The 51,478-nt window shown below is 46.0% G+C and carries 43 protein-coding genes and 1 pseudogene; 3 read left to right on the forward strand and 41 right to left on the reverse strand.

Annotated features, from left to right (window positions below):
• Positions 1 to 147: 147 nt before the first annotated feature.
• From VSQ61_RS18745 to VSQ61_RS18795, 11 genes are all read right to left on the reverse strand, one after another.
• The gene (locus tag VSQ61_RS18745) at positions 148 to 1,527 is read right to left on the reverse strand and encodes a YecA family protein (protein WP_334345917.1); all 1,380 of its coding nucleotides are present in this window, start codon (positions 1,525 to 1,527) and stop codon (positions 148 to 150) included.
• A gap of 38 nt (positions 1,528 to 1,565) precedes the next feature.
• Positions 1,566 to 5,300, reverse strand: coding sequence for a YobI family P-loop NTPase (locus tag VSQ61_RS18750; protein WP_334345918.1), 3,735 nt, complete (start codon positions 5,298 to 5,300; stop codon positions 1,566 to 1,568).
• Between the two features lie 151 nt (positions 5,301 to 5,451).
• Complete coding sequence (locus tag VSQ61_RS18755) at positions 5,452 to 10,857, reverse strand: SpaA isopeptide-forming pilin-related protein (RefSeq protein WP_334345919.1); 5,406 nt, start codon at positions 10,855 to 10,857, stop codon at positions 5,452 to 5,454.
• Positions 10,858 to 11,121: 264 nt separating this feature from the next.
• Positions 11,122 to 11,301, reverse strand: a complete 180-nt coding sequence (locus VSQ61_RS18760; RefSeq protein WP_334345920.1) for a hypothetical protein — start codon at positions 11,299 to 11,301, stop codon at positions 11,122 to 11,124.
• Positions 11,302 to 11,485: 184 nt separating this feature from the next.
• Positions 11,486 to 11,911 (reverse strand): SPX domain-containing protein, encoded by a 426-nt coding sequence (locus tag VSQ61_RS18765; RefSeq protein WP_334345921.1) that lies wholly within the window; start codon positions 11,909 to 11,911, stop codon positions 11,486 to 11,488.
• The gene (locus VSQ61_RS18770) at positions 11,908 to 12,837 is read right to left on the reverse strand and encodes a ParM/StbA family protein (protein WP_334345922.1); all 930 of its coding nucleotides are present in this window, start codon (positions 12,835 to 12,837) and stop codon (positions 11,908 to 11,910) included. Before VSQ61_RS18770 ends, VSQ61_RS18765 begins: the two co-directional genes overlap by 4 nt.
• A gap of 311 nt (positions 12,838 to 13,148) precedes the next feature.
• Positions 13,149 to 14,819 (reverse strand): S8 family peptidase, encoded by a 1,671-nt coding sequence (locus VSQ61_RS18775; RefSeq protein ID WP_334345923.1) that lies wholly within the window; start codon positions 14,817 to 14,819, stop codon positions 13,149 to 13,151.
• A 408-nt stretch (positions 14,820 to 15,227) separates the two neighbouring features.
• Entirely contained in the window at positions 15,228 to 16,175 is a 948-nt protein-coding gene (locus VSQ61_RS18780; RefSeq protein ID WP_334345924.1) for a DUF2284 domain-containing protein, read from the reverse strand.
• The gene (locus tag VSQ61_RS18785) at positions 16,132 to 16,569 is read right to left on the reverse strand and encodes a hypothetical protein (protein WP_334345925.1); all 438 of its coding nucleotides are present in this window, start codon (positions 16,567 to 16,569) and stop codon (positions 16,132 to 16,134) included. Before VSQ61_RS18785 ends, VSQ61_RS18780 begins: the two co-directional genes overlap by 44 nt.
• Positions 16,551 to 16,910: a 2Fe-2S iron-sulfur cluster-binding protein gene (locus VSQ61_RS18790; protein ID WP_334345926.1), complete on the reverse strand. Its 360-nt coding sequence runs from the start codon at positions 16,908 to 16,910 to the stop codon at positions 16,551 to 16,553. The genes VSQ61_RS18785 and VSQ61_RS18790 overlap by 19 nt, the downstream gene beginning before the upstream one ends.
• Positions 16,911 to 17,096: 186 nt before the next feature.
• Positions 17,097 to 17,675, reverse strand: coding sequence for an MATE family efflux transporter (locus tag VSQ61_RS18795; protein WP_334345927.1), 579 nt, complete (start codon positions 17,673 to 17,675; stop codon positions 17,097 to 17,099).
• Here VSQ61_RS18795 and VSQ61_RS18800 point away from each other — a divergent pair.
• Complete coding sequence (locus VSQ61_RS18800; protein WP_334345960.1) at positions 17,674 to 18,060, forward strand: LysR substrate-binding domain-containing protein; 387 nt, start codon at positions 17,674 to 17,676, stop codon at positions 18,058 to 18,060. The genes VSQ61_RS18795 and VSQ61_RS18800 overlap by 2 nt on opposite strands.
• 118 nt (positions 18,061 to 18,178) lie before the next feature.
• Here the strand turns inward: VSQ61_RS18800 and VSQ61_RS18805 are convergent, their stop codons facing one another.
• From VSQ61_RS18805 to VSQ61_RS18820, 4 genes are all read right to left on the reverse strand, one after another.
• Entirely contained in the window at positions 18,179 to 19,153 is a 975-nt protein-coding gene (locus VSQ61_RS18805; RefSeq protein WP_334345928.1) for a D-psicose 3-epimerase, read from the reverse strand.
• A gap of 166 nt (positions 19,154 to 19,319) precedes the next feature.
• Positions 19,320 to 20,252, reverse strand: a complete 933-nt coding sequence (locus VSQ61_RS18810; protein WP_334345929.1) for a S8 family peptidase — start codon at positions 20,250 to 20,252, stop codon at positions 19,320 to 19,322.
• A gap of 33 nt (positions 20,253 to 20,285) precedes the next feature.
• The gene (locus VSQ61_RS18815; RefSeq protein ID WP_334345931.1) at positions 20,286 to 21,512 is read right to left on the reverse strand and encodes an MFS transporter; all 1,227 of its coding nucleotides are present in this window, start codon (positions 21,510 to 21,512) and stop codon (positions 20,286 to 20,288) included.
• 120 nt (positions 21,513 to 21,632) lie between these two features.
• Positions 21,633 to 22,436 carry a zinc dependent phospholipase C family protein gene (locus tag VSQ61_RS18820; RefSeq protein WP_334345932.1) on the reverse strand — a complete coding sequence of 268 codons (804 nt, stop codon included), beginning with the start codon at positions 22,434 to 22,436 and terminating at the stop codon, positions 21,633 to 21,635.
• Positions 22,437 to 22,665: 229 nt separating this feature from the next.
• Here VSQ61_RS18820 and VSQ61_RS18825 point away from each other — a divergent pair, with 229 nt between their 5' ends.
• Positions 22,666 to 22,911 carry a chorion class high-cysteine HCB protein 13 gene (locus VSQ61_RS18825; protein WP_334345933.1) on the forward strand — a complete coding sequence of 82 codons (246 nt, stop codon included), beginning with the start codon at positions 22,666 to 22,668 and terminating at the stop codon, positions 22,909 to 22,911.
• Positions 22,912 to 22,934: 23 nt separating this feature from the next.
• Here the strand turns inward: VSQ61_RS18825 and VSQ61_RS18830 are convergent, their stop codons facing one another.
• Positions 22,935 to 23,096, reverse strand: coding sequence for a hypothetical protein (locus tag VSQ61_RS18830; RefSeq protein ID WP_334345934.1), 162 nt, complete (start codon positions 23,094 to 23,096; stop codon positions 22,935 to 22,937).
• 173 nt (positions 23,097 to 23,269) lie between these two features.
• Here VSQ61_RS18830 and VSQ61_RS18835 point away from each other — a divergent pair, with 173 nt between their 5' ends.
• Positions 23,270 to 23,683, forward strand: coding sequence for a hypothetical protein (locus VSQ61_RS18835; protein WP_334345935.1), 414 nt, complete (start codon positions 23,270 to 23,272; stop codon positions 23,681 to 23,683).
• A 150-nt stretch (positions 23,684 to 23,833) separates the two neighbouring features.
• Here the strand turns inward: VSQ61_RS18835 and VSQ61_RS18840 are convergent, their stop codons facing one another.
• The 25 genes and pseudogenes from VSQ61_RS18840 to tnpA form a co-directional block, all read right to left on the reverse strand.
• A complete protein-coding gene (locus VSQ61_RS18840; protein ID WP_334345936.1) occupies positions 23,834 to 25,126 on the reverse strand; it encodes a fused HPr family phosphocarrier protein/2-hydroxyacid dehydrogenase in 1,293 nt (430 codons plus the stop codon).
• A 178-nt stretch (positions 25,127 to 25,304) separates the two neighbouring features.
• Positions 25,305 to 25,556 (reverse strand): annotated as a pseudogene (locus VSQ61_RS18845) (PD-(D/E)XK nuclease domain-containing protein); the annotation flags it as partial.
• 101 nt (positions 25,557 to 25,657) lie between these two features.
• A complete protein-coding gene (locus VSQ61_RS18850) occupies positions 25,658 to 26,953 on the reverse strand; it encodes a chloride channel protein (protein ID WP_334345937.1) in 1,296 nt (431 codons plus the stop codon).
• A 154-nt stretch (positions 26,954 to 27,107) separates the two neighbouring features.
• Positions 27,108 to 27,473, reverse strand: coding sequence for a NusG domain II-containing protein (locus VSQ61_RS18855; RefSeq protein WP_334345938.1), 366 nt, complete (start codon positions 27,471 to 27,473; stop codon positions 27,108 to 27,110).
• Between the two features lie 104 nt (positions 27,474 to 27,577).
• Complete coding sequence (locus VSQ61_RS18860; RefSeq protein ID WP_334345939.1) at positions 27,578 to 28,078, reverse strand: Gx transporter family protein; 501 nt, start codon at positions 28,076 to 28,078, stop codon at positions 27,578 to 27,580.
• A gap of 108 nt (positions 28,079 to 28,186) precedes the next feature.
• Entirely contained in the window at positions 28,187 to 28,990 is an 804-nt protein-coding gene (locus tag VSQ61_RS18865; RefSeq protein ID WP_334345940.1) for an RnfABCDGE type electron transport complex subunit B, read from the reverse strand.
• 30 nt (positions 28,991 to 29,020) lie between these two features.
• Complete coding sequence (locus tag VSQ61_RS18870) at positions 29,021 to 29,182, reverse strand: hypothetical protein (RefSeq protein WP_334345941.1); 162 nt, start codon at positions 29,180 to 29,182, stop codon at positions 29,021 to 29,023.
• Between the two features lie 35 nt (positions 29,183 to 29,217).
• Positions 29,218 to 29,817, reverse strand: a complete 600-nt coding sequence (locus VSQ61_RS18875) for an electron transport complex protein RnfA (RefSeq protein WP_334345942.1) — start codon at positions 29,815 to 29,817, stop codon at positions 29,218 to 29,220.
• A gap of 81 nt (positions 29,818 to 29,898) precedes the next feature.
• Entirely contained in the window at positions 29,899 to 30,588 is a 690-nt protein-coding gene (rsxE, locus tag VSQ61_RS18880) for an electron transport complex subunit RsxE (RefSeq protein WP_334345943.1), read from the reverse strand.
• 152 nt (positions 30,589 to 30,740) lie between these two features.
• On the reverse strand, positions 30,741 to 31,364 hold the full coding sequence (locus tag VSQ61_RS18885; RefSeq protein WP_334345944.1) for an RnfABCDGE type electron transport complex subunit G: 624 nt from the start codon (positions 31,362 to 31,364) through the stop codon (positions 30,741 to 30,743).
• Positions 31,357 to 32,295 carry an RnfABCDGE type electron transport complex subunit D gene (locus VSQ61_RS18890; RefSeq protein ID WP_334345945.1) on the reverse strand — a complete coding sequence of 313 codons (939 nt, stop codon included), beginning with the start codon at positions 32,293 to 32,295 and terminating at the stop codon, positions 31,357 to 31,359. Before VSQ61_RS18890 ends, VSQ61_RS18885 begins: the two co-directional genes overlap by 8 nt.
• On the reverse strand, positions 32,292 to 33,695 hold the full coding sequence (rsxC, locus tag VSQ61_RS18895; RefSeq protein ID WP_334345946.1) for an electron transport complex subunit RsxC: 1,404 nt from the start codon (positions 33,693 to 33,695) through the stop codon (positions 32,292 to 32,294). The genes VSQ61_RS18890 and rsxC overlap by 4 nt, the downstream gene beginning before the upstream one ends.
• Before the next feature lie 240 nt (positions 33,696 to 33,935).
• The gene (gene leuS / locus VSQ61_RS18900; protein WP_334345947.1) at positions 33,936 to 36,353 is read right to left on the reverse strand and encodes a leucine--tRNA ligase; all 2,418 of its coding nucleotides are present in this window, start codon (positions 36,351 to 36,353) and stop codon (positions 33,936 to 33,938) included.
• 235 nt (positions 36,354 to 36,588) lie between these two features.
• Positions 36,589 to 36,969 (reverse strand): C-GCAxxG-C-C family protein, encoded by a 381-nt coding sequence (locus VSQ61_RS18905; RefSeq protein ID WP_334345948.1) that lies wholly within the window; start codon positions 36,967 to 36,969, stop codon positions 36,589 to 36,591.
• A gap of 232 nt (positions 36,970 to 37,201) precedes the next feature.
• Positions 37,202 to 38,608 (reverse strand): oxaloacetate decarboxylase subunit alpha, encoded by a 1,407-nt coding sequence (locus VSQ61_RS18910; protein WP_334345949.1) that lies wholly within the window; start codon positions 38,606 to 38,608, stop codon positions 37,202 to 37,204.
• A 239-nt stretch (positions 38,609 to 38,847) separates the two neighbouring features.
• Entirely contained in the window at positions 38,848 to 39,999 is a 1,152-nt protein-coding gene (locus VSQ61_RS18915; RefSeq protein ID WP_334345950.1) for a sodium ion-translocating decarboxylase subunit beta, read from the reverse strand.
• A gap of 39 nt (positions 40,000 to 40,038) precedes the next feature.
• Complete coding sequence (locus VSQ61_RS18920) at positions 40,039 to 40,410, reverse strand: biotin/lipoyl-binding carrier protein (RefSeq protein WP_334345951.1); 372 nt, start codon at positions 40,408 to 40,410, stop codon at positions 40,039 to 40,041.
• A gap of 57 nt (positions 40,411 to 40,467) precedes the next feature.
• Positions 40,468 to 41,298: an OadG family protein gene (locus VSQ61_RS18925; RefSeq protein ID WP_334345952.1), complete on the reverse strand. Its 831-nt coding sequence runs from the start codon at positions 41,296 to 41,298 to the stop codon at positions 40,468 to 40,470.
• Between the two features lie 14 nt (positions 41,299 to 41,312).
• Positions 41,313 to 42,707 (reverse strand): acyl-CoA carboxylase subunit beta, encoded by a 1,395-nt coding sequence (locus tag VSQ61_RS18930; protein WP_334345953.1) that lies wholly within the window; start codon positions 42,705 to 42,707, stop codon positions 41,313 to 41,315.
• Between the two features lie 321 nt (positions 42,708 to 43,028).
• Positions 43,029 to 45,638 carry a calcium-translocating P-type ATPase, PMCA-type gene (locus VSQ61_RS18935; RefSeq protein WP_334345954.1) on the reverse strand — a complete coding sequence of 870 codons (2,610 nt, stop codon included), beginning with the start codon at positions 45,636 to 45,638 and terminating at the stop codon, positions 43,029 to 43,031.
• A 127-nt stretch (positions 45,639 to 45,765) separates the two neighbouring features.
• The gene (locus tag VSQ61_RS18940; RefSeq protein WP_334345955.1) at positions 45,766 to 46,350 is read right to left on the reverse strand and encodes a manganese efflux pump MntP; all 585 of its coding nucleotides are present in this window, start codon (positions 46,348 to 46,350) and stop codon (positions 45,766 to 45,768) included.
• 693 nt (positions 46,351 to 47,043) lie between these two features.
• Entirely contained in the window at positions 47,044 to 47,706 is a 663-nt protein-coding gene (locus tag VSQ61_RS18945) for an HNH endonuclease family protein (protein ID WP_334345956.1), read from the reverse strand.
• Positions 47,699 to 48,955 carry an AAA family ATPase gene (locus VSQ61_RS18950; protein ID WP_334345957.1) on the reverse strand — a complete coding sequence of 419 codons (1,257 nt, stop codon included), beginning with the start codon at positions 48,953 to 48,955 and terminating at the stop codon, positions 47,699 to 47,701. The genes VSQ61_RS18945 and VSQ61_RS18950 overlap by 8 nt, the downstream gene beginning before the upstream one ends.
• 375 nt (positions 48,956 to 49,330) lie before the next feature.
• Complete coding sequence (locus tag VSQ61_RS18955) at positions 49,331 to 50,656, reverse strand: IS1380 family transposase (protein ID WP_334345958.1); 1,326 nt, start codon at positions 50,654 to 50,656, stop codon at positions 49,331 to 49,333.
• A 318-nt stretch (positions 50,657 to 50,974) separates the two neighbouring features.
• Positions 50,975 to 51,436 (reverse strand): IS200/IS605 family transposase, encoded by a 462-nt coding sequence (gene tnpA / locus VSQ61_RS18960; RefSeq protein ID WP_334345959.1) that lies wholly within the window; start codon positions 51,434 to 51,436, stop codon positions 50,975 to 50,977.
• Between the last annotated feature and the right edge of the window lie 42 nt (positions 51,437 to 51,478).

Genomic DNA, 51,478 nt, shown 5'->3' on the forward strand with positions numbered 1-51,478 from the left:
GGTATTCCACGCTGAATGATTCTCATATGGGTGCCCTCCGTTAATTTTAAGCAAAAGAAAAGCCGGGGCTTTCGGCTCCTCGGCTTATGTAATAGTTATATTTTAAATATCATATCAAATAGGTACTCTTATTTACAATTGAATAATTTAGTTTTTCCCACAACATTTTTTATACTTCAATCCACTTCCACACGGACATTTATCATTTGGATATATTTTCTTTTTGCCATATCCAATTATTGTTTTATACAAATCATTGCACTCTGAGGGATACTGTCCTTCTAATTTTTTATTATACATTTGTAACCGATATATCAACTCACTAAATATTCCCATACAATTATACATCTGCCAAATATCATAACAAATCTGTGCAAGTGTTTTTTCTTCGAACTCTTCTTTATTGTTTACATTATAGAATCTTATTTTTTGTCCCAGACTATTCGCTATTTCCTCCGAATCATAGTCATAATGGCCAATACTATTCCTTGTATCTGCACTCAAACATTTACAAACCAAATCACTTGCTATACCGCCATTATCAAGAAATTTTATTATGTTGCCTTTATTTCTCATACTCACCATATTGGATAAAGAATTAACCCTTAATCCCTCAACCGGCTTAATTTTTTCATAATCACCACGTTCTAATACATTATCAAAGCCAACTAATAGTACAAGAACATCTGCTATAAGCTCATACAAATCAACATATAGTTGTTTAATATCCTCAAAAGACGTTGTTGTTATTGCAAATCTTCCATCTAACATCTCCCCTTTATTACCCTTATAAAAATCAACACTAATAATTGGTATTAATAAATCTATTTTCTCATAGACCAAATCGCACAATTTATATATTCGTTTTTTCCACTCTTCTAAACGATTTAATGTATTTAAGTAAGAAAGATATCGCTCTAATTCCGATCGCTTTTCTATAATAGCCTTTTTAAAAAGCGATGTTATTTTTAAAACAGCATTACACTCTTTAGAATTTAAAAATTGAAATTGATTTATCTTGGCAACTGCTCTAAATATATCAATACTATTGTTGGTTTGTAAATTGTAAACTGGATTACTATAATTCTTCTTTATTGTTTCAATCAAAAGAGATTCATTATTTGCAAAATACAATTCATTAATTGCTCTATTAATTGGGTGGTATTTATCTCTGTATTCAACTACAAAAGAAAACTCTTTCCTAAAATCATCATAATTAAGGTATTCCGTTGCATTCATAAATGAGGTTAGCCCCAAAAGTTGTGATGCTTCCATCGGAACAAAAGGCGGTTCTGTAAGGAAATCTCCTGACGAATAAACAATTAACGCTGGGAGTTCATTCAACTCATTATTTATTATTTGTCCATTTTCAAAACTAATACCATTTTTATTACTGAATTCTCCTCTAAGCGACACTCCACATGGACATTTAAATCGAATCGGATGTCGCCTTGAAAAACCCATTTGATATTTCAAATTACTAACTTTTCCGCAAATATAACACTTTATATAATAATTTATCTGCATACCATGTCCCTCCTTCCAATATTGTATACAAATCTATATTATGCTTTAGCGTTACTTTTTATCTGTTTCACCCTGCACTGAATATAGGGCTCTTCTTTTCCATTTACTTTAATCATAACATTCTCTTTACTTGTTAGATAATCTTTCTGATACAAATATTCTGCTAATTTCCGGTTGTATTCATTATGAAACAATTTTACTGTATGACGCCGTGATCTATCTGCTAAAGGCTTATAAACATCCCCTAAAGAATTAAACTTTTCACTTAATTCGGCCCTGCTAAATATTTGTATTTGGTTTAATAATAACTGATGGCATTTCTCGTTTGGCAGTAACTCCCATGCAGTATTCACAATCTCTTTTTCCAATGGAATTGTCATTTCACGGATTACAAATGCCATTTTCTCAGTAATGTGATTTTTCCCTATAGCTTCGATGATTACCTTTTTCTCATTTTCTGTTAATTTATTTGAATCCAGTAACTCTTCTACGTGTGTTTCATCCAATTCATAACTTTCAATCTGCCTGATAAAATCATCCTTATTCAATATAATGAATTGGAGACATTGTTCCGGATAATATTGCTTTAAGTCTAAATACTGCTCTGGACTAATTTTAAAATATTTTGATTCTATTAAGGCTTCTACCTGCTCCCTCGTAAAATTACTCAAAGAATGGTCAAAGTTTTCCAGTCTAAAGATTTTTATTAATTTTCGATAAACGGATATATCAAAATCTTGTAGCAGAATGGCTTCTGTAAAAACAGTATTGGTTTCTTTAACAGAATCCAAAATTAGCTCATCAATTTTGGCAGATATAAAGTCTTGAAGTGATACTGTTAATCCGAAATACTGAAAATAAAATAATACATTTCTCCAAGAGGGAATTACTTTTCCTGTATCCAAGTAAGTATCCCAGATCCATTTTGCTTCTCCCCCTTTCTCTTCAACTATTTCCAGGCAGCATTGTGAAAGATCTTTTATAGAAACATCTTCTTTTTTTATAATCTCTTTACACAAATCTGGATCCGCCTGCATTTTTTGAATCATAATATTTATGGATTCTTCTGACTCATATATATTTGTCGGAATTTGTAATACCACATCATTAATATAATCTTCAAAATTCTCATCAATATATTCGCAGACCGGCGGATATTCCAAAGACCTAAGTATCGTATAATTCGCAGTTTCTAAACCATTTAAAACATCTTCCTTTTTTTGTTTTACAATATTTTGAAGCATTGGAAGATTAATCACATAATAACAGTTATCGAAAATCCATTCTAAAAGCTCCTCAGGAACTCCCTCTGTTTCTAATTCTACAAATTTAATCTCTAATTCTTCAATAATATCTTTCATCTGATTTATTTCTACATCTGCCAATTCCTGCAAAATATCAGGCTTATTAATGAAATAATCTGTGATTTTTTTATTGGTATTAAACCCCTTTATCTGCTCTATATTACAATTTCTAAGTAGTAATTCTAAATAAAATAGTTTATTTGTATCTGTCAGCAATGGATTTTTATAGATATAATCCCACATTCCTTTCCATACGCTTCCCAACATTTGAATAAGCAAATCCGTATTTTCATATATTCCTAAATCTATAAATGTATAAATAAAATCCCAACTAGATTCATCTTCATCCGATAACTGCTTTATAAATTTTTGACATTTTTCACTGTCTCTCTCATACTCCAACAGATAATCCAATAAATCAAAATTATAAATTTCCTTTTGTTCAAATTCATTAACATTCAATCGTTCTATTACTTCCTCTATTTTATTCAGATTAGCCCAATAGTCAATTCCTCCATGATTTCTTACATTTAATATAAAATTCATATCACTATTCGTAATGCTGTTGGCATGGAAATAATTTATATAATCAACATATTTTTCATCTATATAACCATGTCTAAGGGCAAATATCAAAAATAAATTATCATCATAATTAAAATCTAAAATATCTTTTGGTTCATAAGCTTCACATAATTCACTGAATGATATATTTCTCATTTTAGAAATTTTATCTGTTATAGAAGAAATTTCCTTTTGAAGTATCGCCCTTTTTTCTGGTGCACTATTCAGTAGGGCTCTATAGCGTTCTATATAGCTATATTGTCCACTTACTTTCTCATCCAAAATATTAATACCATTTACATCTTTCGTATTATAGTGACGGTAATCCACGGTAATTTGTTTATTATATAATTTTTCAATATCAAACCCCTCTTCCATAATAACAGAAAAGTCATACCAATGGCCCTTCACATAAATTCGTGTGGGAATTTCAGAGTTTTCCTTTAATCTGCATAAAATAATTAATTTCAATTCTTTTTCATTTAATAATATATCATTATCAATTAATTTCAGTTTTTCAGATATACTCTTTTTCTCTTCCTCCAATTTTCCAATTTGATTTTTCACAAATCTTTCTTTACATCTAAAAGCATCCTTTACAACACCTTTCTCCATTTGTAATTTAGCAAAGTCATTTGGACGCAAATTTTTAAATATCATCAACGACATCATTTGGACATCATCAAGTTTTAACTTTTGTTCTTTACTCAATGTATTCTTGTAAATGATAAATTCATTATAGATATTAATCAAAACACGCATATCATCAATATAAGGAGATACTGCCATAATGTACTCTGGTGTGATAGCATATTTATCTACCACGCCGATTTTTTCTATATCCTTTCTCCAAAATTCTAATAGTTTTTCGTTCGAATTGGTAGAATTAATCACTGGAACAACTGGTATAATAAAGTCAAAAAATTTCGTTCTGTCTTTGTCCATAAATATATCATCACGAATTGCATAAACAAAGACTATTTTTCGGCGTATCTTTTCATAGTTATTTAAAATCGTGTTTAATTCCCTTAATCTCACAAATATTTCAGGACTTTTAAAACGATCTAAATCTTCAATAAAAACAACTTTATAAGGTGTTTCCTCAAAAAAATATATGATTTCATCCATATTTTTATCAAATATAGATTCATTGTTCTCATCCTGCTTCGTAATTGCCGCTTTGTCAGCCAGATTGACCTCTTTTACCTTATAACTGGTCAATAATATCCATAATAAGAGGGAAATAACCCATATCACTATTAAACCAAAGAACAAAACAACAAGCCAAGATTTTATTTTACTTAAACCGTGATAGGCCCCAAACAAATAAATATGCTCAATTCCTTTGTCCCAAATTTCAGGCATAAAATAAAAAATGCCTAAAGCAATAAAAGCCAAAGCTAAAATAGTAATTAAAAAAATTTTCAACTTACTAACTCTATATAATTTTCTATATCTGCTTCTCGGTATCCTTTTATGATCTACTTTATAAAAAAGCTGTTTTAAAACACCCTCTTCTATCCTTTTCTCCCCTACATCTATTAACTTCTCTTGCACATACGGCTTCTTGGCTTGGTTTTGTTCCCCATCAAACTCTTCCAGTTCCACAAAAGTAGCCAGCGATATATTGATAGCCTTTAGCCAGCGATGCTTTTTCATATAGGACTGAATAATACTACTTTTACCGGAACCATATGGTCCTGACAAAGCAATATTCGTTATCTTGTCATTTCTTAATGCCCAATCAAGTGCTTTAAAATACTCTCTGCTAGCATCTAATTCATCTGTTGGGGCCAAATCATGGAATCTTTCATTTTGATATTTATCTATTTTCTGTATTAAATTCTCAAGCTTTAGACGAACGAAATTACAAATCCTCTTTACTATAATTTTTACCTTTTTCATTAGTTCCCCCACTATTTTAAATCTAATGTATTTATAGCAAATTCTTTCCGTTTTTACCACCTGGATTTATCTTATTATATCACCTCCCATACCAATTTTCACCAAGATTTTCTGCCCGAAATAAATCGAGCAGAAAATCCTACCCTTAATCTTATCTACACTTCTTCCTTAACACAACACCCCCTATCGCCATCAAAATCAATCCCAATCCGCCAAACACCCAAGGATTCAACCAATCCCCAGTCTGCGGCAGTTTCTCCCCCGTTGCCTGGTTCGTCAGCTTCAAGTGATACCTCACAAAATCCGGTGCGTCCCCCTCATACTTCAACACCACCTCATGGGGCGTACTGTCAAGAATATACCCCTCCGCCGCCTTTGTCTCCACAACGAAATACTTGATATCCTCCGCATACGTTCCATCCTGAAAGACCACAATAGGAAGCTCCCCAGATTCCGCATGACCATCCCGATCCGTCACAAGCGTTTCAATCACTTCGCCATCTTCATCACGGATCTCAAACTCAACACCCTTGATACTTTTCTTTGTCTCCTTATCCGTTTTCTCAATGAGAATCCTGCCAAGGACAACCTCATCTTTCATGGAGACTTTCTGGATTTCCCTTGTATCCTCCACCTTAAACTTCACGTCCGTAGCAATCTTATATCCATAGGGTGCCGTCTCTTCTCGCAGCGTGTACTCCCCGGTGGGAATACGCTCGATATAGTGGGGTGTCCCGTTGGATTTCCACGTTTCCACCACACGCCCATCCTTGTCAAGAATGGTCAGAACCGCATCCTCCAATTCATGCTCTCCGGTAATGTCCGTCTTAGAGATCTCAAGCTTCGTAGGGTAATTCTCAAATGCCGCCTGAAACTCAATCACCTTGACATACTCACCCTGATAAGAAGCATCCAGTTGGAAAACATCCTCACTTAGCACATACCCTTTGGGGGCTTCCATTTCTTTCACATAATACCGTCCAAGGGGCAAATCGTTGGAAAATACACATCTTCCGTCTTTCCAGGTCACGGCCTTTCCCACAAGGCTGTCCTTTGCGGCTACAACCCTGCCGTCCCCATTCACAATGTTTTCCGACGAATAAAGACCAAAAACCGCACCCCCCAGTGCTTTCTTTGTCTCTGCGTCCGCCTTTGTTACCGTAATCCGTACTCTCTGTCGCTCATTGGTGACATTCATGCCTGCATAAACGATCTTTGTATCCTGATCCACATAAGACAAGTCCGCTTCCAGTGGCTCCTGATTCAGCACAAAGCCCTCCAGGGTCTTTGTCTCCACAAGATAGTATTTCCCCAAAGGAAGCTCCTGAAGATTCGCTATCCCCTTGTCATTTGTTACAATCTCCCCCACAAGCTGATCTTTCTCATAGTAAAGGGTGTCAAGCCCGTCCGGACTTACGATGTCCTCCGCCGCATAAACCTTGAACGTCACGCCTGCAAGGGATTTTTTGAAATACTGAAAAATCACGTCATACCAGTGTTCCTCCAATGCCTTGACATCCTGCAAAAACTCCCCATCCTTGTTCACGATGATGGTTCCCGTTGGGACTTCATCCTGCATTACCACACTTTGGACCTCCCCCGTATCCTCCACGGTAAATTCCACGTCCTGTGCTTTCAGATAGCCATAAGGAGCATATTCCTCCCGAAGAATATAGGTCTTACCTGCTTCCAGTCTCTTAATCACATGCTTTTCCCCTGCAAGAGAAGTCCATGTGTCAACCACGTTTCCCTCTTCATCAAGAACGCTTAAGGTGGCTCCGGACAACTCCGTACCACTGGCAATGTCCTCTTTCGTTACTTCCGTAATCGTGGGCATATTGAAAAATTCCCTGCCATACTCCGCTGCTTCAACCTCCTGTCCCTGATAAGCCGGCTCAAATACCACCGTTTCCCCATTGGTAATATAGCCCTTTGGAGGTTCCAGCTCTCTCACATAATAAGAGAAAAAAGGATAGTCCTTTGTGAATGCCACACATCCCATCTCATCCGAGGTTACCGTTTCCAACAAGGTATCCGTCTCAACAATGACTTCCCCCAAACGGTTTTCAATGGGTTCCCCGGCATACAGTCCAAAAACCGCACCGGAAACCGGCTCTTTTGTCTCCACGTCTTTCTTCTCAATGGAAAGGGACACCCTCTGCCGTGCGTTGGTAAAGGACATGTCCTCGTAAACCACGCAGACCTCCTGGCCTGCATAAGATATGGTGAACTCCTGCACCTCCGTATTCAGTACAAAGCCATCCCCTGCCTTTGTTTCCACTACATAATAGGAGCCAAGGGGCAGGCTGTCCACGTATCCTTTTCCATCCTCTCCCGTCGTAATGGTTCCTGCAAGCTGATCCTTTTCCAAGAGGACCGTGCCCTGATTATCCGGAGATAGAATCTCTTCCTTTGCATAAACGGAAAACTCCGCCCCCTTGATTCCGGCAAACACATACCGGAAGTCCCCGTCATAGGAGTTAAGCATTTCTCCCTGTTTGTAGAGACGCAATGCCCCCACCTGCCGATCATTTTCCTGTACCACGGTAATGACCGCTTCCTTTGTGTCCCCGTCAACCTGGTAGGCTTCCCCCGTACTGATCCGGAAAATCATCGCATCCCTGGGGGCTTCTACCAATACTCCGTTTTCGCTGTACCCCTCGTACCCATTCAGCACGTAGCCGTCCGGGGCCTGCACTTCCTCCAGGCGATAGTTTCCTACCGGGAGCGTGTCCGGTGTCAAAAGATATCCGTCCTTGGATACGGCATAGGGCCTTTCCTCCGTACCATAGCAGACCTTGTTGGGATAGGTGATCCACTGCTCCACATACTTTTCCTTTTTCATGTCATAGATGCGGTATTTTGTGCCCTCTTTTAAAATCGTCTCACTGGAAGAACTGTCCCCTTTCACGATTTTAATTTTGGCCCTAAAAGCGTCGTCTATAAACACTCTCCACGTCTGGGCCGTCCGGCTGTCCTCCGTCACCCTTACAATAAAAGGCTCAATACGAACGTACTCATCCGGCACGGTGGTCTCAACCACCACATAAGAGCCGTAAGCCAGCTCCGGACTACGCAGGAATCCCTTACCGTCCGTGAAAAGCTCCGGGATCACCTCGCCCTCGGAATTGTGAGCGTAATCAACCGCCGCCGTTTCCCCGGAAAAATCGTAGTCCGCAAAATCCTCTCTGCGATAATTCCCGTTCTCGTCCGGCACAATGGTTCCGTCCTTTACCTTACTCAGATCACGAATAAGATAAATGGTGAAGCCTGCCTGCAAAAGCTCCGCTTCCGAATGTTCGCCGTCATCCCCCACCTTAATCATTTCAAATGCCTGCTTCTTTACCTGCTCAAATACGTCCTTATTCTGCACCACGACCTGCTTTGTCTCGTCACCATAAGCCAGTACCACGTCATACTTTGTGGTATCCAGAAGATACCCCTCGGAGGGCGTGATTTCCTGCAAATAATACTTGCCAAGGTACAGGCCCTCTGCGGATGCCCTGCCGGAAGCGTCCGTTTCCAGGCGTGTCACCAGCTCATCCTTTTTATAAAGCACTCCCGTTACCCCGTCCGGATGCAGGATGTTCTCCTTTGCGTACAGGCCGTAAACGGCGTGCTCCAGCGTTGCGTCTCCCTGGCTCTTGTTGGTTTTCCTCTCCGTGTCCTTTTTGATCATGGAAATCCTGCCCGTCACGTGCTCATTTGCAAACTTGCCGCCTGCATTTGCAATGGTCACGGTCTGGCCGTGAAGCCCCTGATTTGCCTGAAAGCTATATTTCACCTTATTCGTGTTGCTGCCTGCCGTTTTCCCGGCTCCCTCATTGGCCCAGTCGCCATAGTAGCCTGACGGAGCCTTTGTTTCCTGCACATAGAATCTTCCCCCGTTGGATTCATTGAAATAAACCCTGGAAGAGAGATAACTTCCGTCCGCCTGCTTCTGGAATGTCACCTGCTCCGAAAGGCTTCCATTTTCCGCTGTCACGGTAAATACCGCCTGGTTCACGATCTGCTTTCCCGTCTCGGCATCTGTTTTGGGAATCCGGATTCTTACCCAGTAGGGCTGATTGGCAAATACGCCCCCTGCATTGCTGATTACCTTTTCCGCATTGGAATTCCCCTCGGAAATGGAAAAGTGATAGTGATTGTTGTCTGCGAGATAGCCGTTGGGAGTGGATATTTCTTTCACATAATAGCCCTTTCCCGGCGTTGTGGTTGTGATGACGGAGGACGTGTAGGTGTCGCCGCTTCGCTGAAAGATGGCCCCCGTATCCGTTCCATTATCCTCGTAGATCCTAAACTGCACGTTCTGGGAAATGCCTGCTCCCGTTATGGCATCTTTCTTATCCAGAACCACGTAGGCGGAATATTCCTTTGGTTTCGACATCCAGGAACCGCCTGTCAGGAGATACTGATTCGGCCCATAGGACCAGAACTCCACGCCGCTTGTCACACGTCCGTCGTCGGCATCCTTTACCCACTGGGCCATGGATTTGAACAGATCCGTCGCAAGCTGCGTATTCAATACGGATATCTGTGCCAGCATGGGGCTGATGGCCGCCGCCATGCTCTCGGCACTTCCCCAACGGTTGTTCCGCACAAGCCACATGGCCGCCTGGGTAATGGCATAATTTCCCGTGTTATTGTGGATGGCCTGTGCTTCCAAGTACCAGCCATAGATCTTAACCAGAAGATCCGCCTGTTCATCGGAGATCCCCAGTTCCTCCGGGGACACCGCCGTGTACGTCATGCCCGTTGAGCAGGCTCCGCCGTACAGAATGCAGAACGCTTCCTCTCCGTTCAGACGGATCTGCTTCATGGGACCGTGATCACCGGAACCAAAAGCCCCGATCGCTCCCAGCCTGCCGCTTGAGACGTTGGACGAAAAGGATACGGTGGCCGTTTCCCCTACGGAAGCCACGGCGATTCCAGTCTCGTTCATTTTCATCAGAATCTTGGACAAGCCATCCGCATAAGCATCATATTCGTCAGCCCCCGTCATAACCGCATACAGATCGTCCAGGGTAAGGCCGTTCTCGTTCAAGTACTCCAAATCTTCCACGTCCAGGAAATCCCAGATCGAATACTGGAAAAAGGAATCCTTGTCCACGTCCGTGCTTAACAGATGAATCATTTCCTCCATGCTCTGCTCGCCGTAGAAAATGTCGGTACGCCCACCGGAGGTCTCCGGCTCCGGATCTTCAACTGTTTCCTCTTCAACTGCTTTCTCACTTTTCTCTTCTTTGGTCGCTCCATCCGGCAGGTCCTCTGTCAAGTCGGCAGACACACCATCCGATGCGATATCCTTTGTATCTGTGCCGTTTCCTGCCTTGTCCGTGTTCGTCTCTGTGTCCTCAATGATGTCCTTAATTGTGTCTTTAACCGTTCCTCCTGCCGTCTCTTCTACGGTCTCTTCCACTGTTTCTTCCACTATTTCTACCACGGTCTCTCCGGTTGCTCCCGGCTCAGATGCCGCCGCAGACAAACCGCAATTCATCATACACGTGACCGCCGCCAGTATGACTGCAATCATCCGCTTACATTTTATATTTCTCATGCCGTCCTCTCCTTTCTACCAACAAAAAAAGACAGCCACTTTCGGCTGTCAAATACGCTGCATCTATTCTTTTGGACTGTCCCTTGCCCTTGTCATTTCTTCTCACCTCCGTCCTGCAACTCCCGTCATTACTAGTAGTCCATATCGGAAATCCTTGTGCATATTTCTGAGGATATTTTTCCGAGAGTGCAGGTCAAAAAACGCAGACGTAGTGGTGCTACGGCGAGGCTTTTTGACCTGTGCTATCGGAGAAATAGACCGGAACTATGCACAAGGATTTCCGGTACAGACTACTAGCACCATTCTGACCACCAGGGCAAACAACAGTGGAAACAGCTTTGCCATTCCAAGCGTCAGCTTTAGCACCCATAACAACATAAGCAATCCCCATTTCAATACGGTTAAAAGAAAAATACCCGTTTTCCGCAAAACCATTCCTACCATTTGCTTTCCTCCTATTTTAAGTTGCTACGCAACAGTACTAAAGGGTAAAGTCACTTCGACACACCTGTAATGAGAGGAACTTCCATTCGAAAGGGCACTCATGAAAGTTCCTCTCGTGCGTCTTTGTGACTTTACCGTCCAGCAGAAAATATTTCAGGGAAACACTTAACATTTCTTAGCTGGACTATCCCCAACCATCCGCCAGGCTTTCTACTACCGGGTTGTCCTCTTTTTCTTCCTCTTCAAAGCCCCCGTAGGTGCCTGATCCCTGCTCGTCCCCGATTCCCTGAAATCTTCCCGTTCCTTTCGTCAACGCCGTCCCAAGCAATACGATGATCTCATTCTTCACTTCTTCCCTCAACTCCCTGCGGACGTTCTCCAATTCCTGCCTGGAAATATACTTTGTCTCCTTTTCGTTCTCTTTAAGGAGCCGATCCTCCTGAAAGCTCCGGATATAAAAATCCGCCGCATCTATAAGGAACTGGTTGACCGATTTATGAATCTCTACATTCAGCTTTGACAGAACCAGATGCACCCGTCTATGCTGTTCGTTGTCCAGATTCATCCGCAGATTGTGATAGACAATGTTCCCCTTTGCGATTTTCCTCACCCCATTCCCAACTCTTTTTTATGGGTGGAAAGATACATCCTGCCAAGATACTCATAGCCCTTTGCGTTCGCCTTTACATCCTCGATATATTGAATGTTGCTCCCCCTGTGGCTCCCAAAGCTTTTCATTACCCTGGCTCCGCCGCCCACAAACACGATCTCGGCAATGTCAAGATTATAGCCGTGTTCCATCAGTGTATAATAGACTTTCTCTGCGTACTCCCTCAGACAGTCTTTCACAATCTCCAGGTACTTCTGCGGCAGGCCCCCCTTTCCGGTTCTTATGACCTCCTGGATGTCCTCTTCCTCAATCTCATTGCCAAGCTGACGGACGCACTGCTCATTCATGGTTCTCATGCACTTAATCAAACCCTGCTTAATGGTGATGCACTCCGCTTCATTGGGAGCTGAATTTTCAATAGGCATGATGTCTATGGTCCAACTCCCGATATCCACAACCACCACTCGGTTCGGAAGTGCCTTAAGCCTGTCCGCTACCGCCGCATAGCATTGGGGAAATACGGATACCCTTGCAATTTTCATTTGATACTGCCCCTTTTCAAACCGGAAAGCAACCTCCTTATCTCTTGCCAGATAGCTGATGAAGTCCTGCTTTTCTGCTCCGAAGCGTGTGAGGGGCAGGCCCACGGATAAAAGAACATTTGCATTTCTCATTCCCCTCCGGTTCAACTCCTTTGCGACAGCCGCCAGGGTAAGGATATAGAAGTTGTCATTTTCCACCTTTAACTCCCTTACTTCCAACCGCTTGCCGCCCACCTTGTAGTAGGCCCCCTGAAACTCCACCACATCCTCATAAAATGCCGGCTCTGTTGTGATTTCCTTTACTCCTGTGGTGAACGCCTGGCTGACCGTCTTCATCCCAGACCAGCCGTGATCAATTCCAATAACCTCGATATGTTTATTCACTCTGTTCTCCTCCATCTCTTTTTATGGTATTTGTAATAAAAAAGCAGGACTAAACTAGCTGTGGTAATGCGACACTTGTCCACAAAAAGCTAATTTAGTCCTGCTTACAATTATTGATTTCCCTATCCTCCCTCCAAATTTCCCATACTTTGGAATGCACCGCATTCCTTAATGGTTATTTAGTGCCAAGTTTGCTTCATTTCCGGCTTCACGATTCAAAACAGGCCCGTTTCGATCATTTTTTGCTGTTTTCACAGCCATTTTTACTTAGGACTAAATCAGCAGAAACCCTTGATTTTACTGGCTTCTTACTAACTTAGCACAATAATAGCATATGACCCCCAGGATCGGTTCGGATAAAGATCCCTGGGATCACGTCTGGCCCCCCGGATCATTAACTGCTTGATCTCAAAGGTCCCCATAGACGGACGGTTATTCCGCACAATCCCCCATTCCAGAAGAAGTGCTGCCGCCCCTGCTGCTATGGCTGCCGCCGCACTGGTTCCCGTCAGGCAGGCAATCCGGTTTCCCGGCTCAAAGCCGCACACCTCCACACCGGGAGCCGCAATATCCGGCTTGATACGCCCTCTCCGGGTGTAGCCCCGGCTGGACGCTATGTAGATGCTGTCATTCTGGACCTGATAGCCAGCCACTGCAATCGGTGTCTCCGCATTGGCCGGAGAAGTAAGGGTAATGTCCGGATTGGAATTGGGAAAAACAGTCCCCTCTGATATAAATCCCTTTACCGGAAGCCAGATGTTGTAAATACCGTGAATGATGCTCGTTCCGTACACTCTCAGTCTCCATACCCCCGGTGAGGGTGCGTACATGCGAATCAGAATCAGTTCTTCTCCACTGTTGGGATCAAGGGCCTGAAAATCAATATACACTACGGTCCGTTCAAAAATAAAGTTATACTGCTGTCCTATCAGGCTTGAGCTTATCCGGGGAATCTCTTCTCCCGATGGTGAAATCATGGAGATGGACAGAAGATCCGGCGTACTGCTCCAGAGCTCCATGGCAAGCCCGTATTCTCCCTCCGCAACACGAAGCTCCACCTCTTCATAGGGACGGCCGTCCTTAAGATTTCCGTAAAAATGATGTCCCTGGTTGGCTTCATTTCCTCCGGCAATCACTACACAACGACCAGAACGGGCACCTACTGCATTGAGGGTGGCGGAAAGGGGTGTCGTCCCCTCGTGACCGCCCCGGTTGCTTCCAAGAGCAATACAAAGAGCCAATGGCTTTTTTTCCCGAAAGGCCAGCTCGTTTAAGTAGCGGACACCCATCATAATGTCATTTTCCTGATAAGCCTCAGCATCCGGACGGACCATGTAGTACCGCATCAGACGCTTTTTGGCAGGCTTTAGCTTAACCACAGCCAGATCCGCCATGGGAGCCGCCCCCGTCCACCCCCGGCTGTCGTCTACGCTTCCCGCCGCTATGCTGGCAACCTGTGTGCCGTGTCCCGATTCATCCCTGGTTGGCACCACGGAAAATGGATCATCACTTGCCAACGCCTGGTTGATTTCTTCCTGACTATAAACACTTCCGTAACCGATTCCCTCCGGAAGGCGGCCACTCTGATCCGCCTGATCCCAGATCTCCAGAATCCGGGTGGTGCCATCCATATTTTTGAAGCAGTCATTGGTGTAGTCGATTCCCGTATCGATGACACCGACAATCACGCCCTCCCCCCGAAGCTGCAGTACCGAATGCTCCAAAAGCTGCATAATACCGCTTTTCTCCAGACTCTCATTTTCCAGAAGCGTATAGAGTATAGGAAATACCTCATAGCTGTAGGGAAGACGGTTTTGCTCCAATATCCGTGACTCCACATAAAAAACAGCATAAAAATCATTGAGAATCTGCACACAGTACTGAGGGTACAGACGCTCAAGCTCTCTCACATTGTAGTCTGACTTCCATATAAAATCCACATACTCATCTGACATAATCTTATCTCTGCAATCTTCTGCCATTGTCTTCCCCCGCTTTGTCATCGTCCGCAGTATGCGGACAATAGCATCATATTATTCTCTCTATCTTATTCTTCGGGCAGGTTATCCTATGACCTGATCTACTGATACCAGTTTTTGTCTTTCCAGCTTTAATACTCTGCCTGTCTCGTCTATCTTTGTGACACAGCCCGTCTGTGTCACGTATATTCCATCTTGAAAATATTCCGCCGTAACCAGATCGCCTACAGATATATCTTATTCTCCATCCTTCATGCACCTCCTGTTCTGCTTTTCATACCTTTTATGCCTTGGGTTTCATATCCCTCTTTTCGTTTCATCACATCATCCAAACATATGTTCGTATATATAGTTTTATCAAAATAAAAAGCACAGACAAAAAGCTGGGGCCTTTGGCTCCCCGGCTTATAATTATTCCAGAAGATAACAGCTCGTATAAGTAATCGTACAGGGCCCGTAATAATAAGCCAGCCCATTTGCCTGACAAAGCCTGGCAACCACAATGCCATAAGCCTCCATGGATGAAAATGCTTCTTTGGGAAAACGGCAGGGTTCATCCGGATACGTACACTTCTGACATCTGGTACAGCACCCGGCTCCAATAGGAAGCATGCCCGGATACAGTTCTCTTAGAATCTTTTCAAATTCATAAAAATGCTTTTTATGCAGCGCCTCAGTTTCCATCATGGCTTCGCCGTCAAAATCATCTTCCAATAGTCCGGTAGTCTGTACAAGTATCCCCTGTTGATAGTGAACAACCTTTTCCCGGCATTCATCCAGCGTTCCGCACCCCGGAGGACAGCTCCAGCACTTGTCATACATACGGCAGTTATTTGCCTCGCACATCTGCCGCACTTCCGGCTTCAATTCAATCGTATGACAGTCAAGGGGCGTAGCTTGAGAAAAGCCCTGCCCTTTTGCCAGCTCCACAAATTGCACGCTCTTCGCCAGCTTGTCTGCCATATTCCGTTCATCCTTATTTAAAAGCGCAATCCTGGCTCCCTCTCCCGCCGCATTTCCAATGGGCTTTATCCGGCTGACCAGGGACCGGGGAATCAACCCAACGATACCTGCGCTGATGGGATCTATATAATTGCCAAAAGCCCCGGCAATATAAAGGCAGGAAATTTCTTCCTCTGTCACCGAAAGCGTTTTCATCAAAATCCGGATTCCGGCAGCAATGGCTGCCTTTGCAAGCTGTATCTCCCGAATATCCTTTTGGGTCAGATACACGCCTCGTTCATTTCCTGATTCCTTTGGCGGCACCAGAAGAAAAGTCTTCGGATTTTCCTGACCGCTTTCAAGATTCCCGTTCTCATCCATCAGGCCCTGCTGCTGCAGCTGAGCCGTCAGATCCAAAAGTCCGGAACCGCACAGCCCAACAGCCGGCCGGCTGCCATGCGGGGGAAATTCCCAGGAACAAATGATGCATGCAGGTATTTCCCACAACGCATACCTGAAGAATATCCGTTCGTTCCTTATCCGCCTGTTTAACAAGGCACCCAACCATATCATTCAATTCTCTTTGAATGCACTCACTCAGTACCTTTGTCCCATAGGCAAGCGCATAATCCGACCGCATAATCACGTCAGCGCCATACTGTATCTGCGGATTCATCCTGCTTTCTACCGCTGACACACGACCGTCCTTTGCATCCAAAAGATACCCTGCCAATGTAGTCGTTCCTATATCAAAAGCAGCAAAGCAATAATTCCTTTTTTCGTCTCGAATATCTATAACAACCGCTCCCAATCTGACCGTTTATCCCCAGGTACCGTTTTCTTAAGTTCAATCTGATGAACTGCGATTCCCGGCTTGAGAACAGCCGGTCCGGAAAAGCCTCCTGTTAATATGACCGCATTTCCAGAAGAAGAGGATACCGCTGTATCCACATTAAGATTTTCCCGAACCTTCATCTTACACGCCTGTATCTTTTTTCCATTCACAAGCACCTGACATTTTCCGCAAGTTCCGGTTCCTCCACAGGGGGCATCCGGAACCAGGCCGGCCAATCTCTCCGCTTCCAAAAGCGTTGTACCCTCCGGTACCTCAACCCCCTCTTCTCTCTGATAAAATACACTTGCTACATACATTTTTCCCCTCTCCCCAGTAAACACTGCCCTCTTCATTATCAGTGTAGCATAAATAAATCTGCCCTACAACGTATAATCCGCCAATGCCGCCTCTTTAACATCACCCTTTTATTGCAATAATATTTCCCCGTATCTGAAAATACCCTTAAATTTTTTTCCAATAAATTTTTAACATAACCAAAGTCGTTATAAATGCAAGCACATCTGCAGGCCGTTGATAGGGCATGCCAAAAGGAAGAGCTTAAAGCATTTCACTGCAAATTCATTATACAGATCCGATTCTGCTCCAAATAGCCGGACAATGCTCATAGGTGCAAATTGGAAGATAAAAAAAGCCAATACTAAAACAACCGTTGCAGAAACAAGTACAATCTTATATGTCTGCTTTACTCTCTCCTTTTGTCCGCTTCCGTAGTTATAGCCAAAAATCGGCTTTGCTCCCGTTGCCAGTCCAATCGTAATGGCGGAAATAATCTGATTCACTTTCATGGTAATGCCTATGGTTGTCAAAGGAATCTCCGCACCATAGACCGATTTTGCACCATAGGATACCAGTATATTATTTGTAACTGCCATTACCACCACAATAGCAGCCTGCGTGAAAATCGGATCAAGAATGATATTCGTAATGCATCCAGCCAGGAGGCCGGCCATACTGTATTTCGGGCCGCCGTCCGCACGAATCATTCCCGCCATACCGGAATCAATTGCGACAAACAATACTCCCAGAGAAATGATACGTCCATAATCTCGCTGATTTTGCATCCCCCTCTGCTGCGTACTGCCTGCCGGACATCCTTATGCCTTCAGGGACCAGATTCATGAAGATGAACTTCTGTCCGAAAATATCATCGTCTGCAACTCATACTCCGTTCCCTCAAAGGCTGTGGAAGTACAAAACCGCATCTCACAGCATATCCTGCCGGAATCTGCATATATCTGCGAAAATCTTCAGGTGCTTCTTACCCTGGTCCGTGCCGGATACGGCTGTTCCGTTTTGCAGCAGATGCGTTTTATCAACTCCGATATTGTCTGTGTACCGCTGAAAAACAGCGCTCCTCTATCCTATGGCATTTTTTACAAAAACGGTTCCTGTAATCCTCTTCTGAAAAACCTGATTGCCATCATAAAAAATATTGAGCTAAGTTAAGAGGCTGCTTTATTTCCCAACAGCCTCCTAATCATACAACCGGTTAAAGACGGAAATGAAACCAAAAGAATGCCCGGTTATCCAACAGACCTCCGGGCATCCACTTATTTTACAATCATTATCCCAACATATACCTCTGAAATCTCAAAGCCTCTTTCACATCCCTGTCAAGGGCTTCCTCACTGGTATCCTCCACAATATTTCTCCAAACCTTAATATCCTTTCCAACGGTTCCTCCCGGAATCACAAAAGGCTCCATCACAACCGTGCCGTCATACCCGATTTCCGCCAGAGCATCATGAATCTCCCTCCAGGGCGTCCTGCCCTGCCCCGGAACCATGCGGTTGCACTCTCCCGTATGAAAATGTCCCAGCAGGCTGCCGGCAGTCCGAATGGCATTCCCGATGCTCTGCTCTTCAATGTTCATGTGGAACGTATCCAGCATAACCTTTACATTCACGGCCTTTGGCTCCAGCCGGCGGACGGACTGAACAAACTCCGTGCCCTCCTTAGAGGTATTCAGCACATGATTTTCAAAGCGGTTCAGCACCTCCAGTCCGATTGTCTCAATTCCGTAATCAAGGCCAATCCTGCCCAGCTTTGCCATTCCCTCGATTCCCCGTTCCCAGTCGCCTTTTTTATCCACAGGCTTGCTGTAATCAATGGGCCAGCAGGAATAAATGGCGCCGCCAATCAATGTGGCATTGATCTTTTCCATTCTTTCAAACAAATCCCTGTAAAATTCCAACGCATGTTCCCGCACTTTCGGATCTGCGGATGCAATATTATTCTCCGGCGCCGGACCGTATCCCACCGTAAGGCGGATTCCGTTCTCCTGGGCGCAGGCCCTTAAGTCATGCAGTTCTTCTTCCGTGTAATCCGGCAGAGGACCTGCCACAATCTCCAGAATATCAAACCCCAGCTTCGCCGCCTTTTGAACATAACGCTTGTAATCCCCTTTCCATTCTCTCTCCCAATAAGCATAATAGACGCCATGCTGCATACTTCTTCTCCTTTCTTCTCCTTTCTTTTCCCCGCACATATTTTGTGCATAAAAGGGATACCCGCAGGGTGTGTGTTTTCTCCCCTGCATTTTTAATCTTCCTCCTCTGTGTTCCTGTTGCCCATCACATTAATTTCATGATATACGCAAGAAAAGGGGTTTGCAATATTTATTTCAATTTGTTATAAAGAAATTTAACTTTGGTGTATTTTCATACTATACAAAAAGAGTGCAGCACCTATTCCGTTATTAACATTCATCTTTTCCGGCAAAGCTCCGTCTCCTGTCCCAAGAGTCCCGGCACACAGATCATCCCCCACCCCTGCTGATTCCTGGGAAAACCCAGATTCCGGCAAGATGTGGACAGCAATATTTTAACCTCCTTATTGGTCAGCTCCTTTTGCCCGGAAAGCAGCAGGGCCAGACTTCCGGACACCACCGGAGTTGCCATGGAGGTTCCGGATTTCGTTGTATAAGCTCCTGTCCCGGGCTTTCTCCACCAGGCATTGCAGGAGACAATATACGCCCCGGGCGCTACTACGTCCGGCTTACAGACACAGGCCAATGTAGGGCCTCTCCCCGAATAATTGGCCCTGCGTCTTCCCATCACCTTTACCGCCTGATTGTCGTCGGAGCTTCCCACCGTAATCACCTTGGGACTGGTTCCCGGAACAGTGATGCTTGAGCGATCCGGTCCCTGATTTCCGGCGGCGGCACAGACAATAAAGCCTGCGTCCCAGGCTTCCTCCACCGCTTCCAAAAGCCCCGATTTTTCCGAATACTGAGGTGCCGTACTTCCCATGGAAATGTTGATAATCCGCACGTCATACTCTCTCCCATGATCCATCAGCCAGTGAAGAGCCTCCACCACCGCCTTACTGTTGCCGTTCCCCATCCTGTCTAAAACCTTCAAAGACACAAAATGGCATCCCGGCGCAAGTCCCTGATACCTGCCGCCGGATGCCGTACCTGTTCCCCCTATAATTCCACAAATGTGAGTTCCGTGACCGCAGTCATCCGCCCCATCCTGATTTCGTCCAATATAGTTATAGGAATAAACCATCCTCCCTTTTAAATCCGGATGCTGTGGGTCTATGCCCGAATCCAGTACCGCTACCCCAACGCCTGTTCCGTCATAGCCCAGACGGTAAGCCGCCGAAGCTCCTACAAGCTCCCGCACACGATTCATAGAAAAGCAGCTCCTTTTTGCTTTTCTATTATCCTATGCGTCAGCCCTCCGAACCGCCATACGGAACAGGACAAAGCCTGCGGCAAACATCACCGCCAGCACGGACACGCCCGCTCTGGAGGTATCAAAAAGCTGGGTGGAAATTCCCATCAGCAGCGTTCCCATAAAAGCCGCCCCCTTACCGAAGATATCAAAGAATCCAAAATACTCCGTCGCCTTCTCCTTCGGAACAATTTTCGCAAAATAAGACCGGGACAGGGATTGAATCGCCCCCTGAAACACTGCCACCCACACGGCCAGAAACCAGAACTCCCAGGTCTCGTCAAGCTGCAGGGCAAACAGCACCACGCCGAAATACCCGATAATGGAAGCCTGAATCAGCACGGTATTGCGCACCCGCCTGGAGAGGTGTCCAAAAAGAATGGAGCATGGAAATGCCACCACCTGAGTCAGCAGCAGCGCCAGCAAAAGATTCGTATCACTGATTCCCACATCTTTCCCGTAGGAGGTTGCCATATCAATAATCGTATACACGCCGTCTATATAGAAGAAGAAAGCCAGCAGAAAATACCAGATGGCAGGCTTTGTCCGAATCTCCGAAAAAATATGGGCCAGACGGCCAAAGCTATCCCGTACCGGGTGCGCCGAGCGCTCCACATAATGCTTCTGTTCATAAGCCTTTAACAGGGGCAGCGTCACCAGAAGCCACCAGACTCCATTGAGCAAAAATGCAATCGTCATAGCCGTATTTATGCCGATGCCAATGGAATCGGAGAACAGCACAAAAATCAGACTGAAAATAAAGGGAATGCAGCTTCCGATATATCCCCAGGCATAGCCCTGGGCCGATACCACATCCATCCGTTCGTCCGTGGTCACATCCCCCAGCATAGCATCATAGAAGACCAAACTCGCATTCAATCCAACTTTAGCCAATACATAGACCGCCAGAAAAATAAGCCAGGTTTTGGGGACGGCAAGCCCGGCACAGCCCAGGACGCCCATCATAACGAAAAAAGTAAACACCGGCTTCTTAAATCCCTTGGTATCCGCCAACGTACCAAGAACCGGGCCAAGAATCGCAACAATAATTGTCACAATGGATGTGGCATAGCTGAAATATGCGGTAGAATCCGCCGCACTGATTCCGCTGGCCTCCGCTATATTTTTATAGTATATTGGAATGATGGTGGCTGCCAGCAGTACAAAAGCCGAGTTGCCCACATCATAGAGAATCCACTTTTTCTCCAGTTTTGTCAATTTAGCCTCCTATTTCGGTTCCGCAATGCCCTCCCAATACACCTCCATTAAAAAATTCGTCTATAACACGATTTGTCCGTAAATTATTCTGTACATTGATAAAACATTGCCGTTTCAAAACTACTCCAGTTCCAATTTCTCATAATCTCTTGCCAGCCGTTTGCTTAAAGGCTCCCCGGTGGCAATTCCGTAAACATATTCCTCAATTACCTCTACCGTGGGAGTCACCGCCTCATGAAGACGCTCCCGAAGATAAATTCGGCTCTTATCGCAGGCAGGATTCGGCACGCCGTCCATAATCAGTCCGCCAATCTGCCTGTCCTGACCTGCCACTCTGGACAGTCCACGCAAAAACAGCCGCTTTCCCATGGTAGAACACCGGAAAAACCGAATGCAGCGCCGGAAGCCCTGTATGGACTGATCGATCTGCCGTGCCGTCACTCCCTCGAACATAGAAGCAATCGCCTCTTCCGTATCATAATCCTGACACAGATGGGCCGTACAGTTCAAACGCACCGGATCTTTCCCGTCCTCCTCTATCAAAAAACGGTCAAAATCTGTTTCTATCGCCAAATGGCCAAGCTGATACCTCTCCATATAGCTATTGATGTAAGGATGGCACTCACTGTCCAGCATAAAGTGGCAAAGAAAACCGCAGAGATAAGACAACAGCACATTGCTTGGACGCTCCTGATACCTTTGTCTGCCCTTTTCAAAAAACTCAATGGCCGGCTCCTTGTGCATCCGCACTCCAAGCTGATTTACCCTATTCTTCCATACAGGGCGGTAATAAAATATCAGATCCGGCCCATGAAGCCCCAGCAGATAGGCCGCCTTATTTTCTTTTATAATGGTTCGTATTTCCTTTGGCAAAGCCTTATAGACCAGCTTGCCGAATTGATAATGTGCGTAGGTTGCAGGCATAAGTTTATTCCTATTACCATGATTTTCAGATCATCACAGCCCTTTCTTTTATCTTTATACTTTTTCTTGTTTTTATTCTCTCACAAACAAGGAGTTTGTACAAGTAAATATTCCCCGACCCATGATTTTTAAGAAACAAATATTTCATTTAGATTTTTCAAAAAAATTCACACTTTCCCCGCTTCCACATAGTATGGGATTGTAAATAATTATTTTTGGAGGATTTCTCATGAGTGATTTGACTGCTACAAACTGTGGATGTGGATGTAATGAAATGAGCAACGGCAACAGCTGCTGTTCCTGGATCTGGATCCTTCTGCTGCTCTCCTGCTGCGGCGGATGCGGCAACAACGGAAGCTTCTTCGGCGGCAACGGCGGATGCGGCGACAACAGCTGTCTGTGGATCATCCTGCTTCTGTTCTGCTGCGGCGGCAACGGCGGCTTCTGCGGCAACAACGGCGGATGCGGCTGCTAATCAGCCACCCGGAAAGGCCGGCTCTATGGAGCCGGCCTTTCCTTCACCCTGTCTTTTGCAAAAGTCCCGTCCTTTGTCTCTGTTTCCTTTACTCTGTCCGCAAGCATCTTTTCTTGCTCTTTTCGTTTCATGCACTCCTCATCAAGCTCGTAAATCGTCGTATCATCTATGATCAAACGTCCCATAAAAAACCTCCTATTTAAGCTCCGCAATATGTTTTCAGTACGCCCTTGCCCTAAATCAATTTCCAGCCCCTTGGGATTGTGCCTGTAAATCGATTTGCGCATCGGCTTCTCTTTTATGATATTCATATTTTTCATGAGAGTACATATATTAAAGAAAAGAGGGGGAAATCCATATGAATTTCACAGAAGACGGCTACAAGCTTCTTCACGATGTACAAAAAAAATGCAATGAATTAAATCAGAAAATTGATTCAATGATCCGGATTATGGAGATGCTGACTGCTTATATGCAGTATTCCAATATGATGTCCAACATGTCGGATTTTTCAGATATGCCCAATATGCAGGAGCAATGGGATGACACAGACAATCCGGAAGCATTTTCCCCGCCACCCATGCCGGAAGGGAGTGAAACCATGAATCCAAATGATTTTCAGAAAATAATGAACGCAGCCAAAAACTCCAATCAGCAGATGTCCCAGGATGAATTCAACCAGATTTTTGAAACGCTGAAGCAGGGAAAATCTCCGGAGGAAGTTGCCCGAATGGAGCAGATGGTACAGTTAGCGAAAAGCTTTATGAAATAAAAAATGTGTATAGGGATGGCGGTTAATAACAATTGGGAACCGTTTCATTCCCAATCAGAAACATCCCCGCCAGGAATTGATGCGTCTGCAGCGCTATATTTCCTGACGGGGATGCTTCTGTTGTATATCAGCAGTCTGTACATCTGCAAATCATGCTTTCACTTCTGCTCCGCCGTAATCATTCCCCTCATTAAAATTCCGGGCATTTTCCATCGTAACCACGGCAATGGCCTGCATAGCCTCCCTTGTAAAAAATGCCTGATGGCTGGTCAGCACCACCTGCGGGAACATCAGAAGCCTGGCTGTAATATCATCCGTAATCGCCTTGTCGCTGCGATCCGTATAAACATTCTCATCCTCACCCTCGTAGACATCCAGCGCCACCGCCTGAAACTTTCCTCTCTTCAATGCGGCAATCAGCGCTTCATTGTCAACCAGGGCGCCCCTCGCCGTATTCACCAGCATAGCCGTATCCTTCATCCATCCAATGCTCTCTTCATTGACAATGTGATGGGTAATGGGGAACAGCGGAGCATGGAGGGAAATCAAGTCCGCACGCCGGAACAGCTCCTCCTTATCCACATAGGTCAGAATGCCTTCCTTCACCAGTTCCTCATTGGGATAGGCATCCCAGCCCAGCACAGTCATCCCATAGCCCCTGCAGATCTTGGCCATGCATACGCCAATCTTGCCGGTACCTACAATTCCGGCCACCTTATTGTGCAAATCCAATCCCAAAAGACCGCTCAACGCAAAATTATTATCCTTTACCTTATTGTATGCCTTGTGAAGCCTGCGGTTTGCCTCCTGAACAATGGCCATGGCATGCTCAGCCACCGCAAAGGGCGAATAGGCCGGCACCCGAAGAATGGTTATGCCGCAGTCTCTCGCCGCTTCCAAATCCACATTGTTGAAGCCTGCGCACCGCAGCAAAATCAGCCGGATGCCGCACTCTTTCAGCCGCTCCACTACCGGACGGGAAACATTGTCATTGACAAATACGCAGACCGCATCATAGCCCTCAGCCAGATTTGCCGTCTCCGGACCCAAATTAGAAGTAAAATAGTGAATATCGGAATTATAGGTTCCCTCTCCCTTATCTCTGGTTAACTCGCTAAAAAAGATTCTGTCATAATCTTTCGTGCCGAAAAAAGCAATCCGCAGCAGATCCGCAGCCTTTTTCTCGTTAAATTCCCTGTCAATCACGCTGCGTACCGCTTTCCAGGCTTCTTCCTCATCCTCGCCGGTTACCTGTACATTCAAGGTATCTCCCACCCTTGCACGCAAAGCCAAAAGCTCAAGCACATTCCGTCCGTCAGCCGTTCTTCCATTGGCCGCCACTGTAACAATACTCTTAAAATTTACACAGCACTGAGCCAGCAGCGCACAGGGACGGGCATGTACCCCCATGGGATTGGTTACCGAATACATGATTTCTTTCATCGCTTTTTCTCTCCTTTCATTGCCCTGCACATGGTTTTTGTGCATAAAGAGATATACCCCAGGGCACCTTCTTAAAATATTATGAGGGCAGATATTTTGCCATTGACCATAGTATATCCAAAGTATCCGTTCAATCATTCACGAATTCACGATTCTTCAGGCACTTTCAGATATCTGTCTAAATTAATACTGTCACCTTACACTTCTTCCTTTGACATGCAATCCCATAGCGAAAAATCATCTCCATCCCATCCTCCACAAGCCTGTCTTCATATCCCTTTTCTTTGATCTGCTTTAAGGCTTCCTTACAGGCTCCTTCCATATCATCACTCTCTGAATATTTTATTTCAAGCACCATCCCGATGCTTTCATTTTCCGCTTCTACCAAAATATCACTAAATCCATCTCCGGATTCCGTGTTGGATATAACATCCCATTCTTCGCAATGGCTTAAAAGTCCAAGAAGATCCTTTTCCTCTCAACTTTCCTAAATTTATTGATAGAAATCCCCAAAATCAAAAAATCATTTTACTACTCTTTCGTATTCTGATTAATATATTCCATCTTTACCTTTGAATAAACAATCCGCTGACTGTGATACAAGCCGTAATAACCGGACTGCATATAGCTTACAGACAGGGACAAAAACAGGAACGGCGCCCCCTTAAATCCAAACATCTCCAATCCAATCAGCAGAGAGGAAATGGGACTGTTGGTCACACCGCAGAATACCGCTGTCATGCCGCAGGCTGCCGCCAGAGACGGGGAAATCTGCAAAATCTTTCCCATCAGGCAGCCAAAGGTAGCCCCAACGAAAAAGGTAGGAACAATCTCACCCCCCTTGAAGCCTCCGGCCAAGGTAATGGCTGTAAACAAAATCTTCAGCAAAAAAGCAGCCCACATCACATTCCCCTCCATGGTCTGCTCAATGATCTGCATACCGGAGCCCAAATAATCCGTAGTTCTCAATAGAAGTGTTAAGACAATAATCAGGCAGCCTGCCACAAACGTGCGCAGGAAAGGATTTGGCAGTTTTTTTTGAAATAAATGCTCTGTTTTATGTAAGACCACGCAAAAAAGTATACTGACTGCAGCACAGAGAAAGCCCAGAATTAAAATCTTTCCGCCGGTGATAAGGGTCAGTTCCGGAATCTCCCCAATGACAAAGTGCTCTTCCTCCATTCCAAATGACTTTGCTATAGCGCCTGCAATATAAGAAGACAGCACACAGGGAACCAGCGCCGCATAATGCATAATTCCTACACTGACAACCTCCATGGAAAAAACAGCCGCCGCCATGGGCGTTCCAAACAAAGCCGAAAATGCGGCGCTCATTCCGCACATAATTACCACTCGCTTGTCACTCTCATCAATCCGGAAGCATTTCCCAAGAAAATTTCCGATACTGCCTCCAAGCTGCAGCGCCGCACCCTCTCTTCCGGCAGAACCGCCAAAAAGATGGGTCAGAACCGTAGATACAAAAATCAGAGGAGCCGTCTTAATTGGAATTTCCTTTTCTGCATGAATCGCATCCAGCACACGATTGGTACTGCTCTTCTCCTGCTTACTCTCCCATTGATACATCCATACAATCAAAATACCCCCAAGGGGCAGGCCAAAGAGTATCCATGGATTGGCCGTTCGAAGCTCCGTCACAAAAGCCACGCTTTTTCCAAAAAAAGTTCCTGCCAGTCCCAGACAGCCTCCGGTGATCACGGAAAATAACAGCCACCTTATTAAAAGCACCATGCGGTTCCAGGTAGTATGATGAAACCATGTGGATGCCTCCGGCACATATTCTGACACCTTATCCTTCCAAATCTTCAAATGAATCATCTTCTTTCTTTTGTTTTGATTTGTATATCATATTCCCCGTTTACGGACATATTCATAATTGAAGGTTTGACTATAAACTCACACCTTCGTATACTGCTCCAAATATACCGGAACTAAAATTTTATTATTCTTTACAGAATGCAATCTACGATTTATTTACATTCATCCTCTGAGAAGCTTTCTCTATGGTTATAATCACCCGGTTAGGCATACAGACAATAGTTTCTCCCGTCTCGGAAATAGGGCTTTGATGCACACAGATTTTATCCGGACAGGATGCTTCCGTTACATCAGCCTCTCCATCCTTTAAAATCAGCCGATTCGTTCCGTTTTCCGTCTCAATCAGAAGCTCCCTGTCCTCTTTTACAGAAAATCGGGCATATTCCTGCTCTCCCACATAAACCACTACTTCCTCCGGCGATTCCCGGTTCCAAAGCCGATAGCCGCAAAAAAAGACGGCTGCAATTACCAGAAGTACTAGAATTAAAATACCATCCTGCTTTTTCAACATTTCCTCTGCCTTTCTTTTCCGTCTTTCTCACTCTTTTATGTAGTTCTTATGTTTTTCAATCGCTTTTCAAAACATTAAGAACGGCTTATTTTATACGCTCTGCTTTATACTCCCTGCCGCAAAAAAGGCCCAAGCCGCACTGTTACCAGACCGCCCAATAAACCTATCAATGTTCCCGCAGCTGTCCCGGCAACGAGTAAGGCCGGAAAATAGTACATCAGGCTTCCTGTCCGAACGACTGCAGCCGCTACGAAGAGCTGGCCCAGATTGTGGGCTGCTCCCCCAAGTATGCTGACACCGGTAATACTTAAGGATGTAAAACGCTTTGCCAGGGCCATACACAGAAAGCTTAAAAGACCTCCGCCCAGACTGTACAGCATAACGGACAGACTGGAAAATGTCAGTCCGGCAAGCAGAATCCGCACCATAGATATGACAAAAGCGCTCTTTACATCCAGGCAGTAAAAAGCCACAACAACAACCAGATTGGCAAGTCCAAGCTTAATTCCCGGTATAGTAAAAGAAAAAGGAATCAAAGTCTCCACATAGCTCAGCAGAAACGCCAGAGCCACTAGCATCCCGTAAACAGCTACTTTCTTTGACATTTGATTCCCTCTCTTCTTATTCTAAGTTCCGTAAGAGCCTATCCATGCACCTCTACCTAGATCAATTTCCAGCCACAGCAGCATGTGTCTGTAAATCGCTCCAAATCTTTATCTTCCCTCAATCCGGATCACTCCGGTTGGACATTTCTCCGCACAGGCTCCGCAGCCTACGCACTTCTCACTGTCAATCCGTGCCAGGTTGTTTTCTACAATCACCGCACCATAGTCGCAGGCTCTTTCACAGGCACGGCAGGCGATACAGCCTGCGTCACAGGCTTCTCTTACAGCCTTTCCCTTATCATTGGAGCTGCACCTTACCCTGTAGCGGGAACGGTAGGGAACCAGCTCAATCAGACTGTTGGGACAAGCTGCTATACATTTCCCACAGGCTTTACAGGCACCCGGATCTACTCTTGCAATGCCGTTTTCCAGATGGATGGCATCAAAAGGACAGACCTTTACACAGGTTCCGTAGCCCAGGCAGCCATAGGTACATTTCTTAGAGGTTCTTCCCGGAACAATCACTGCCATCCGGCAGTCCTCCACACCATAGTAATGGCTCTTTTCCCGTGTCTTATCACAGGTTCCCGCACATTTCACATAAGCCACCTTACGCACATTGCTTCCTGCGTCCACTCCCATGATCTTTGCAATAGCTTTCCCAACCCGGCTTCCGCCTACCGGACAGGAGGATACATCGGCTTCCCCGGAAGCAATGGCCGCAGCCAGGGCGTCACAGCCCGCATAACCACAGCCGCCGCAGTTATTGCCCGGCAAGAGACCTCGCACTTTCTCTTCCCTTTCATCCTTTTTCACATGAAATACACAAGACGCTCCCACAAGCAAACAGCCTACAAGCAATCCCGCAATTCCAATAACCAGGGCCGCAGATACTACTCCCATTATGTCCATAATTTCCTCCAATCCAGTTCCCTGGCACCCCTAACAGTACCATTTTCCATAACAATTTCCGGCCCCAAAGCCAAATGTCCAAAAATCTTTCCGACGCTGCAGAAGCGCCGCCGTTTCCAGTTCCCATTCCCCGGTCAGTACATGGGTATGCAGATAAATTTCCGGCTTCAGAAGTATACGCCCGAAAGCCATCTGTGCGCCTGAACTGTCCCGGCAATATGTTTTTTTTAAATCAACCCGGAAAAACCAAAAAAGGCAATTGCCATCAGGCACGCCGTAAGAAGCACAATAGGCGCTCCCTGAAAAGGCTTTGGAATATCATTATAGGCAATCCGCTCCCGGATTCCCGCCATAATTACAATGGCAATGGTAAATCCCAGGGCTGTGCCAAAGCCGTTCACCACGCTGACCAGCAAAGCGTTCCAGCCCATCTGAGCAAAAACATACTCTTTCTGTACGTTCTGAAGCACCACGCCAAGTACCGCACAGTTGGTGGTGATCAGCGGCAGGTAGACACCAAGAGCCTGATATAGTCCCGGGCTTGTCTTTTTCAAAAACATCTCCACAAGCTGCACCAGAGCCGCAATTACCAGAATAAACACAATTGTCTGTAAGTATTCCAAATGAAATCTCACCAGAATAAAATCATAAATCAAGCTTGCCACTGCCGAGGAAATGGTAATAACAAAGATAACCGCAGCCCCCATGCTGGCCGCCGTCTTCACCTGCTTGGACACACCCAGAAAAGGGCAAAGGCCAAAAAACTGGCTCAAAACCACATTATTGACTAAGGCTGCGCCTACTAAGATCAGCATCAATTCTTTCATTGCAATTTTCTCCTAATTAAAGTTACGTGGAATCCCTGCAGTACTTCCTTATACTGGATTCTGCTGTTTCCGGTTCCGCAATTATCTTCTCTTTGCTTTATCACAGGTCTCCATTTTCCCACAGGTTCCGCAGGCTCTGTCACAGCCCTCTACCTTTTTCCGGCCATTGTTCTCTATGTTCATGGCATTTAAAAAAGCAATGATAAGGGCCAGAACCAGAAAAGCTCCGGGAGCCAGAACAAAAATGGACACCGGTTCATAGATTTCCGGCAGGCTGTAAGCAAAAGGCGTTCCCGAAAAAACGGTTCCTGCCCCAATCAGTTCCCGGAAAAATCCCATGCAGGCCAGCGCAATGGAAAAGCCAAGCCCCATGCCGATTCCGTCAAAAGTCGCCAACACAGGGGGATTCTTAGAAGCATAAGCCTCTGCCCTGCCTAGAATAATACAGTTTACCACAATCAACGGAATATAGATTCCAAGGGCATCATAAAGAGTTGGAATATATGCCTGAATCAAAAGCTGCACAACCGTCACCAAGGATGCCACAATCACAATGTACGCCGGAATCCGCACTCTATCCGGAATCACATTCCGCAATATTGAAATAATCAGGTTGGAGACCACTAAAACCGCCATGGTGGAAAGTCCCATGCCCAGTCCGTTAAAAGCGGATGTGGTCACTGCCAATGTGGGACACATGCCAAGCATCAAGATAAAAGTGGGATTTTCTTTTACAATCCCGTTATATAATCGCTCCAGACAACCGTTCATACCAATCTCCTATTTTTAGTACCGCAGCATTTGAACAATACACCCTCATCTAGAAGAATTTCCGGCTGCAAAAGCATGCATCCATAAATTCTTCTGTGCATTGTTCAAATACTGCTGTTTCCAGTTCCGTAACATCTCTAACAGCACCCAAACTACTGCCTAAACGCCGATTCCCTTGCAAAATAAAGGGCTCCGTTCACTGCATTTGTCACCGCATTGGAGGTTCTTGTAGCGCCGCTTAAGGCATCCACCTGATACTCCTCCACAGCCCCATCCTTGGTCAGCTCAAAGCTTTCCACTGCCTTATTCTGAAACTGTTCCTTGAAAGCAGGCTCCGCAGCTTTCATGCCAAGTCCGGCCGTTTCATTCATTTCCAGAAAATCAATGCCCGAAATCACTTTCTGACCGCCATCCTCCCGGACGCCCACAGCCAGCTTAATCGCTCCGCCATAACCATCCTTGGAGGTTGCCTCCACAATCACCCCCGCAAAGTTCCCGGATTCATTGTAGCCATAAACAGCTTTATCAATCGTTACCTGCTCCAGTGATAAGCCGCTCTGCCTTAACAGGCTCTCAGACACAGCTACCTTACCCGAAAGTCCCTCATCCATCCGGAATTCCTGAGCTTCCGGCAATACGGCCTGATATGCCTTTGCATTGGCTTCAATCTGACGCTGTTCAATCGGTTCCTTTGTCAGCTCATACACGCCGCCCAGGAGAATTCCCGCAATCAGGGTAATCAATGTCAGCGTCAGAGCATCCTTTATCTTATCCATCCTTTTGTCCCTCCCATCCAAATGCCTTGGGTATGGTATTTTTCTCAATCAATGGCACCAGTAAATTAGCCGTAACAAGCGCATAGGACACGCCTCCTGCCGAAGCCCCCCACAAACGGAAGATTCCGGTTAAAATGCCTAAAAATACGGCGTAAACAAATCGTCCCTTTTCCGTAATGGGACTCGTAGTATAATCCGTGGCCATAAACCAGGCACCAATCATCAATCCGCCTCCGCAAAGCTGTGCCGCCAGATAAGATGAGTCTAACCCATGTCCCCCAAAAACAGCCATAAACAGTGCAAAGCTCACAAGATACATGACCGGAATCACCCAGTCGATGACTCCCTTTATCAAAAGGTAAATACCTCCTGCCAATAAAGCAAGGGTTGATATCTCGCCAATGGATCCCGTTGTAAATCCCGTAAACATGGCTGGCAGATCGACCGTTCCCCCACTTTTCAGCGCTTCCAGAGGGGTTGCCCCAGAGATCCCGTCCATTCCGGAATATTGATTCATCTGATCCGCAAAGGAAATCAGCAGAAAGCACCGGGCTGCCATAGCCGGATTCACAACATTCTGCCCGATTCCTCCAAAAAGCTGCTTCACCACAAGAATAGCAAAGATACTGCCAAGCATGGGAATCCACAAGGGAACCAGAGGGGGAAGATTCATTCCCAAAAGAAGCCCTGTCACCAGTGCGCTTCCATCCCAAAGGGTATTTTCCTTTTCTACCAATGCCTCATAGGTGTACTCCGTAAGCAATGCAAAGCCTACGGCCACCAGGAGAACACAGAGGGCATAAGCTCCAAATCGATATACACCAAAGGCTGCGGCCGGCAAAAGGGCCAGAGCCACGTCAAACATCAAATTTTGTGCGCCGGTCCAGTCTCTTACATGAGGCGATGACGACACATTCCACAATTCTCTCATCCTGTCTCACCTGCCTCTTTTCCTGCTTTTACATAGGTCCTTTTTCCAAGCTCTGACACCATTGGACCGGATCGCCTTTTCTCATTTGACACCATCATCCTGGCCTGCTTAAAGCTCTGAGTCAGGGAAAGCCTTGCCGGACACACATAGGTGCAGGAACCGCACTCATAGCATTCCATGCCGTTAAGCTTTTGGAACAGCTCTATATTGTAATGCTTACAGGCCTCCCACATTTTCTGAGGAACCAGCCTGCAGGGACAGGCTTTTACACAACGGCCGCAGCGAATGCAACTTCCCGGCTTCACCTCTGCCACGGCGTCATGCTGAAAAGCAAGGAGGGCTGATGAGGTCTTTGTCACCGGAACATCGGAAACTGTCAGGGCCATTCCCATCATGGGACCTCCTGCAATTACCTTTTCCGGCCCGCAGGTAAATCCTCCTGCGGCTTCTATCAGCTCCGTATAATTTGTACCAATTTTTACACGAAAATTCTGGGGATTTGCAATGGCATCCCCGGTAACGGTTATAACCCGGCTCATAAGAGGCATGCTTTCACAGACTGCCATTCCCACTGCATGGACAGTAGCCGCATTGCATACAATGCACCCTGCAGCGGCCGGAAGCTTTTTGGAGTGAATCTTTCTGCCTGTAACAGCAAAAATCAGGTTCCGTTCGGCTCCCTGAGGATATTTGGCCTTTAGGACACATACTTCTATGGAAGTCTTTCCGGAGCCATTTTCCCCGATTGCCTCTCTCATCCTCTTTACGGCCTCCGGCTTGTCCTCCTCAATGGCAACAATTCCTTTTGCTTTCCCGAAGAGCCTTAGGATCACCCGAAGTCCCCCAAGGATGCGTTCCGGTTCTTCTAACATCAGTCGGTAATCACCTGTCAGATAGGGTTCGCACTCCACACCGTTTACAATTACATAGCCAACGGAGTCATCATCCTTTGGCGTCAGCTTTATATGGGTAGGAAAACCTGCGCCGCCCAGGCCAACAATTCCGGCATTTTTCACTGCGGCACGGATTTCCTCTTTTGTCATTTCTTCCGGATCCCGGGTCTTGCCCATACCCGGAACCGGACGGTATTCTCTGTCGTTTTCTACTATCACCGCCTGGGAAATCACGCCGGTTGCCAGCATTCTTCTTTCAATAGTCCGAACACGCCCTGATACGGAGCTTATCACATTGGCCGATACAGCGCCGGAAGCTTCCCCCAGCACCTGTCCTGCCAGTACTTCATCACCCGGAGCAACAACTGCCTTTGCAGGGGTCCCTATATGCTGTGCCAGAGGGTATACAAGCTCCCCTTTTGGCAGATATTCCAAAACGGCTTTCTCTTTGGTTATGTCCTTTCCGGGGAAAGGATGCACCCCTCCCTGAAAGCTTCCATAACCCATATATCATTCTCCTATTCCAGTTCCGCAGCATCCCTTCCAGTACACAAATAGTCTAGATGTATTTCCGGCTGCAAAAGCATGCATCCGTAAATCCATCTGGCACTGTCGTGATACTGCTGATTCCAGTTCCGCAGCATCCATCCAGTACCCCTGTTATAGAAGAATTTCCATCCGTTAAAAGCCGTCCGTAAATTCTTCTGGCACTGTCTGGGAGCTGCTGTTAAAAGAACCATAGTTCTTTTATGGTTTCACCACAATATTAATAATTCTTCCCGGAACGTAGATTTCTTTGACGATGGTTCCTCCCAGACGATCCGCCACCACTGCTTTTCCGGCTGCTATCGCTTCTTCTTTGGTAGCAGTAGTGGAAACTGTGACGGTTCCTCTCGTCTTGCCGTTCACCTGAACGGCAATCTCGATCTCGTCATCTTTCATGGCTTCCTCATCGGCAGAGGGCCATCCATGGGCAAATACGCTGTCCTTATGTCCCATCTCTTCCCAGAGCTCCTCCGCAATGTGGGGCGCAAAGGGTGCTAAGAGGGTAATGGCTGCCTCCAGGGTCTCTCTGTCAATGCCGTCCTCTTTCCGGGCAAGATCTATCATTTTGTTATTATACTCCATAAATCCGGAAATAACCGTATTTAAGCTAAAACTATCAAGACGTGTGCTGATATCGTACACCATCTTGTGGCGAAGCTTCACGCTTTCCGGCGTTGCTTTCGCATTTTTATCCTTATTATCCAGAACAAGATTCCAGAAGCGCTTCAGGAAACGGGAAACGCCGTCGATTCCCCGGTCGTCCCACTCCGCATCCAGCTCCGGCGGTCCTACAAAAAGCTCATACATACGCAGAGCGTCGCAGCCGTAGTCACGGATCAGATCGTCGGGAGATACTACATTTCCTTTGGACTTGCTCATTTTAATGCCGTTCTTTCCGGTGATCATGCCCTGGTTGAACAGCTTGGTAAAGGGCTCGTCAAAATCTACCACACCGATATCATGAAGAAACTTGGTGTAGAAACGGGAATACAAAAGATGAAGCACCGCATGCTCCACGCCGCCGATGTACATGTCTACGGGCAGATATTTGTCTGCTTTCTCCTTGCTTACCAGCTCTTCACTGTTGTGATTGTCCACATAGCGCAGGAAATACCAGGATGAGCCTGCCCACTGGGGCATGGTGTTGGTCTCACGCTTGGCAGGCGCGCCGCAGACGGGACAGGTAGTGTTCACCCACTCATCAATGGCCGCCAGAGGTGATTCTCCGGTACCTGTAGGCTGATAGCTCTCCACATCCGGCAATGTAAGGGGAAGCTGATCCTCGGGAACGGGAACATTGCCGCAATGAGGACAATGAATAATGGGAATCGGCTCGCCCCAGTAACGCTGACGGGAAAATACCCAGTCACGAAGCTTGTAATTAACAGTCTTTCTTCCCACGCCCATCTTCTCTACAATCAGCGGCGCTTCCTGCTTTAAGACTGAGGATTCCATGCCGTTCCAGTCACCGGAATTGATCATCTTACCGCTGGCGGCTGTGTAGGCTTCGGTCATATTTTCAATCTCTTCCCCATCTTTGGCAATTACCTGGATAATGGGAATATGGAATTTTTTGGCAAATTCAAAATCACGGTCGTCATGGGCAGGCACGCACATGATGGCTCCCGTACCATAATCAGCCAGTACATAATCGGACAGCCAGATGGGAAGCTTAGCGCCGTTCATGGGATTGACTGCATAGCTTCCGGTAAATACGCCCGTCTTTTCTTTGTCCTGAACACGATCCACATTGGAACGCATAGAGGAACGGAAAATGTACTCCTCCACAGCCTTTCTTGTCTCGTCTGTTGCCAGCTCCTTTGCAAGAGCATGCTCCGGAGCCAGTACCATAAAGGTTGCGCCGTAAAGGGTATCAGGGCGGGTGGTGTAGACCGTAATCTTCTCATCCCGTCCGTCTACGGGGAATTCCACTTCCGCACCGTAGGATTTCCCGATCCAGTCTGTCTGCATCTTCTTAACCTTTTCCGGCCAGTCCAGCTTATCCAGGTCATTTAAGAGGCGCTCCGCATAGGCAGTGATTTTCAGCATCCACTGGCGCAAGTTCTTTTTGGTTACGGTGGTTCCGCAGCGCTCGCAGACACCGTTTACCACTTCTTCGTTTGCAAGGCCGGTCTTACAGGAGGGACACCAGTTGATGGGGAATTCCTTTTCGTAAGCCAATCCCTCTTTGAACATTTTTACAAAAATCCACTGGGTCCATTTGTAGAATCCGGGATCTGTGGTGTTTACTTCCATATCCCAGTCATAAAGGGCTGCGATATCGTTGATCTGCTTTTTGATATTTGCTACGTTCTCGGCTGTGGATTTGGCAGGATGAACGCCCATTTTGATGGCATAGTTTTCTGCAGGGAGACCGAAAGCGTCCCAGCCCATGGGATGGATGATGTAATGGCCCTGCATGAGCTTATAGCGGCTCCACACGTCGCTGATGACGTATCCTCTCCAGTGTCCTACATGAAGTCCGTTTCCTGATGGATAAGGAAACATGTCCAGACAATAATATTTTGGCTTCTTTCCGTCATTCACATTCACCGGATGCTCTTCCCAGTGCTTGCGCCATTTTTCTTCTACTGCTCGATGATTGTAAGGTACTGCCATTGTTTTTACACTCCTCTTTTTCTTTTTGGCTCAAGTTAAACGCTCTATATAATGAGCCTGATTTCACTAAATTTTATCATAAACACAGAGGGGCAATTTGTCAAGCAAATTGCCCCCTTGATGAATTACTTTCATGCGTAATTGCCACATTCGGGTAATGAACCCTTACATATAATCAATCAATAAAATGCTCTTTCAGAAATAGTAATTTTTATGTGCTCTTTGACTTTTGATATTAAAGCTGTTGCAACATCTGATCCAGGATTTCGGAAGCGTCTTCCACACACCCCCTGCAGGTACGCAGACGAGGTTTTCCCTTCTCGCCTCGAAGCTCCCGGCAGATTACGGTTGTATTCTTTTCCTGGAAACGTTTCTCCAGATCTCCAATAAGCGTCTCTTCGTCAAGCCCCTGCTCCTTTGCTTTTGCCGAAAGAACCAGCTCCGCTGCCATCACCGCACCGCACTTTACCTTTGCGCCGCCGGAATAAGGGGCCGCCTTCTGCTTTGCCTGTTCCTCTGTCTCACCCACCAGATCGCAAAATGCGCAGTATACTGCCTGTGAGCAGCTATACCTGTCAGCATGTCTCTTTTTTGCCGCTTCAACTCTTGATTCCATAATATAAACGCTCCTACATTTTTCTTTAACTTTCTTTTGCCTGAACTCTCTCTTATTTTACCAGTTTTCTTCACAAATGTTCTCTCTTACTTCTCATCTGTTTCCAAAATCAGTTGAATTCTAACAAAAGTTTAATAACTAATATAATGTGTTTCCAATACGGAAAAAGCTGTCATAAAGCTATGAGACTTCACTTTATGACAGCTGCTTTTCTAATTTTTAATAAATCTGCTTATACAGGATATGCGCCGTTCTTGGTATCTGCTACGGTTGCATCCATCTTAGTCTTCTGTGCTTCTCTGTATTTAAAGAAGTCTGTTGCTACCTGCGGGAATAATGCATAGGACAATACATCCTCATCCTGCTCCTTGTACTGAGCCATCTCTGCCTCCAGAGTCTCTAACTCGTTGGGAACCAGATCCGCCGGACGGCAGGTAATTACTTCTGCATCGCCGATACACTTCTTCTGTACCTCGGGATTGAAAGGCTTTACAGTCTTTCCGTACTTGCCGGAAAGAACGTCCTTGGTTTCCTTGGTTACCATCTTGTAGCGCTCGCCTGCTACCACGTTCATAACGGCCTGGCTTCCTACGATCTGTGAGGACGGTGTTACCAGCGGACACTCACCGAAGTCCTTACGTACACGGGGTACCTCTTCCAGAACCTCATAGTACTTGTCTTCCGCACCCAGATCCTTTAACTGAGAGGTCAGGTTGGACAACATACCGCCCGGTACCTGATACAGCAGGGTCTTGATGTTAACGCCCAGGTTCTTGGGATTCAGGAGGCCGCTTTCCAGACACTCGTCACGGTAGGGACGGAAGTAGTCTGCGATTTCAGCCAACAGGTTCTGATCATAGCCGGTGTCATAAGGTGTTCCCTTAAAGGTCTCTACCATAACCTCTGTTGCAGGCTGAGAGGTTCCCAGTGCAAAGGGTGACATTGCACAGTCGATAACATCTACGCCTGCTTCTACGGCCTTCAGATAAGTCATAGAAGCTACACCGGAGGTATAGTGGGTATGAAGCTGAATCGGAATCTTCACAGCACTCTTTAACGCTGTTACCAGCTCCGTTGCCTTATAGGGCAGCAGGAGGCCTGCCATATCCTTGATACAGATGGAATCCGCACCCATGCTCTCAATCTCTTTTGCAATGTTAGTCCAGTACTCCAGGGTGTAAGCATCGCCCAAGGTATAGGAAAGCGCGATCTGTGCATGACCTTTCTCTTTGTTGGAAGCTTTTACGGCTGTTTCCAGGTTTCTAAGATCGTTTAAACAATCAAAGATACGGATGATATCGATACCATTTGCAATGGACTTCTGTACAAAGTACTCTACTACGTCGTCGCCGTAGGGACGGTAGCCCAGGATGTTCTGACCGCGGAACAGCATCTGAAGCGGAGTTTTCTTTGCTTTTTCTTTGATCTTTCTCAGGCGCTCCCAAGGATCTTCATGAAGAAAACGCAAAGAAGCATCAAAGGTTGCTCCTCCCCAGCACTCCAGAGAATGGTAGCCTACCTGATCAAGCTTCTCCACAATGGGAAGCATCTGCTCTGTACTCATACGTGTGGCAATCAGGGACTGATGAGCATCACGCAATATCGTTTCGGTAATTTTTACCGGTTTAGTCTGTGACATTCTATAACCTCCTATTTATAGTTCCGTAACACCTCTAACAGCACCTCCTACTTAGAAGTATTTCCAGTCACGAAAAGATATGCCTGTAAATTCTTCTGGTACTGCACGAGGTGTTACTGTTTCCAGTTCCGTAACACCTCTAACAGCACCTCCTACTTAGAAGTATTTCCAGTCACGAAAGCATGTGCCTGCAAATCCTTCCGACACTGTACGAGGTGTTACTGTTTTATAGTTTTTATTTACATTACGCCAAAGATAGCCATAAAGGTTCCGGCTGCTACGGCTGTACCGATAACGCCTGCTACGTTGGGGCCCATGGCATGCATCAGCAGGAAGTTGGTGGGATCTGCCTCTGCACCTACCTTCTGGGATACACGGGCTGCCATAGGAACGGCAGATACGCCTGCGGAGCCAATCAGCGGATTTACCTTTCCGCCTGTTGCCTTGCACATGATCTTTCCGAAAATAACTCCGGCCGCCGTACCAAAGGCGAATGCAACCAGACCAAGAACAACGATCTTAAGGGTATCCCAGTTCAGGAATGCCTCGGCACTTGTAGTTGCACCTACAGAAGTACCCAAAAGGATAACTACGATGTACATCAATGCGTTGGAAGCGGTCTCCTGAAGCTGACGAACCACGCCGGATTCACGGAACAGGTTGCCAAGCATCAGCGCACCTACCAGCGGTGCGGTTGAGGGCAGAATCAGGCAGACTACAATCGTAACAATGATGGGGAAGAGAATCTTCTCCAGCTTGGATACGGGACGAAGCTGCTCCATTTTGATTTTACGCTCTTTTTCCGTAGTCAGCAGCTTCATAATGGGCGGCTGAATAACGGGAACCAGAGACATATAAGAATAGGCTGCCACCGCAATGGGGCCCATAATCGCTGTCTGTTCCAATTTTCCGGCCAGGAAAATGGATGTGGGGCCGTCTGCGCCTCCGATGATGGAGATAGCTGCTGCCGCCTTGTCAGAGAAGCCCATAGCCATAGCTCCTAAGTATGCGGCAAAGATACCGAACTGTGCCGCAGCTCCCAAAAGAAAACTCTTGGGATTTGCAATCAGGGGGCCGAAGTCTGTCATGGCTCCAACACCCATAAAGATCAGGGACGGCAGGATTGCCCATTCATCCAGTACATAGAAGTAATAGAGAAGGCCGCCTACGCCGTTTGAAGATTCCTCCGGACTGATCATAATATCCGGATAAATATTAACAAGCAGCATACCAAAAGCGATTGGAACCAGAAGAAGGGGCTCGTAATCTTTTTTGATAGCCAGGAACAGGAAAAAGCATGCAACGCCAACCATGACATAGTTTCCCCAGGTCAGATTAAAGAATGCTGTCTGATGCATGAGATTTCCCAGTGTTTCTAATATATATCCCATGTCTTAACCTCCGTTAGTTTGATAGGATTCCAGTTTTTGTTAGTTCAGGGATGCCAGCAGATCGCCGGATTCTACCGCATCGCCTACTCCAACATTGATGCTGGCTACCGTACCATCCTCGGGAGCAACCACGGGGATCTCCATCTTCATGGCTTCCAGAATTATAATGCTGTCGCCGGCCTTTACTGCCTGGCCTACGGAAGCCTCTACCTTAAATACCTTGCCCGGAACGGAAGCCTTTACTTCAATTCCGCCTGCTGCTGCCGCTGCCGCGGGCTTTGCTGCAGGAGCCGGTGCTGCTGCCGGTTTCGCTGCCGGAGCTGCCGCACGTACGGGTGCGCTTCCTGCGCCGCCTTCTTCTACGGTTACATCATATGCCACGCCATTTACGGTAATTGTATAATTTTTCATCTTATTGATTCCTCCTAAAAATATGCATTACCGGACTTTAAGTCCAATAAGTTTGATTTATGCTTTTTTCCATTTCTGATTGCTTTTGCGCTTGATGGAGCGAACCACGAATCCGTCTGTTGACGTAGTTCCCATGGCTGCTGCAACCGCTGCCGTAATTACAGCTACAAGCTCCAGATCGTCAGCAGGTTCTTCTGCTGCAGGTGCTGCCACCGGTGCTGCCGCCACTGGAGCCGCAGGCGCTGCCGCTTTCTTTTCTTCTGCTTTCTTTTTGCTGAATTTCTTTTCAATGGCAGGTATAAAGTTAAAGCAGGAAATAATCAGGCTGATGAGAATCAGAACCGTGAACACAACGCCCATGCCCAGCAGGGTGTTCATTCCGGCTTTCTGAAGAATCTCCCCGGTGCTGTAAATGGGATCAGCCGTTACGGTAATTACAACGTCATGGCTGTCATACACCAGAGAAAGCCGCATATCATGCTTTTCAAATTCATAAACTACATCATAGGTAACTTCTCCGTCCTTCTCTACGCCGCCCTCATATTCCTTTACGCCTACATAGGCACCGAAATCATCCAGGTTGCTGGCATAGGACTTAAAGAGGGCCAGATAAGCGTCTGCCGTAAAGTCAAACTTCTGTCCCGTTCCGCCGATATAGCGGTACAGGGCCACTTCCTGTTCAAAGTCTTCAAATTCCTCTTCCAGCCCCGCTATTAACTCATTTAACTCTTCTTCGCTCATGGAGGTCAGCATCTTCACATACTGGTCGGATTTGTTCCGGTACATTTCCTCCTTGGGAAGCTCTTTTCTCGCCGCACAGCCGGCCAGGGAGATGACACAAACGAGCAACGCCAAAAGGCTGATTAATTTTTTCATGTTTCTCTTCATATTATTCACCTCTCTTAAACCGTTCCGTGTTTTTTGTCCGGGCGATCTTCTCTCTTTGTGAATAACATCTCAAATGCGCCAATTACATACTTTCTGGTGTCCTTGGGCTCGATAATGCTGTCTACATAGCCTCTTCTTGCGGCTGCCTCCGGGCTTGCCTGAAGTGCTGCGTATTCCTTGGCTTTCTCCTGCTGTTCTGCAGCGTCCGCATCGGCATACATAATCTTGGCCGCCAGCTTTGCGTCCATCATTCCTATGGAAGAACCTGTCCATGCGTAAACCACGTCAGCACCGATCCCCTTGCTGTTCATGGATACGTATGCGCTTCCGTAGGCTGCTCCGGCGATTACATTTACCTTGGGAACGGTGGCATTGGCAAATGCGTAGGTCAGCTTTGCCATAGCTTTTGCAATATTGCGCTCAGTGCACATATTTGCTTTATAGCCTTTTACGTTGGTAATGGAAAGAACCGGGATATTGAATGCATCGCAGAAGTTGATGAAGTCCGCTGCTTTCAAAGCGCCTCTTGCCGTCATGTCCGTATCATTGTTGGCAACTGCGCCTACGGTCATGCCGTTTAATTTAATGAGGCCGGTTACCATGTCTTTTGCATAGTCTGCCTTGGTCTCGAAGAATACGTTTCCATCAGAAATGCTGGAAAGTATGTAGGGTGCGGAATACTCTACATTTCCCAAATCCTCGCATACACGATTCAGATCGTCCATGCACTCTTCGTAGGAGCCGTCATCCTCGTTGTTGGCCGGAAGCATGGTTACCAGCTCACGAATCTGAGCAAGGATTCCTGCCTCGTCTCCGACTACATCTACGTTTCCGGCTTCTTCTGCCTGGAATGCAGCGGATGCGCTGTTGCATTTGGAAATCTCATTTCCTTCAATGGCGTTGGGGGAGTTTACGAAAAGCTTTGCTTTGCTCTTCTCCATAAATGTAAAATCAGCAAGTCCCGGTACTACGGCAAGTCCGCCGCCGCAGGTTCCAAATACTGCCGCAATCTGGGGAACTACGCCGGATGCTAATGTCTGCTTCAGATAGATCTCCCCGAAGCCGTTCAAAGCATCTGTGGCTTCCTGAAGACGGACACCTGCACAGTCAATCAGTCCGATTACCGGTGCACCCATTTTGCAGGCCATGTCATAGAGCTTTGTGATCTTTTTTGCATGCATTTCGCCTAAGGTTCCGTTTAATACGGATGCGTCCTGGCTGTACACATACACAAGATTGCCGTCAATAACACCATATCCGGTTATTACACCATCAGACGGAGTTTCTTTCTGCTGCATGTTGAAATCTGTGCTTCTGGCTGTCACCATACCGCCAATTTCAACAAAACTGTTCTCGTCAAGTAAGCTCTCGATTCTCTTACCTGCCAAGGTTTGTGCTGTACTACTCATTTTCAGCCCTCCATTTTTATATGATAATTCTAAACCATTTCATGCCGTTTACCATTTTATCAATATTGTGTCAAATAATCAAGTGTTTTGTATAAATTCGTGGGCAAATTGTGAGATTGATGAGGAATCTAACTGGGGAAGGAAAAACGGACGCAGCCGGAAGGACTTCACATTTCCCTCCCTGCTCCGCTTTCGCTAACACGCCTTCCGGGAAATGTGAAGTCTTTCCGGCTGCTGGCTGTTGGGGCCCTGTTTTGAAGCCCTGTTTGAAATGTTTCTTGGCTTTGGAGGTGGTTAGATTCCTTTTGGAGGCTGGCGGGGTTACTTGGCTATTAGGCCCAAGGCTTTTACCAGTTCCAGGGCGGCGATTGGGAAGAGGGCCAGGGCGAAGCCGGTTCCGTACATTCTTGCCGGGAGCGTGGTCAGGCCGAATATTTGGGACAGGAGCGGAATATATAGTACGCAGGCCATCAGGATTATGGAGGTCATGGCGGCCAGATTCAGCTTCCGGTTGGTAAAGATTCCTGTCCGGAACAGGGATTGAGCGGATCGCATGTTGAAAGCGTGGAAGATCTGGCTGCAGCCTAAGACCAGAAATGCCATGGTCCTGCCGGCTTTTATGCCCCCGGATGAGGTGCAGCCTATCCAAAATGCGGCCAGGGACAGGATGCCGAACATGATTCCCTGAAGGATTACCTGGATTCCCATGCCATGGGCAAAGATTCCCTCTTCTCTGGGCCTTGGTTTTGCGTCCATGACGCTGTCTTCTACCGGCTCCATGCCCAGGGCAATGGCAGGAAGACTGTCTGTGACCAGGTTGATCCAGAGAAGCTGCATGGACAGTAAGGGGGATACTTTAAAAAACAGCATGGAACAGAATACCAGAAGTACTTCTCCGATGTTCGTTCCCAAAAGGAAGCCCACGGTTTTGCGGATGTTGTTGTAGATTCCTCTCCCCTCCCGGACTGCAGCTACGATAGTTGCGAAGTTGTCATCCTGGAGGGTCATGTCAGCGGCCCCTTTTGCCACGTCGGTTCCGGTAATTCCCATGGCACAGCCTATGTCGGCGGCTTTTAATGCCGGTGCATCGTTTACGCCGTCTCCGGTCATGGATACGATCCGACCTTTTTTCTGCCATGCTTTTACTACCCGGATTTTATCTTCCGGGGATACACGGGCGTAGACGGAGATATGTTCCAGTTTCTGGCTGAAAGCTTCTTCCGACATGCTTTGAAGTTCCATGCCTGTTATGGCCTCCTGGCCGGCTTCCAGTATTCCAAGCTGTCCTGCGATGGCTGAGGCTGTGACTACGTGGTCGCCTGTTATCATGATAGGGCGGATTCCAGCCCGTTTGCAAAGCTCTACCGCCTGCTTTGCTTCTTCTCTTGGGGGATCGATCATGCCCACCAGTCCTAAGAATGTTAAATCTCGTTCTAAGGCTTCGCTGGTTAGTTCTTCGGGTACTTTGTCTAAAGTCCGATATGCGATTGCCAGTACCCGAAGCGCCTGGGAGCTCATTTCTTCCGTTACTTTTTCTGCCGCTTTTATGTCTCCCTGTATACATCTTTTGGAGAGCATGTCAAAGGCTCCTTTGGTGATGGCTGTATAGGAGCCGTCTATCTTCTGTATGGTGGTCATGAGCTTTCGGTCCGAATCAAAGGGAAGCTCTGCCGCTCGCGGATATTGGCTGGTCAGCTCTTCTTGCCGGATTCTGTTTTGGTAAGCTGCAGAAATGATGCTTGTTTCCGTGGGATCACCAATGGGGATTTCTTTTCCCTCCTCAAAACGGATGGAGCCGTTGCTACAAAATGTTCCGTATAATAGCAGCTTGCGGATTTCCGGGGAGTTTTCCGGGCTTATTTTCTCTATGATTTTTCCTTTGTCCGAATATGCCTGGGTTAAGGTCATCTTATTTTGTGTCAGGGTGCCTGTTTTATCGGAGCAGATGACGGAGGTGGAACCTAAGGTCTCTACGGCCGGGAGTTTTTTTACGATGGCATTTCGCTTTGCCATGCGCTCTACGCCGATGGAGAGGACGATGGTTACGATAACCGGCAGGCCCTCCGGGATGGCGGATACGGCCAGGGATACGGCTGTCATAAATATCTCCATTACAGGCATTTTGCCTGCCAGACCCATGGCAAAGATGACGGCGCAGATGATGAGAGCTAAGGCTCCCATGTATTTTCCTAACCGGGCAAGCTTTTGCTGGAGGGGCGTTTCCACTTCGCTCTCGCCCTCTAACATGCCGGCGATTTTGCCCATCTGGGTGTTCATGCCTGTTTCTGTTACGATGGCTTCGGCGGTTCCGTAGACGATGCTGCAGCCGGAATAGACGCTGTTGGTTCGATCTCCCAATGGCGCTTCCACGGGCAGGATAGTTTCTGCGTCTTTTTCCGCCGGCAGGGATTCTCCTGTAAGGGCGGATTCTTCAGATTTGAGGCTGGATGAGGTGATGAGCCTTGCGTCTGCCGGGACAAAGTCGCCTGCTTCCAGTTTGATGATGTCGCCGGGGACCAGTGCGGCGGCGTCTATGACTTGCTCCTGTCCGTCCCGGATGACACGGGCATGGGGTGCGGCCATGCGCATCAGGGCTTCTAAGGATCGCTCGGCTTTATTTTCCTGGATAACGCCCATGATTGCGTTCAGTACAACGATGAGCAGGATGAGCAAGGGCTCGAAGAAGGCGGAGCTGTCATGCTCGGACAGGGCTGCAAAGAAGGACACGGCGGCTGCGGCCAGTAGGATCAGTACCATGACGTCCTTGAACTGCTCCAGGAATTTTACCAGGAGGGATTTTTTTCCGGCTTCTTTCAAGCGGTTTTCGCCGTATTCTTTCAGGCGGTTTTGGGCTTCGATACTGCTTAGACCCTCAGGAGTGGTTTTTAGTTGTTTTTGCAATTCTTCTATGGTTTGACTGTGGCTGTTCATATGCTGTGTTCTCCTACTTCGGTTTATGTATTATTATGTCCGCACATCTTGATGAAATCCATGTTCAGCCGCACATATCTGCATCCGGAAATCGATTTGTGCACTGATATGGTATTACTGATTCATTTTACCCTATTATTCCCAAATGCTCCAATAAAATTTTCACACCCATGCAAATTAGGATCGTTCCGCCTGCAAGCTCGGCTTTTGATTTCCATTTGCTTCCGAATATATTGCCGATGCGGATGCCGGCGGCGGAAATTACGAAGGTTATGGTTCCGATAAAGGTTATGGCCGGAATAACTTCTACCTGGAGAAAAGCCAGAGTTACTCCTACTGCCAGAGCATCTATGCTGGTGGCAATGGCCAGGGGCAGCATGGATTTGAAGGAAAAGGGGGATTGAGGGCTTTCGCCTGGACAGACCTGGCTCTCTTCGTTTGCACTTCCGGCTTCCCGGATCATGTTGATACCAATGATTCCCAGAAGGATGAACGCAATCCAGTGGTCGATGCTGGTAATGTATTCTTTGAACTGCACTCCCAGCAGAAATCCTAGCAGCGGCATGAGCGCCTGGAATCCGCCAAAATAGATTCCGGCTATGCCGCATTCACGGATGCCGGCTTTCGGGACACACAGTCCTTTGCAGATAGATACGGCGAAGGCATCCATGGAGAGACCTACTGCCAGTATAAATAATTCTGGTAAACTCATATTTTGTTCCTCCGTTTCCGTTCCGTAATGCTTGATGCAGTGCCCTTTATCCAAAAGGATTTCCAGCCATGGAGCACATATCCGAAAATCTTTTTGGCACTGTACAAAGTATTACGGATTCCTGTTTTGTAATACCCCTCTTCTCTTATATCCGAACCATGCTTTTTGTCTTTCTTGTTGTAGTATCGCCGGATATGGGAAAAAGCATCTTGCTATATGGGAAGGCTTTGGATGATTTTATAAAAAGTAAGAGACTTATCCACAGTTTTTTCTGTAGATAAGTCTCGCTGTTTCAAACAAAACCAGGTCTTACGGCCATGATGTTGATCTTGTTACGTCCTGCTTCTTAATACCTTATCAGACGAAGTCTGCCAGTCCCGAAGGGACATGTATTAATGGGGTACCCGTAGGGTATACCTTGTCAGACGAAGTCTGCCAGTCCCGAAGGGACATGTATTAATGGGGTACCCGTAGGGTATACCTTGTCAGACGAAGTCTGCCAGTCCCGAAGGTGTATCCCAGGGTATAAAATCCAGGCCGCCAACTACTCCCTTATAGCTGATATGTATGGGTGTTTTGATGTATATTACTACATTTTGGTGAGAAAGGCAAGGAGATTTTTTATTTTACAGGCATAGATTTCACCACTAAATATGCCGAAACAACTTACAAAACAGTGACATCAGTTATTCTTTACTGAATAAATGCCGTCAGCTCCGGATAATCGGAAAGGTGCTCCTTTACATAGCATCTTTTAAAAGCCGCAAATGCGGATTCCCGCTTCAAAAGAACTCTCAGCTTTTGCAGAAGAATCCCTGAGGCAGGAGCTTCTTTCAACTTTTCCAAATTGTCAAAAAGAAGATTCATTTCTTTTTGCAGCTCCTTTAGACGCATATCGCTTTTATATACACGAAGACCGGTGTTTTTTAAATTGAAAACTTCCATTATGAGTTCCATGGCCCGTGCGGTCTCTGCATCCGGAATGTCTGCCCGGGAAAGCAGCTCAATATCATTCTGTTTTAAACGGAATATAATTTCCTGTTCTGGATCAATTTTACAGCAATCCAGAATGCCGAAATCATATTTCCTCTGGTTTTTTACACCGTTGCAATGTCCACAGGACCAGAATAAATTGTTCCAGTCAAATTTTCTTTCATGATATTTTCCATTTTTATGAGGTAGTAAATGCTCTACCTGGGGGTCCTGCAAATTTTTTAGCCCGCAGATGTAGCATTTATTATGGAAATCCTCTTTGAGCTGCTCAACCACATCCGGTTTTTCATAGCTTCCATTCTTTTTAGCTGCTTCCTTTGCAAGAGAGGAAGGTGCCGGAAAGGAGCGTTCTATCTTAACCATTGATGTCCTCCCTTTTTGAAAGTTCCAGCTTCAGCCGCTGATATTCTGTGGTAATACCTAAGGCAAGGTAGTCCGGAATTTCATCCAGAAACATTTCCAGATTTGCAATTTCTTCAAAGTCATTATCCGTTAATGTTTCCTTATGAATCAGTACTTGATATCTTGCAAATTTTTCTTTTAATTTATCGGACAGCTTGTCTGCCTTGAAATATCCCTCCACGATTCCATCATAGGGAATATCAGCCAATCCATTTTCTACCAGTAAACGTTGCTCCAAATCATAAATTACAACGTTCTCCAAACTGTTCAGTATAAAAGGTGAGTGGGTGGTAACTATGAATTGAATGTTTGGAAACATGGTGGTTAAAAGTCCCAATATTTTTTTCTGGAGCTCCAGATGAAGGTGTGTCTCTATCTCGTCGATTAGAACAATTCCGGGCATATTGTAGTGGAATTTTCGTTCGGTCTGCTTTTCCATACGGATCATGAGATCCACCATAATATCCAATGCTGCCGCATAGCCACTGGACAGGGTGTTAAAATCATAGGCTTCCTTTTTCGGCTCTTTAATGCTGAACCGGAAGGTTTCTTCGTCAAATTCCAGTTTGAGCTGTTCGTTTTCAAAAAGACCTTGCAGGAGGGTTTCGAAATTGTCAAACCATTTCTGGATGCCTCTCGCCTTTTCCTGCTTTCCACTGGTCTGTGATAATGCCTGGGTCATTTTCAGATCCAGGAGGTATTTTACAAAATCCTTTCGTGGATTTTCGTAAATGGAATAGTTTTCTTTCAGCTTTACCTTTTCTACGTGTGTTGGTGTCTCTGCCGCAAAAATCCGGTCTGCTCTGTAGTAGGCAATGATAAATTCTCCAGCTTCAAATGATGAACGTATTTCATGATTTGGATAATTCAATTGTACTATAAAGCCTTTTTTTTCTTTTTCAACAATTTGCCGGGCACTCTTTACCTCTTTTTCTTGTTTTAATATCTCTTCCTCTGTTTGACTATTCATTTTTAATGTATCTAATTGTTTTATCGCAGATAACAATCTTTTATCTTTTGCTTCTATACCATCGGAAGTAGATAGGTTATATAAATAACTGGACAGCCCATCCAGGATAGTCGTCTTCCCACTCCCATTTTTACCTGTGAAAATCAGATGCTTTCTGTTCTCATCTGACAGAGGAATCTCAATGTAATCCAGGTTTCTGACCTTTTCTAAAATTAATTTTGTAATAAATATATCTTTCATCTTGTCCTCCCGAAATGCCGCCTGCCGCTGACTTCACTGTTATTTGTACTAAATTGTGTCAGTGAGATTATAACATATACCATCATAAAAAACCATCCAAATTATTCCAACGTTCTTTCCAAAAAACGCCAAGAAAAAAGCAAAACAAACAGTTATGTCTGTCTTGCTTTTTATAACAGCAATTTCAAAATACATTACAAATCACGATAAGCCTGAATTATTCACAGCGGTATAAGCCCGCATAAAATCCGCCGTAGTTACCATTGCAGCCACTCCTGATACCTTACTCTGTCACAGGATAGCCTAAAAATGGGCAGACTCCTCCCCTGATAGGGTTAGAAATTTATTATGGTTGTCAAAGTCCGTTAACTGCTGCTATTCCAACTGTGGCCGCAGGTTATGGATATTTTCCAGTGTTTCATAGAATTCTTTCTTGTAGGGACAGCTGCTGCACAGTTTGAAATATTTATACCGTGCAGACCTTACCACTCTTGCGGCTATTTTCAGCAGCTTGAAACGGATAGTATCTATACACTGTTTCCTCATACTGGCGGCAAGCGCCAACCGTCTGAACCAATTGAACAGATTATAAGCCAGTGCATGGACCAGGAGGCGGTTCGCATTTACCAGCTTTGAGGGACTGCTTACAGAGGCAAAGCCAAAGCCGCTTTTGCCTTCCTTGATGAAGTTCTCCATTCTGCCCCTTCCGCAATAGAACTGGATTACCTGATAAGGTTCCATTTCCAGTGTCGTGACAATAAAGGTATACAAATGGACCATCTGGCCATAGGGCTTTTCGATTTTGAAAACCACCCTGCGCGGATGGCTCCACGAACCAGCCTGGTACATAAATTCCCCATACTCGACGGCGTAATCCACCTGGTTGGATTTCGTTGCGCGGTACAGCGCCTGGCTTTCATCTTCTGCCAGTTCAAGGAGCTTTGGATTTTCTTTGAGCCGGATGGCATATTTGCAGTTTTTGTCTTCAAGGACTTCATACAGGACTGGGGACGCAAAACCACTATCACCCCGGAAATAAAGCGGCATATCCGGGAAATCGCAGAGGAATTCATCCAAAAGGGACTCCATAAAAATATCTGCCTCTTTGCTGCAATACATGGTACCGTCACGGAGCTGCGCTTTCAGCAGGTCGCCGGTCAACCCGTCGTAACATAACAGCGGATGATAACCGTGGGCCTGATAATGGTAGTTGAACCCTTCCCCTTCCTGGTTTCCATAGGTATCAAGAAGTGTAGAATCAAGATCAAAAAGCATGAATTCCGGTTTCTTTATGGAATAGACAACCCTACGGAGTCTGCGGATGATCTGGTTTAACTGGGTGAGTGTATCTTCATCCATGCGGCTAAAAAAGCGTGACAGGGTAGGCTGGGATGCCAGGGCATCCTTTTCTAAAATGGCTGTCATGACCGGTTCGTTTGTCAGTTCGTCTGCACAGTCATCCTCAAAGTAGGAGCTGATGATCTGGTAAACCACCTGCATCAGGTTCGTATCATCCTTATGGATGCGGAAGGATGCGTTATCATTGGTTTTGAACATACGGTTGACGAGTTTAACCGCCCCGATCTTAAACAGAAACTCTTTGAACAGGAGAAGTCCTGCATCGGAGGATAGATCGCCTCCATCAAAATTAATTTTGATTTGGCTATTGCTTTCTAAGCTTACGGTGTTTAAAATATCCATATAAAGACCCTTTCTTTGGTTTTGATTTGGATTGGACACCTAAATTTTACCATAGATTGAGGTCTTTTTCTATTCACCAAATAAGTGAAAGACAATATTCAATTAAAATACAGTAACTATGCGGGTTTCAGTCGCCCCCACCCGTAAAACGGGTGGCTCGGGACGCAGGCTCTAAGCCCGCCCTACTCGGCTGCGCCTCAAGGCGCTGGCTTTCTCTTTAAGACCATGGGAAGTCTGCCCTTTGCAGCCTTCCCACGGCTCCGTTCAAGCCACATTGCTACCCACTCGTTGCTACCCCTAAAGGGGTGTTCGTACTACTCAGCCCTGACCCTTAAAAGGGTCTTCATACTCTTTCACGCTCAGCTTATCCTGCATGATATCTGCTTTCTCCTGATCTTGAATATACTTTTTTATCGTGGCTTCATTCAGGCCTACGGTACTGACATAATACCCTTCTGACCAAAAGTGACGATTTCCAAACTTATACTTCAGGTTTGCATGCCTGTCAAACATCATCAGGGCACTTTTTCCCTTCAGATATCCCATAAACGATGAAACGCTTATCTTCGGCGGTATGCTCACAAGCATATGTACATGGTCCGGCATAAGATGCCCTTCAATAATCTCCACTCCCTTATAACTGCACAGCTGCTTTAAGATATCACGCAGATCTGTTTTATATTGATTATAGACAATTTTTCGTCTATACTTTGGGGTGAAGATGATGTGATATTTACACATCCACTTCGTATGTGCGAGCGAATTTGTTTGCTTTGCCATAAAATCACCTTTCCTTTCTCTAATAGTGGCCTGAACACCTCT

Origin of the sequence: Candidatus Merdisoma sp. JLR.KK006 (assembly GCF_036941035.1) — a bacterium.
In the GTDB taxonomy this organism is placed as follows: domain Bacteria; phylum Bacillota; class Clostridia; order Lachnospirales; family Lachnospiraceae; genus Laedolimicola.

What these genes read in the sequence shown, in the direction of transcription:
- VSQ61_RS18750 (WP_334345918.1), bottom strand. Translation starts at nt 5,300, where the DNA reads ATGAAAAAGGTAAAAATTATAGTAAAGAGGATTTGTAATTTCGTTCGT.
- VSQ61_RS18855 (WP_334345938.1), bottom strand. Translation starts at nt 27,473, where the DNA reads ATGTTGAAAAAGCAGGATGGTATTTTAATTCTAGTACTTCTGGTAATT.
- VSQ61_RS18885 (WP_334345944.1), bottom strand. Translation starts at nt 31,364, where the DNA reads ATGGATAAGATAAAGGATGCTCTGACGCTGACATTGATTACCCTGATT.
- VSQ61_RS18835 (WP_334345935.1), top strand. Translation starts at nt 23,270, where the DNA reads ATGAATTTCACAGAAGACGGCTACAAGCTTCTTCACGATGTACAAAAA.
- VSQ61_RS18820 (WP_334345932.1), bottom strand. Translation starts at nt 22,436, where the DNA reads ATGCCTGCAACCTACGCACATTATCAATTCGGCAAGCTGGTCTATAAG.
- VSQ61_RS18755 (WP_334345919.1), bottom strand. Translation starts at nt 10,857, where the DNA reads ATGAGAAATATAAAATGTAAGCGGATGATTGCAGTCATACTGGCGGCG.
- VSQ61_RS18935 (WP_334345954.1), bottom strand. Translation starts at nt 45,638, where the DNA reads ATGAACAGCCACAGTCAAACCATAGAAGAATTGCAAAAACAACTAAAA.
- VSQ61_RS18930 (WP_334345953.1), bottom strand. Translation starts at nt 42,707, where the DNA reads ATGAGTAGTACAGCACAAACCTTGGCAGGTAAGAGAATCGAGAGCTTA.
- VSQ61_RS18825 (WP_334345933.1), top strand. Translation starts at nt 22,666, where the DNA reads ATGAGTGATTTGACTGCTACAAACTGTGGATGTGGATGTAATGAAATG.
- VSQ61_RS18810 (WP_334345929.1), bottom strand. Translation starts at nt 20,252, where the DNA reads ATGAATCGTGTGCGGGAGCTTGTAGGAGCTTCGGCGGCTTACCGTCTG.
- VSQ61_RS18890 (WP_334345945.1), bottom strand. Translation starts at nt 32,295, where the DNA reads ATGAGAGAATTGTGGAATGTGTCGTCATCGCCTCATGTAAGAGACTGG.
- VSQ61_RS18840 (WP_334345936.1), bottom strand. Translation starts at nt 25,126, where the DNA reads ATGAAAGAAATCATGTATTCGGTAACCAATCCCATGGGGGTACATGCC.
- VSQ61_RS18875 (WP_334345942.1), bottom strand. Translation starts at nt 29,817, where the DNA reads ATGAAAGAATTGATGCTGATCTTAGTAGGCGCAGCCTTAGTCAATAAT.
- VSQ61_RS18795 (WP_334345927.1), bottom strand. Translation starts at nt 17,675, where the DNA reads ATGCAAAATCAGCGAGATTATGGACGTATCATTTCTCTGGGAGTATTG.
- rsxE (WP_334345943.1), bottom strand. Translation starts at nt 30,588, where the DNA reads ATGAACGGTTGTCTGGAGCGATTATATAACGGGATTGTAAAAGAAAAT.
- VSQ61_RS18760 (WP_334345920.1), bottom strand. Translation starts at nt 11,301, where the DNA reads ATGGTAGGAATGGTTTTGCGGAAAACGGGTATTTTTCTTTTAACCGTA.
- rsxC (WP_334345946.1), bottom strand. Translation starts at nt 33,695, where the DNA reads ATGGGTTATGGAAGCTTTCAGGGAGGGGTGCATCCTTTCCCCGGAAAG.
- VSQ61_RS18950 (WP_334345957.1), bottom strand. Translation starts at nt 48,955, where the DNA reads ATGAAAGATATATTTATTACAAAATTAATTTTAGAAAAGGTCAGAAAC.
- VSQ61_RS18925 (WP_334345952.1), bottom strand. Translation starts at nt 41,298, where the DNA reads ATGAAGAGAAACATGAAAAAATTAATCAGCCTTTTGGCGTTGCTCGTT.
- VSQ61_RS18940 (WP_334345955.1), bottom strand. Translation starts at nt 46,350, where the DNA reads ATGAGTTTACCAGAATTATTTATACTGGCAGTAGGTCTCTCCATGGAT.
- leuS (WP_334345947.1), bottom strand. Translation starts at nt 36,353, where the DNA reads ATGGCAGTACCTTACAATCATCGAGCAGTAGAAGAAAAATGGCGCAAG.
- VSQ61_RS18745 (WP_334345917.1), bottom strand. Translation starts at nt 1,527, where the DNA reads ATGCAGATAAATTATTATATAAAGTGTTATATTTGCGGAAAAGTTAGT.
- VSQ61_RS18775 (WP_334345923.1), bottom strand. Translation starts at nt 14,819, where the DNA reads ATGGCAGAAGATTGCAGAGATAAGATTATGTCAGATGAGTATGTGGAT.
- VSQ61_RS18920 (WP_334345951.1), bottom strand. Translation starts at nt 40,410, where the DNA reads ATGAAAAATTATACAATTACCGTAAATGGCGTGGCATATGATGTAACC.
- VSQ61_RS18790 (WP_334345926.1), bottom strand. Translation starts at nt 16,910, where the DNA reads ATGTATGTAGCAAGTGTATTTTATCAGAGAGAAGAGGGGGTTGAGGTA.
- VSQ61_RS18865 (WP_334345940.1), bottom strand. Translation starts at nt 28,990, where the DNA reads ATGGACATAATGGGAGTAGTATCTGCGGCCCTGGTTATTGGAATTGCG.
- VSQ61_RS18870 (WP_334345941.1), bottom strand. Translation starts at nt 29,182, where the DNA reads ATGGCTTTCGGGCGTATACTTCTGAAGCCGGAAATTTATCTGCATACC.
- VSQ61_RS18905 (WP_334345948.1), bottom strand. Translation starts at nt 36,969, where the DNA reads ATGGAATCAAGAGTTGAAGCGGCAAAAAAGAGACATGCTGACAGGTAT.
- tnpA (WP_334345959.1), bottom strand. Translation starts at nt 51,436, where the DNA reads ATGGCAAAGCAAACAAATTCGCTCGCACATACGAAGTGGATGTGTAAA.
- VSQ61_RS18915 (WP_334345950.1), bottom strand. Translation starts at nt 39,999, where the DNA reads ATGGGATATATATTAGAAACACTGGGAAATCTCATGCATCAGACAGCA.
- VSQ61_RS18860 (WP_334345939.1), bottom strand. Translation starts at nt 28,078, where the DNA reads ATGTCAAAGAAAGTAGCTGTTTACGGGATGCTAGTGGCTCTGGCGTTT.
- VSQ61_RS18830 (WP_334345934.1), bottom strand. Translation starts at nt 23,096, where the DNA reads ATGGGACGTTTGATCATAGATGATACGACGATTTACGAGCTTGATGAG.
- VSQ61_RS18955 (WP_334345958.1), bottom strand. Translation starts at nt 50,656, where the DNA reads ATGGATATTTTAAACACCGTAAGCTTAGAAAGCAATAGCCAAATCAAA.
- VSQ61_RS18805 (WP_334345928.1), bottom strand. Translation starts at nt 19,153, where the DNA reads ATGCAGGGGAGAAAACACACACCCTGCGGGTATCCCTTTTATGCACAA.
- VSQ61_RS18945 (WP_334345956.1), bottom strand. Translation starts at nt 47,706, where the DNA reads ATGGTTAAGATAGAACGCTCCTTTCCGGCACCTTCCTCTCTTGCAAAG.
- VSQ61_RS18910 (WP_334345949.1), bottom strand. Translation starts at nt 38,608, where the DNA reads ATGTCACAGACTAAACCGGTAAAAATTACCGAAACGATATTGCGTGAT.